The organism is Flavobacterium sp. F52 (genome assembly GCF_000278705.1).
Lineage (GTDB): Bacteria > Bacteroidota > Bacteroidia > Flavobacteriales > Flavobacteriaceae > Flavobacterium > Flavobacterium anhuiense.
The window spans coordinates 1-54,220 of sequence record NZ_AKZQ01000036.1 but is presented as its reverse complement, the minus strand read 5'-3'; the positions used below and the strand labels follow the sequence as shown (position 1 = coordinate 54,220).

General features: G+C 33.7%; 44 protein-coding genes and 1 other RNA gene. 23 read left to right on the top strand and 22 right to left on the bottom strand.

All coding sequences use genetic code 11. From position 1 onward, the window contains the following. A partial coding sequence (locus FF52_RS18500) for an Ig-like domain-containing protein (protein WP_035691939.1) occupies positions 1–2,800 on the bottom strand: 2,800 nt, incomplete at its 3' end. 827 nt (positions 2,801–3,627) lie between these two features. Here FF52_RS18500 and FF52_RS18495 point away from each other — a divergent pair. From FF52_RS18495 to FF52_RS18470, 6 genes are all read left to right on the top strand, one after another. Beyond that, positions 3,628–4,113 (top strand): SixA phosphatase family protein, encoded by a 486-nt coding sequence (locus FF52_RS18495; RefSeq protein WP_008467937.1) that lies wholly within the window; start codon positions 3,628–3,630, stop codon positions 4,111–4,113. A gap of 5 nt (positions 4,114–4,118) precedes the next feature. Further along, on the top strand, positions 4,119–6,197 hold the full coding sequence (gene ppk1, locus FF52_RS18490) for a polyphosphate kinase 1 (RefSeq protein ID WP_008467935.1): 2,079 nt from the start codon (positions 4,119–4,121) through the stop codon (positions 6,195–6,197). Positions 6,198–6,232: 35 nt separating this feature from the next. Next, positions 6,233–7,123 carry a Ppx/GppA phosphatase family protein gene (locus FF52_RS18485; protein ID WP_008467933.1) on the top strand — a complete coding sequence of 297 codons (891 nt, stop codon included), beginning with the start codon at positions 6,233–6,235 and terminating at the stop codon, positions 7,121–7,123. A gap of 15 nt (positions 7,124–7,138) precedes the next feature. After that, complete coding sequence (locus FF52_RS18480) at positions 7,139–7,720, top strand: TMEM175 family protein (RefSeq protein WP_008467931.1); 582 nt, start codon at positions 7,139–7,141, stop codon at positions 7,718–7,720. Between the two features lie 3 nt (positions 7,721–7,723). After that, positions 7,724–8,284, top strand: coding sequence for a Crp/Fnr family transcriptional regulator (locus FF52_RS18475; RefSeq protein ID WP_008467930.1), 561 nt, complete (start codon positions 7,724–7,726; stop codon positions 8,282–8,284). A 338-nt stretch (positions 8,285–8,622) separates the two neighbouring features. Beyond that, positions 8,623–9,201, top strand: a complete 579-nt coding sequence (locus tag FF52_RS18470) for an NAD(P)H-dependent oxidoreductase (RefSeq protein ID WP_008467928.1) — start codon at positions 8,623–8,625, stop codon at positions 9,199–9,201. Between the two features lie 77 nt (positions 9,202–9,278). Here the strand turns inward: FF52_RS18470 and FF52_RS18465 are convergent, their stop codons facing one another. Both FF52_RS18465 and dnaX read right to left on the bottom strand, forming a co-directional pair. Next, positions 9,279–9,857: a hypothetical protein gene (locus tag FF52_RS18465; protein ID WP_008467927.1), complete on the bottom strand. Its 579-nt coding sequence runs from the start codon at positions 9,855–9,857 to the stop codon at positions 9,279–9,281. Between the two features lie 95 nt (positions 9,858–9,952). Beyond that, the gene (gene dnaX / locus FF52_RS18460; RefSeq protein WP_008467925.1) at positions 9,953–11,038 is read right to left on the bottom strand and encodes a DNA polymerase III subunit gamma/tau; all 1,086 of its coding nucleotides are present in this window, start codon (positions 11,036–11,038) and stop codon (positions 9,953–9,955) included. Positions 11,039–11,218: 180 nt separating this feature from the next. Here dnaX and FF52_RS18455 point away from each other — a divergent pair, with 180 nt between their 5' ends. From FF52_RS18455 to FF52_RS18440, 4 genes are all read left to right on the top strand, one after another. Next, positions 11,219–12,028, top strand: a complete 810-nt coding sequence (locus FF52_RS18455) for a hypothetical protein (RefSeq protein WP_008467924.1) — start codon at positions 11,219–11,221, stop codon at positions 12,026–12,028. 14 nt (positions 12,029–12,042) lie between these two features. Next, positions 12,043–12,438: an NIPSNAP family protein gene (locus FF52_RS18450; RefSeq protein ID WP_008467922.1), complete on the top strand. Its 396-nt coding sequence runs from the start codon at positions 12,043–12,045 to the stop codon at positions 12,436–12,438. Positions 12,439–12,623: 185 nt separating this feature from the next. Next, the gene (locus FF52_RS18445; protein ID WP_008467919.1) at positions 12,624–13,103 is read left to right on the top strand and encodes a BON domain-containing protein; all 480 of its coding nucleotides are present in this window, start codon (positions 12,624–12,626) and stop codon (positions 13,101–13,103) included. Positions 13,104–13,110: 7 nt separating this feature from the next. Further along, complete coding sequence (locus tag FF52_RS18440) at positions 13,111–13,482, top strand: LysM peptidoglycan-binding domain-containing protein (protein ID WP_008467918.1); 372 nt, start codon at positions 13,111–13,113, stop codon at positions 13,480–13,482. A gap of 101 nt (positions 13,483–13,583) precedes the next feature. Here the strand turns inward: FF52_RS18440 and FF52_RS18435 are convergent, their stop codons facing one another. Further along, positions 13,584–13,877, bottom strand: a complete 294-nt coding sequence (locus tag FF52_RS18435; protein WP_008467915.1) for a hypothetical protein — start codon at positions 13,875–13,877, stop codon at positions 13,584–13,586. A 125-nt stretch (positions 13,878–14,002) separates the two neighbouring features. Here FF52_RS18435 and rnpB point away from each other — a divergent pair. Then, positions 14,003–14,345: RNase P RNA component class A (rnpB, locus tag FF52_RS23215), an RNA gene on the top strand. 30 nt (positions 14,346–14,375) lie between these two features. Then, complete coding sequence (locus FF52_RS18430) at positions 14,376–15,626, top strand: cation:dicarboxylate symporter family transporter (RefSeq protein ID WP_008467913.1); 1,251 nt, start codon at positions 14,376–14,378, stop codon at positions 15,624–15,626. 62 nt (positions 15,627–15,688) lie between these two features. On the opposite strand, the gene FF52_RS18425 is transcribed toward FF52_RS18430, so the two are convergent. The 3 genes from FF52_RS18425 to FF52_RS18415 form a co-directional block, all read right to left on the bottom strand. Further along, positions 15,689–15,883: a hypothetical protein gene (locus FF52_RS18425; protein WP_008467912.1), complete on the bottom strand. Its 195-nt coding sequence runs from the start codon at positions 15,881–15,883 to the stop codon at positions 15,689–15,691. A gap of 97 nt (positions 15,884–15,980) precedes the next feature. Further along, entirely contained in the window at positions 15,981–16,667 is a 687-nt protein-coding gene (locus FF52_RS18420) for a response regulator transcription factor (RefSeq protein WP_008467910.1), read from the bottom strand. Positions 16,668–16,677: 10 nt separating this feature from the next. Beyond that, positions 16,678–18,036, bottom strand: a complete 1,359-nt coding sequence (locus tag FF52_RS18415; RefSeq protein ID WP_008467908.1) for a sensor histidine kinase — start codon at positions 18,034–18,036, stop codon at positions 16,678–16,680. A 132-nt stretch (positions 18,037–18,168) separates the two neighbouring features. On the opposite strand from FF52_RS18415, the gene FF52_RS18410 reads away from it, so the two are divergent. Further along, positions 18,169–20,283: an outer membrane beta-barrel family protein gene (locus FF52_RS18410; RefSeq protein WP_008467907.1), complete on the top strand. Its 2,115-nt coding sequence runs from the start codon at positions 18,169–18,171 to the stop codon at positions 20,281–20,283. Positions 20,284–20,414: 131 nt separating this feature from the next. Here FF52_RS18410 and FF52_RS18405 read toward each other — a convergent pair whose 3' ends face one another. Together FF52_RS18405 and FF52_RS18400 are read right to left on the bottom strand one after the other, a co-directional pair. After that, positions 20,415–21,020 (bottom strand): RsmD family RNA methyltransferase, encoded by a 606-nt coding sequence (locus tag FF52_RS18405; RefSeq protein WP_008467905.1) that lies wholly within the window; start codon positions 21,018–21,020, stop codon positions 20,415–20,417. Next, the gene (locus FF52_RS18400) at positions 21,017–21,838 is read right to left on the bottom strand and encodes a DUF3822 family protein (RefSeq protein WP_035691950.1); all 822 of its coding nucleotides are present in this window, start codon (positions 21,836–21,838) and stop codon (positions 21,017–21,019) included. The genes FF52_RS18405 and FF52_RS18400 overlap by 4 nt, the downstream gene beginning before the upstream one ends. Before the next feature lie 316 nt (positions 21,839–22,154). On the opposite strand from FF52_RS18400, the gene FF52_RS18395 reads away from it, so the two are divergent. From FF52_RS18395 to FF52_RS18385, 3 genes are all read left to right on the top strand, one after another. Next, entirely contained in the window at positions 22,155–23,564 is a 1,410-nt protein-coding gene (locus FF52_RS18395) for an ATP-dependent DNA helicase (RefSeq protein WP_008467901.1), read from the top strand. 217 nt (positions 23,565–23,781) lie between these two features. After that, positions 23,782–24,612, top strand: coding sequence for a 4,5-DOPA dioxygenase extradiol (gene ygiD, locus FF52_RS18390; protein WP_008467899.1), 831 nt, complete (start codon positions 23,782–23,784; stop codon positions 24,610–24,612). A 137-nt stretch (positions 24,613–24,749) separates the two neighbouring features. Beyond that, the gene (locus tag FF52_RS18385; protein ID WP_008467898.1) at positions 24,750–25,310 is read left to right on the top strand and encodes a helix-turn-helix domain-containing protein; all 561 of its coding nucleotides are present in this window, start codon (positions 24,750–24,752) and stop codon (positions 25,308–25,310) included. A 31-nt stretch (positions 25,311–25,341) separates the two neighbouring features. Here the strand turns inward: FF52_RS18385 and FF52_RS18380 are convergent, their stop codons facing one another. Then, the gene (locus FF52_RS18380; protein WP_008467897.1) at positions 25,342–26,679 is read right to left on the bottom strand and encodes a PQQ-binding-like beta-propeller repeat protein; all 1,338 of its coding nucleotides are present in this window, start codon (positions 26,677–26,679) and stop codon (positions 25,342–25,344) included. A 343-nt stretch (positions 26,680–27,022) separates the two neighbouring features. Here FF52_RS18380 and FF52_RS18375 point away from each other — a divergent pair, with 343 nt between their 5' ends. From FF52_RS18375 to FF52_RS18365, 3 genes are all read left to right on the top strand, one after another. Then, positions 27,023–27,832, top strand: a complete 810-nt coding sequence (locus tag FF52_RS18375) for a class I SAM-dependent methyltransferase (RefSeq protein ID WP_008467896.1) — start codon at positions 27,023–27,025, stop codon at positions 27,830–27,832. A gap of 156 nt (positions 27,833–27,988) precedes the next feature. Then, complete coding sequence (kdsB, locus tag FF52_RS18370) at positions 27,989–28,723, top strand: 3-deoxy-manno-octulosonate cytidylyltransferase (protein ID WP_008467895.1); 735 nt, start codon at positions 27,989–27,991, stop codon at positions 28,721–28,723. An 8-nt stretch (positions 28,724–28,731) separates the two neighbouring features. Further along, positions 28,732–29,112 (top strand): hypothetical protein, encoded by a 381-nt coding sequence (locus FF52_RS18365; RefSeq protein WP_008467893.1) that lies wholly within the window; start codon positions 28,732–28,734, stop codon positions 29,110–29,112. 72 nt (positions 29,113–29,184) lie between these two features. Here FF52_RS18365 and FF52_RS18360 read toward each other — a convergent pair whose 3' ends face one another. The 8 genes from FF52_RS18360 to FF52_RS18325 form a co-directional block, all read right to left on the bottom strand. Continuing rightward, positions 29,185–31,599, bottom strand: coding sequence for an alpha-ketoacid dehydrogenase subunit alpha/beta (locus FF52_RS18360; RefSeq protein ID WP_008467891.1), 2,415 nt, complete (start codon positions 31,597–31,599; stop codon positions 29,185–29,187). A 190-nt stretch (positions 31,600–31,789) separates the two neighbouring features. Beyond that, positions 31,790–34,537, bottom strand: coding sequence for a hypothetical protein (locus FF52_RS18355; protein ID WP_008467889.1), 2,748 nt, complete (start codon positions 34,535–34,537; stop codon positions 31,790–31,792). A 298-nt stretch (positions 34,538–34,835) separates the two neighbouring features. Continuing rightward, complete coding sequence (locus FF52_RS18350; protein ID WP_008467887.1) at positions 34,836–35,564, bottom strand: TIGR00730 family Rossman fold protein; 729 nt, start codon at positions 35,562–35,564, stop codon at positions 34,836–34,838. A gap of 404 nt (positions 35,565–35,968) precedes the next feature. Beyond that, a complete protein-coding gene (uvrA, locus tag FF52_RS18345) occupies positions 35,969–38,800 on the bottom strand; it encodes an excinuclease ABC subunit UvrA (RefSeq protein ID WP_008467886.1) in 2,832 nt (943 codons plus the stop codon). A gap of 101 nt (positions 38,801–38,901) precedes the next feature. After that, on the bottom strand, positions 38,902–39,855 hold the full coding sequence (locus FF52_RS18340; protein WP_008467885.1) for a Fic family protein: 954 nt from the start codon (positions 39,853–39,855) through the stop codon (positions 38,902–38,904). Positions 39,856–39,918: 63 nt separating this feature from the next. Beyond that, positions 39,919–41,703 (bottom strand): chloride channel protein, encoded by a 1,785-nt coding sequence (locus FF52_RS18335; protein WP_008467884.1) that lies wholly within the window; start codon positions 41,701–41,703, stop codon positions 39,919–39,921. Between the two features lie 72 nt (positions 41,704–41,775). After that, on the bottom strand, positions 41,776–43,464 hold the full coding sequence (gene ggt / locus FF52_RS18330) for a gamma-glutamyltransferase (protein ID WP_008467883.1): 1,689 nt from the start codon (positions 43,462–43,464) through the stop codon (positions 41,776–41,778). Positions 43,465–43,485: 21 nt separating this feature from the next. After that, positions 43,486–44,070 (bottom strand): ACP phosphodiesterase, encoded by a 585-nt coding sequence (locus FF52_RS18325; protein WP_008467882.1) that lies wholly within the window; start codon positions 44,068–44,070, stop codon positions 43,486–43,488. A 418-nt stretch (positions 44,071–44,488) separates the two neighbouring features. Here FF52_RS18325 and glmM point away from each other — a divergent pair, with 418 nt between their 5' ends. Next, positions 44,489–45,877, top strand: a complete 1,389-nt coding sequence (gene glmM, locus FF52_RS18320; RefSeq protein WP_008467881.1) for a phosphoglucosamine mutase — start codon at positions 44,489–44,491, stop codon at positions 45,875–45,877. Between the two features lie 91 nt (positions 45,878–45,968). Here the strand turns inward: glmM and FF52_RS23210 are convergent, their stop codons facing one another. After that, entirely contained in the window at positions 45,969–47,453 is a 1,485-nt protein-coding gene (locus FF52_RS23210; protein ID WP_192811816.1) for a glycosyl hydrolase, read from the bottom strand. Positions 47,454–47,662: 209 nt separating this feature from the next. Continuing rightward, positions 47,663–48,535, bottom strand: coding sequence for a lysophospholipid acyltransferase family protein (locus tag FF52_RS18310; RefSeq protein ID WP_008467879.1), 873 nt, complete (start codon positions 48,533–48,535; stop codon positions 47,663–47,665). Positions 48,536–48,647: 112 nt separating this feature from the next. Between FF52_RS18310 and FF52_RS18305 the strand changes: the two genes are divergently transcribed. Both FF52_RS18305 and FF52_RS18300 read left to right on the top strand, forming a co-directional pair. Then, a complete protein-coding gene (locus FF52_RS18305) occupies positions 48,648–49,286 on the top strand; it encodes a rhomboid family intramembrane serine protease (RefSeq protein WP_008467877.1) in 639 nt (212 codons plus the stop codon). Between the two features lie 51 nt (positions 49,287–49,337). Further along, the gene (locus FF52_RS18300; RefSeq protein WP_008467876.1) at positions 49,338–50,030 is read left to right on the top strand and encodes an SIMPL domain-containing protein; all 693 of its coding nucleotides are present in this window, start codon (positions 49,338–49,340) and stop codon (positions 50,028–50,030) included. Positions 50,031–50,340: 310 nt separating this feature from the next. On the opposite strand, the gene FF52_RS23205 is transcribed toward FF52_RS18300, so the two are convergent. Continuing rightward, entirely contained in the window at positions 50,341–51,717 is a 1,377-nt protein-coding gene (locus FF52_RS23205) for a sensor histidine kinase (RefSeq protein WP_008467875.1), read from the bottom strand. Between the two features lie 249 nt (positions 51,718–51,966). On the opposite strand from FF52_RS23205, the gene FF52_RS18290 reads away from it, so the two are divergent. After that, positions 51,967–52,944, top strand: coding sequence for a YheT family hydrolase (locus FF52_RS18290; RefSeq protein ID WP_008467874.1), 978 nt, complete (start codon positions 51,967–51,969; stop codon positions 52,942–52,944). A gap of 10 nt (positions 52,945–52,954) precedes the next feature. On the opposite strand, the gene FF52_RS18285 is transcribed toward FF52_RS18290, so the two are convergent. Then, complete coding sequence (locus FF52_RS18285; RefSeq protein ID WP_008467873.1) at positions 52,955–53,722, bottom strand: DUF2490 domain-containing protein; 768 nt, start codon at positions 53,720–53,722, stop codon at positions 52,955–52,957. Between the last annotated feature and the right edge of the window lie 498 nt (positions 53,723–54,220).

Below are 54,220 nucleotides of genomic sequence, written 5' to 3'. Positions count from 1 at the left end.
TTGTAATTACCTGAGTGAAAGTTTCAGAAGTGTTACCGCAGTCGTCTTTCACTGTCCAGGTGTTGGTGTAAGTTCCTGCGTTTCCGCAACCCTCAGAAGCTACGAACTGTCCGCTTACTTTAGTGATATTGGTAACATCAGCATCGCAAAGATCAGAAGCTACAGGTAACATGACTTGAGCATTTGCCAATCCAGATGCATCGCTGCATTCTAAAGTTACATTTAAAGCTGTTGGAGCAGTTGTCCATGTAGGCGCTGTTGTATCCTGAATTGTAATTACTTGAGTGAAAGTTTCGGATATATTTCCGCAATCATCTTTTACAGTCCATGTGTTGGTGTAAGTTCCAGCGTTTCCGCATCCTTGAGAAGCTACGAATTGACCGCTTACTTTAATAATGTTAGAAACATCAGCATCGCATAAGTCAGAAGCTATTGGGAACTGAGCCTGAGCATTTGCAAGTCCAGATGCATCGCTGCATTCTAAAGTCACATTTAAAGCTGTTGGAGCAGTTGTCCATGTAGGCGCTGTTGTATCCTGAATGGTGATTACTTGAGTGAAAGTTTCGGATGTATTTCCGCAATCATCTTTTACAGTCCATGTGTTGGTGTAAGTTCCAGCGTTTCCGCAACCTTGAGAAGCTACGAACTGACCGCTTACTTTAATGATGTTAGAAACATCAGCATCGCAAAAGTCAGAGGCAGTTGGGAATAAAGCCTGAGCAGCTGCAAGTCCTGCAGTATTGCTGCATTCTACAGTTGCATTCAGCGAACCAGCAGAAGTTGTCCATGTTGGCGCAGTCGTGTCTTGAATAGTGATGACCTGAGTGAAAACTGTTGAAGTATTATTACAGACATCTTTAGCGGTCCAAGTGTTGGTGTATGTTCCAGAATTGGCACAAGTTCCAGCAACGAAAGTTCCGCTTACCTTTGTATAGGTTACAGTTCCACCGCAGTTGTCAGTTGCTACAGGAGCCTGATTTTGTGCAGCAGTCAATCCTGCAGCGTCACTGCATTGAAGCGTAACGTTTAATGCATTAGGCTGAGTTGTCCAAGTTGGAGCAGTAGTGTCCTGAATAGTGATCACTTGAGTGAAAACTGTAGATGTATTGTTGCACACATCTTTCGCAGTCCACGTGTTGGTGTATGTTCCAGAATTTGTGCAAGTTCCCGCAGTAAAAGTTCCGCTTGTTTTAGTATAAGTAACGGTTCCGCCGCAGTTGTCTGTGGCAACGGGAGCCTGATTCTGTGCTGCTGTCAATCCTGCGGCATCGCTGCATTCTAAAGTAACATTCAAAGCTGTTGGAGCTGTTGTCCAAGTTGGCGCAGTCGTGTCTTGAATAGTGATCACCTGAGTGAAAACTGTTGAAGTATTATTGCAGACGTCCTTAGCGGTCCAAGTGTTGGTGTAAGTTCCAGAATTGGCACAAGTTCCAGCGGCGAAAGTTCCGCTCACTTTTGTATAGGTTACAGTTCCACCGCAATCGTCTGTGGCAACAGGAGCCTGATTTTGGGCTGCTGTCAATCCTGCCGTATCACTGCATTGAAGGGTAACATTTAACGCATTAGCTTGAGTTGTCCAAGTTGGCGCTGTTGTGTCGTTAACAGTTACTATTTTTTCACAAGTAGAACTACATCCATTTAAAGTAGTAGTTAATACTAATTTAAACGTTGTATTACAAGTAGAACCAGCTTGAACAGTTACGTTTTGTAAATTTGTCGCTGATGTGATTGTAGCACCATTTGCAGTCGCAGGAGGCAAAGACCACGAATAGGTGGTCATACTGGCTGGAGCCGAATAAACATTAGAAGAAGATAAACATACAGGGCCAGCAGTACCAGTAATAGAACAAACCGTTGGAGCATTTACTGTTACGGTTGCTTCACTTGTTGCAATGTTACTTCCAGAGCATAAACCTGAATTAGAAAATATTGCTCTGAATTTTGTAGTTTCTGTTAAATTACCTGTATTGTAAGCTGTTAAACCTGCAGTATTAGCAATATCTACCCATACTGAAAATGGAGCAACAGATGATTGCCATTTACTTACAGTAGAACCAGCATTGAGACCTGTTATGGTTAAAGCAGCACTAGCTCCTGAACAAATAGTTGTGTTTGGTCCAACTGTTCCTTTTAGTGGAATTCCAAAAGTAAGTGGAGTATTAGTACATAGACTTGAATTAGGTGAGTTACCACTAACAGAAGCTAATTTTGTAACGTTAATTACGCCAGGATTATTGGGATCACAAATGTTAATTCCCAAGCTTCCAAAAGGAACATTAAACTCTAAAAATGTAGCGCCAGAATTGCAATTGGCATTACCTGCCTGAGCAGCAAGACCTGCAGGGATAACATTAGTTTGAGTTTTAACACTGCCATTTCCCGTATATAAAGTAAAACCACTTCCGTTAGAATTAATTTCTAAGATATACTCAGCACCAGCTACACTAATGGTTCCTCCAAATGAATCTGAGGTTAATCCTGTTGATGAATTATTATCGGTATCTAAGTACAATCTAAAAAGTGCCGAACCACCATTACCAATGTTCATACCTAATCTTAAAACTTGATTTTGGGTATCAACTTTAGCACGAATCGTCCCAATGTTACATGTTGAAGAAGGATTAGCTAATAATACTGTGCTGTAAACCGTTCCAGTTGCATATTCATCACCAACTGCACCTGGACCAGGGCAGTAATTGCCATCATATGTATTTTGAGAATAGCCACTTGTAACAAATATTAAAAGCAACGTAATATAAACGTATTTAATATTCAAATTAATTAAAGTAATGTTTTTCATAATCTCTAATTTTTTTAATCTTTAGTAATTTTATTTTGAGATTCTTGAGTTATAATCCGTTTTAATTGATTATAAATTGCCGAGGCGTTCTTAATAAAAATTATAGTAGTGAGTTAAAGATTTGGGTTGTAGAAAGAATGAGTGTTTTTGTTTTTTTTTAGTTTTAAGTTAATGTTCAGTAAAAATCTCAAGAAGATGGAAAAACTGTTCTATTTATTTTTGTAATGAGACAAATAGGTTATTAATCACATCGTGCATTTCTAACAAAAAAATAACTTACAATTTTGACACTTTTTAGGACCGTTGAAGTGACACTTTTTTATTCGTATAAATTGTTTCTTTGTTTTGTGATATATTTAATATTTTAACAGAATCAAAGTTATATTAGAGTTTTTGTAATACGATTTTTTTATCTATAACTAACCTAAAAACTCGTTGAAGTGTTGTTTTTTTATCAAAAATTGACTTAAAAACACTTTTTTTTAACTTGAAAAAGTAAATTTTTTCTTTAATTTTTTTGTCTAATTGATGATATTAAGTTTTTTCGAGTCTAATTAAATGATTAATAATCAAGTATTTAGTTAAAATATTGGGATATTTTAGAATATCGACTAAATACTAATTTTATAGATGAAGTACATAAAATGGCAAAAAAATGATTTTTCGAATTTCTGTTGTCCTAAAGGTTTATCGGTTGTTTATTCTGGTTAAAATTTTGTTATAATGTTAACAGAAATAAAAAAAAGAAATGGTTTAAAATTTCTTTTGTAAATTAGAACTTAATTAAAAAATGACCTGCAATTCAGGTTTTTAAAATTTTGCTACTTATGAAAAATCTTATATTAATTCGTCATGCCAAATCTAGCTGGGAAGCACCATTGAAAGATTTTGATCGTCCATTAATGAAAAGAGGAATTTTAGATGCGCATGATGTTTCATTAAATATTTCAGGGTATCTTCCAAAAACATATATTATTTGGAGCAGTACAGCTGTGAGAGCTACAGAGACTGCTTTGATTTTTGCGCAAAACTTATCCTATCCATTAGAAAGTATCATTTTTAAAGACGATTTATACACTTTTGATGAGAAGCAGCTTGAAAAAGTTATTAAATCGTGTGATAATAGTTTTGAAAGCGTTATTCTTTTCGGACATAACGAGGCTATTACAAATTTTGTTAATAAATTTGGGGATGTTTTTATAGAAAATGTACCAACTTCGGGCTTTGTATCGTTACAGTTTGATGCCGAAAGTTGGGACACGATCCATAAGGGCAAAACACATAAAACTATTTTCCCCAAAGATTTAAAATAATTACAGTGTACGAACAGAAATATATCGATAGAGAAAAAAGCTGGTTAGCGTTTAATGCAAGAGTACTTCAGGAAGCAGCAGACAATACAGTGCCACTTTTAGACAGACTGCGTTTTGTTGGAATTTTTTCAAACAACTTAGACGAATTTTTTAGAGTTCGGTACGCGGCCATTCGACGATTAAGTCTCTCAGGTATTTCTGGCGAAAAATATTTAGGAGGTATTTCTGCTCACCAATTAATTAAAGATATCACTGAAATCGTAATTCAGCAGCAATCTGAAAGTTTGCGTATTCTAGGAAATATTGAAGCAGAGCTAGAATCTGAAAATATTTTTATCATCAACGAAACACAGATTACACCAAAACAAGAGTGTTTCTTAAAAGACTTTTATACCCAAAAGTTAAGTCCGGAATTGGTAACCATCATTTTAAATGATTTAGCGGTTTTCCCAATTCTAAAAGATACTTTAGGATATTTGGCAGTTCGTTTAGAATTGGCAAACGATGAGGTTCGTTATGCTTTAATTGAAATTCCAAAAAACATCAACAGATTTGTTGTGCTTCCATCTGAAGACGAAAAACAATACGTTATTTTAATTGATGATGTGATTCGTTTTAAACTGAAAAACATATTTAATATATTTGATTATAAGAGCGTTTCTGCCCACATGATCAAAATTACTCGTGACGCACAATTGGACATAGACAGTGATTTAAGCAAAAGTATGCTTGAAAAAATTGCTTCGTCTGTAAAAGATCGCCGAATAGGAGAGCCTGTTCGTTTTATTTATGATAATTTAATTGAAGAAGATACCCTGCAATTTTTCTTAGATAAAATGAAAATTGTAGAAACAGACAGTATAATTCCAGGAGGAAGGTATCATAATCGTCGTGATTATATGAGTTTTCCAAACCTTGGTAGATACGATTTGTTGTATAAGCCAAACGAGCCACTGCCAGTTCCAGGTTTGAGTTTGGAGGGAAGTATTCTAGAAAAAATTTCTAAAAAAGATTATTTGGTGCATGCGCCCTATCAGTCATTTTCATATCTGACAAAATTCTTGCGTGAAGCAGCGTTAGATCCAAAAGTAACTAGCATTAAAATCACCTTATATCGTTTAGCTAAGAACTCTCAAATTATCAGTTCGCTGATAAACGCCGCCAAAAATGGCAAAAGAGTGGTGGTGCAAATCGAACTTCAGGCACGTTTTGATGAAGCTTCGAACATTTCGTATGCAGAACAAATGCAGACCGAGGGAATCGAACTTATTTTTGGTATCAAAGGACTGAAAGTGCACAGTAAAATTTGTGTAATCGAGAGATTGGAAGAGGGCAAAAACCGTCGTTATGGATTTATTTCAACTGGAAATTTCAACGAATCAACAGCAAAGATTTATACCGATGTAACGCTTTTCACTTGCCATCAGGGAATTTTAAAAGACACATCCAAAATATTTGAGTTTTTTGATATTAATTATCGAGTACACAGATACAAACATTTAATTGTGTCACCTCATTATACCAGAACTAAATTCATTAAATTGATTGATCGTGAAATTCTTCATGCGCTTGCTGGAAGAAAAACTCACATTAAATTAAAAATGAATAGTTTATCCGATTTTAAAATGATCGATAAATTATACGAAGCAAGTAATGCGGGAGTAAAAATCCAGCTTCAGGTAAGAGGAATTTGCTCTTTAATTCCAGGAATTCCAGGAATGAGCGAAAACATCGAAGCGATAAGTATCGTAGACAATTACTTGGAACATTCAAGAGTATATATTTTCGGAAACGCTGGCTTGACCGAAGTTTACATTTCGTCTGCCGATTTTATGACCAGAAATTTAGACGGAAGAGTCGAAGTAACCTGTCCGATTTACGACCTTGAAATTAAAAAAGAACTGATTGATAATTTCAATATTGCATGGAAAGGAAATGTAAAAGTGAGATATCATTCTTATAAATTAGATAATAAATATAAGCCTAAAAATCATCATGCCCCATTTAGAGCACAATTTGAAACCTATAAATATTATCAGAATAAAGTAGCCCTATTAGAAGAGGTTCCTCAAAAAGTAAATTAATACTAAATACCAATTTTCAAAATCATAAAGTGAGCATGATTAATATTAGGAAGTTTGCAGCGATAGATATCGGTTCAAATGCCATGAGGCTTTTGATCGCTAACGTTGTGGAACAAGAAGGCAAAGAACCGCAGTTTAATAAAAGTTCCCTAGTTCGTGTGCCAATTCGTTTAGGACAAGATGCCTTCACGGTTGGAGAAATTTCACCAGAAAATATAGATCGAATGGTAGATGCCATGAAAGCATTCAACCTTTTGATGAAAGTACATAAAGTAGAGCGTTATATGGCATTTGCAACTTCCGCAATGCGCGAAGCCTATAACGCAAAAGAAGTTGTGGCTTTAATTAAGAAAAAAGCCGATATTAAAATCGAGATTATCGACGGTAAAAAAGAAGCCGCAATTATTGCTTCTACAGATTTGCATCACTTAATTAAATCTGACGAAACTTATCTTTTTGTGGACGTTGGAGGTGGAAGCACCGAGTTTACCTTATTCTCTGACGGAAAAATGATTACTTCAAGATCTTTCAAAGCAGGAACCGTTCGTTTATTGAACAACATGGTTCATGACGTAGTTTGGGATGAAATCGAAAAATGGATTAAAACCAATACTGCAGATTATGATGAGGTAACGCTAATAGGTTCTGGAGGAAACATCAATAAATTGTTTAAAATGTCTGGGAAACAGCAGGAAAAACCACTTTCGTACATCTATGTTAACTCACAATATGCCTTTTTAAATTCGTTGACTTACGAACAGAGAATTGCCGAATTAGGTTTGAACTCTGATCGTGCCGACGTAATTATCCATGCAACTCGTATTTATCTGAATGCGATGAAGTGGAGTGGTGCACGACAGATCTATGTTCCTAAAATCGGACTTTCTGATGGTATCGTAAAAGCAATGTATTACGGTAAAATTTAATATCTATTTTTTTAAATGAATAAAGGCAGACTTGAAGCTTTCAGTGATGGCGTTTTGGCGATCATTATAACGATTATGATTCTGGAAATTAAAGCACCAGAAGGACATGAATTTGCAGATCTAAAACCGCTTATCCCGAAGTTTTTGAGCTATATTTTGAGTTTTATTTACGTTGGAATATACTGGAATAATCATCACTACTTGCTACATAGTTTATCAAAAGTAAACGGAAAAGTATTGTGGAGTAATCTGCACTTTTTATTTTGGCTTTCCTTAATTCCTGTCTCAACTGCTTGGATGGGAGAGCATAATTTTGAGAAAGCCGCAATGACAATGTATGGTGTTGTGCTGCTTCTTTCTGCAATCTCTTATATTATTTTGCAGTATACGATCATGTGTAGCGAAGGAAAGAATTCTGCTTTGAGAAAAGCGCTTAACAAAGATTATAAAGGTAAAATCTCCTTAGTTTTATATGTTATCGGAATTGTTACGGCATTCTTTAACCAGTGGATTTCTGGAGCAGCTTATTTTACAGTTGCAATGTTATGGCTTATTCCAGACAAAAGAATCGGAAGGATTTTTTCTTCAAACGAATAAGATATGAAATCTGTTTTTCAGTCCATTCAAGATTTTTCTGCCGATGAATTAAGTCTTTTAGACAGTTTGATTACATTTCGAACAGTAAAAAAAGGAGAGCTTTTATTGACTGAAAATCAGGTTTGCAACGAAATAGTTTTTATCGAAAAAGGAATTCTACGTTCCTTTTTTGTCAATCATAAAGGCGACGAAATCACCAATTGTTTTGCTTTTGAAAACGAATTTATGGCCTCTTTTGCCAGTTTTATTACAAAAGAAAAAGCAGAAGAAAATATTCAAGCTCTTACCGATACAAAATTGCAGATTCTAGATAGAAAAGCTTTAGAGAAATTGTATCAATCAAGTTCTAATTGGCAGGAAACAGGCAGAAAATTAACTGAATTAGAATTTGTAAACCTGCATAAAAGAATGGTTTCTTTTCAAAAACTATCGGGTGCGCAACGTTACGAAGAACTTTGTAAAAATCATCAAAAGTATATTCAGCTAATTCCGTTGCAATATTTGGCTTCTTATCTCGGAATCACACCAAGACATTTAAGTCGAATACGAAAAGCAGTTGTGTAATTAATTCTCTCGCAGATTTAGCAGATTTTATTTTAACTAGTTAGGCTTAAAATATTTTAGCTAAGAGATCTGCGTAAATCTTTTATTATTTTCTAAATCTGCGCAATCTGCCAAATCTGCGAGAAATAACCTTTTCAGATCACTATAGTCTATATGTTTAAATTTAGATTTTTTCAATAGACTTTTTCATAAAAATAATTCTATGTTTCTATGTGTTTGAAATTTTAGCATTAAAATTAAGAATCATTTTATCTGTGAAATCTGTGGGAAAAAGTCATTTTAGGACATTTGTCCAGTAAAAGAAAATGTATGAATAGTATTTTTGAAAAAACTTCGATATGAAAAAAATACTAATTATAAACGGACACCCGAATGCAGAAAGTTTCAATTTCGGAATTGCAGAATCGTATCAAAAAGGTGCTGTAGCTTCTGGAGCAACAGTAGAAACCATTACAATTGCCAATTTAAATTTCAATCCAAATCTCAAATTTGGCTACCATAAAAGAATAGATCTTGAGCCAGATTTATTAGAATCGTGGGAAAAAATAAAAAGAGCCGATCATTTAGTTTGGATTCATCCCGTTTGGTGGGGCGGACTTCCTGCGCTAACGAAAGGGTTTATCGATCGTTTGTTTCTGCCAGGAATGGCTTTCCAGTATCGTGAAAACTCGGTTTGGTGGGATAAATTGCTCAAAGGCAAAACAGCTCACATCATCACAACCCTAGATCAGCCAAGCTGGTATTATAGATTGTTTTTTGGAAGACCAAGTGTCAATCAGTTAAAAAAATCTACTTTAGAATTTTGTGGCGTAAAACCGGTCAAAGTAAGCTATATCGGAATTATAAAAGGTTCTAATGAAGAACAAAGAAAAAAATGGCTAGAAAAAGTCTATAAGTTCGGGGTTAGAAACAAATAATTTGGGGTTTTATTTTAATAACATGAAATAGGAAAAATAATAGAATTTAAAAAGAAAAATTTACCGCTATTAAAAAATTAATCCTTCAAGTCCAATCCAAATGTTGTGCGTAAAAGTTCAATATTTGGGTTGATTTCCAAGAAACGATTGTAACGATCCTGATTGTTATAGCTTCGTTTCATTTCAACTTTTTCATTTACAATAACTTCAATAGTAATATCGTGATTATGTAAATGACCTTTTAAATGACCTAATAAACCATTCATCTGGCTTTCAAATTCCAGTTTAGAACCCTCGTTTGGCAATTCGTATGTAATTCTCGTTCCATCCAAAACAGGATCGTTGATCAATAAAATAGATTCCATGATCTTTAATCCCTTTTGACCTAAACGTTCTGCATATTTGTTCCAATGAAGACGCATATCGGTTTCATTAAATTCTTCGGTTGGTAAAACAGAAGAAGGTTTAACGTACGATTTGCTGCTTTCCTCCATTTCTTTTTTCTTCCGAATACTGGCAAGAGAAAAGGCAGAAACTTTTGGAGCACCGTTTGTATCTGTTTTCGGAGTTTCACGAGTCTGAACTTTTGGACTTTCGACAGGAACTTGAACTGTATTTTGGGTATTTACAGATGCGGCATTATTTTTTTCTTCCAAATTTGGAATTTGGGATTTTGTATTTGAATCTTCCTTACTTGGACTTTGAACTTCAACTATAGAATAGCCTCCGTTTTTAAAGTAAACGGGCGGAATTATGAATTGCTCAACTTTTTTTTTTCTCCATCAAAGTTGATAGAGGCCAATTGCATCAAGCATAATTCAACCAAAAGTCGTTGATTCTGACTTAATTTGTATTTTAAATCGCAGTCATTTGCAATATCAATTCCTTTAAGCAAAAATTCCTGAGAACATTTTTGAGATTGAACCGCATATATTTGTTGCGCCTGTTCACCAACTTCTAATAAAGCAATAGTTGAAGGTGTTTTGCTTACCAATAAATCTCTGAAATGTGAAGCCAAACCAGCAATAAAATGATGTCCGTCAAAACCTTTAGCCAAGATATCATTGTATGCTAGTAAAAGTTTCGGAATCTCATTTTCTAAAAGTAAATCGGTAATCGAAATATAAGTTTCGTAATCTAAAACGTTTAGGTTTTCGGTTACTGCCTGACGCGTCAAGTTTGTTCCGCAGTACGAAACTACACGGTCAAAAATAGACAAAGCATCACGCATGGCGCCATCTGCTTTTTGAGCAATAATGTGCAGTGCATCATCTTCAAAAACGATTCCTTGACTTTCAGCAACATCTGCCAAATGTTCTTTAGCATCTTTTACCGTAATTCTTTTGAAATCAAAAATCTGACAGCGAGATAAAATCGTTGGAAGAATTTTGTGCTTTTCTGTTGTCGCTAAAATGAAAATAGCATGTTTTGGCGGTTCTTCTAATGTTTTAAGAAAAGCATTAAAAGCGGCCGAAGACAACATGTGGACCTCGTCGATGATATATACTTTGTACTGTCCGGTTTGTGGCGGGATTCTAACCTGATCGATAAGGTTACGAATGTCATCAACCGAGTTGTTTGAAGCAGCATCTAGCTCAAAAACGTTAAATGCAAAATCTTCAGTAGGATCGTCATATCCAGGCTGATTTATTTTTCTTGCCAAGATACGCGCGCAAGTTGTTTTACCAACTCCACGTGGTCCTGTGAATAAAAGAGCAGATGCTAAGTGATTGGTTTCTATAGCATTCAACAAAGTGTTGGTAATGGCTTTTTGCCCCACAACATCCTTAAAGGTCTGCGGGCGATATTTACGTGCCGATACTACAAATTGTTCCATATTCTCTTTTATTGGATAGCAAATATAGAGTATAATTTAATGATTTAAAAATTTAAAAATTGAAAGATTTTTAAGTGATTGAATTGTAGAAAGAAAAAAATATTATCTGCAACGTTTAAAGAAAAAGTAATACTTTTAATGCAAAACATTTAACAGCCTATTTATTATTAATTAGAAAGTATGAACGCAAAACAAATCGTCAAATTAAGTAATATTATCGGAATCACCTCTATACTTTTATTAGTGTATTGGGTTTTTACATTTATTGTAATTGAGGTTTTCGGACTAAAAGTATTTAGAGAAAATATGACCGAAAGCTTTTATTTAAGCATTCTCGGAATTCTTGCTCTTATGGCTGGATCTCTAATAGTGAATCTCATGTTTAATTTGACAAGAATTGCCGAAAGAAAAAATGAAGATGAAGTAAACACCAAATCAAACCGACGCAAGTTTGCTGTCTTGTTTTTAATTTTCCCCTTAATTTTAATTATACTTTTTGGCGGTGATTATTTGACTTCTGCTAAAAAAGAAAAAATGCTAATTAGTTCTGCAAAATCTATTATAGAATCAAACAAAGCAAATAGTGACAAACTTTTGAATTATACATTTTCTAAATCATACATTAAGGAAACAACTGGAATTTTAAGAGTCTTGTCTTCAACAGATAAAAACTTTCCGAGCGTAACCCTAATTGTAAAAGATTCCATTAAAGATTCGCCTGTTTTTCTTGGTTTTAATGCATATTACAATGAAAGTTTGGATACATTGGATACAAATGATAGCATACAGCCCCATAAAGCGAATTATATTTATAAGACAACTAAAGAAGAAAGAGCTTATTTGAATGAGGTTTTTGATAAAAATAATGAGGAATTAAGATATAGTTCAAGTAAAGGAAATTATGAATTGTTTTACCCTTATAAAAAGAATGGAAAAACAATTATTATTTATTTTTCAGAACAGCAACGTTATGGCAAATTAGGAAGCTGATAAATTTATAAGGTATGAAGAAGTATTTTCTACTATTAATTTTGCTTGCAGTATTTACTGCAAAAGCGCAAAAAACTCGAACGAGTCCAATTTATCAATTGCGAATCTATGAGATTTTTGAAAGCAATAAAAAAGAATTTCACGAACGTTTTCGTGATCATGCTATGCGTATTATGAAGAAATACAACTTTAAGATTATTTCTATTTACGAATCAAAATCAGATAAGAAAACGGAGTTTGTCTATTTTCTAGAATGGCCAAATGAAGTAACGATGAAAAAAGCTTGGGAAGATTTTAGAAAAGACCAAGAATGGATCGATATCAAAAAACTATATACCGAAAAATATGGCGATGTACTAGGGAATATAGAAGATAGGGTCTTGACTAAACTTGATTATTTGCCTAATTAGAGTTTTATAGATTGAATTATTTTAACCTTAAATTGAAAAATTTGAGGTTTTTTTATGTGCCTCTTTTAAGAAAAGAACAAAATTCAATTAACTGAAAAACTTATAAAACTCACAGTAACATCCTATAATCTTTTGATGCTTAATCTTTTTAATTTTAAAAATGTAAATTATTAAAAGAGAGTATTATGAAAATGAGATCCATTTTATTAGGAATGAGCCTTAGTATTGCTCTGGTATCATGCAAACCTAACGATGCTGATATTGAAGCAGCAATTAGAGAAAAACTCGGTGACGTTGCAACGATACAAGTTGCTGTACATGATGGCGTTGCAACAATAGCGGGAACTTGCGAAGACGAAATTTTCAAGAAAAATATTGAAAAAAGCGTACGAGCAACCAAAGGGGTAAAATCTGTAATAAATACCTGCGAATTAGCAAGAGCCAATCAAGAGCCAGCTGCGGCTACTGTTGTTATTAATTCTGATGCCGATTTAGATAAATCGGTTAGCAAAGTTGTAGATGCTTACGACGGCGTTAGCGCTACTGTTGTTGGCGGTGTTGTGACACTTTCGGGTGAAATTAAAAAAGACAAATTACAGCCGTTAATGCAAAGTATACAGGAATTGCATCCGAAAAAAGTAGACAATCAATTAACTATTAAATAGGGATGTCATGAGTATACAGGATAAATACAGAGAAGTAATCGATTTAGCATCTGAATTAGGAATCGAAAATTTACAGGTAAGAGAACAAGATAATGTGCTTTATATTGATGGGATAGCAAAATCTGCTGTAGATAAAAATAAGCTTTGGAATGCTTATGAAAAACTCGATCCAGAATATAGATCGGCTGATGTGGTAATGAATATTGAAGTTGAGGAAGGTGTTTCTAGAGAATATACAGTTGAAATAGGGGATTCTCTTTCGAAGATTGGAAAAGCGTATGGAGTTTCCTGGCAGGATATTTTTGAAGCAAACAAAGATATTATTTCAAATCCTGATTTAATTCAGCCAGGTTGGAAATTGAAAATACCGACACCCTAAAATTGGCAAATTCAAATAAAAAAAATCCAAATTCCAGTTTTGTATTAATACAATTGGAATTTGGATTTTTTTATTTTCAAGCTCTGGATTGGATTTTAAAATTACCTTCCTCTAATGCTTAAATCAAATAAAAACTTTGCTGTTTCCTGGTCTGAATCGGCTGAGAAACCAGCAACATAAACTCCTTTTTTGCCCGAAGTCGACTTAATTCCGTATACAACTGCCTCATCTGCTGGGTCTGACTCACCCTCGTATCGATACACATGAACAATTTCAAATTTCTCAGGATTCTTTTTAATCGCATCAGCATTTCGATTAAAATCGCACGTAAATCCTTTTTCATTCAATTGATCTAAAGCTTTTGAAACAGTTGCGTAATGATACATTCTTTTCATGATAAACTGAATTTAAAATTATAGATTTTTAAAGATAACTATTTTAAAATTAAAAAGTTATGATAAAATTCATAAAATCTGAAATTTAAAATCATTATTGTTAGTTCTTAAATCGCTACTTTTGCAGCGCAGACCGCCTTATCGTCGCTCCGATTTTATCGGAGGGGAGGAAAGTCCGGACACCATAGAGAGGCATAGCGGGTAACGCCCGTCGGTTCTCTCGTTTTTTGGAACGAGAGGATTAGGACAAGTGCAGCAGAAAGTATGTACAGGTAATGCTGTAGTGAAACCAGGTAAACTCTATGCGGTGAAATACCAAGTATATCGGCATTTAAGGGCTTCTCGTTCGTTGCCGAAGGGTAGGTAGATTGAGTCCATCAGTAATGGTGGATCTAGATAAATGATAAGGTATTGTCTTGTTGCAAAATAAGGCAAGAACAGAATCCGGCTTATAGGTCTGCATTTTTTATATATTTGTGAACTATCTAACTTACTTTCATGAATATTACCACTCCAAATCCATCTTCAAAAGCAAAAAAAAGTCTTTTTAGAACTGTTGTAACCAATCTTACTTTTTGGGTTTTAATTGCTATTATTTCGGGTGTTTTGCTTGGACATTTTTCTCCTGAAAATGGTGTAAAAATGGAATTTCTAGGCAAGAAGTTTATTCAGCTTATTTCGCTTTTTATTGGTCCGATTATCTTTCTAACGATTGTTTTGGGAATTTCAGGAATGGGAAATCTGAAAAAAGTAGGACGTATCGGGGTTAAAGCTTTAACTTACTTTGAAGTGGTTTCGACCGTTGCTCTTGCAATTGGTGTAGCAGTCGCTTATTTATTTAAACCTGGAAAAATTGATAAATCGGGATTGACTTTTGGCGATGCAAGCCAATATACAAATGGCGCAGCAAAGGATTTTTCTTGGTTGCAGTTCTTTTTGTCCAATTTTACGCTGCAGGTTTTGTTAGCGGCTATTATCTGCGGGATCGCGCTAAACTTTTACCAAAAAAGAGAGCAGACGATTTTGGTTCTAGAACGATTTTCTAAAGTGGTTTTCTTCGGATTAAAATATGTAATGTATCTCGCTCCAATTGGTGCTTTTGGCGGAATGGCATATACAATTGGGAAATTTGGTCTGGCGACGTTAATTCCGCTTGGTAAATTGATGCTTTGTGTTTATTTGACCATGGCATTATTTGTCTTTTTGGTTTTGGGAAGCATATTAAAATATTATAAAATCAGTATACTTTCAATTTTAAAATATATCAAAGAAGAACTTCTGCTCGTTCTCGGAACTTCATCTTCTGAGGCTGCTCTGCCAAGTATTATGGTAAAACTAGAAAGAATGGGATGCAGTAAATCGGTTGTGGGATTGGTGATTCCGACTGGTTATTCTTTTAATCTGGACGGAACTTCAATTTACCTTTCGATGTCGGTGCTGTTTATTGCGCAATTATATAATGTGCATTTGAGTTTCTTCGAAATCCTGACCGTTATCGGAATTCTGATGATTACTTCAAAAGGCGCGGCAGGCGTCACGGGAAGCGGATTTATTGTTTTAGCATCAACCTTAACGGCATTGCATAAAATTCCAGTCGAAGGTTTAGCATTTTTATTGGGTGTAGATAAATTTATGAGCGAAGCGAGAGCAATTACCAACTTAATCGGAAACACGGTCGCGACGATCATAATTTCTAAAACAGAAAGAGATTTTACTGATTTGGATTTGAGTAATAAAGTTGCGGAGTGACAGAATAACAAAGTAACAAAGTGACAAAGAATTTAAAACTTTGCCACTTTGTTACTTTAGAATTAAGATTCATCTTTAGTTGTTCGCACCAAGCTTATGCCCGACATGAAAAAGACAATTCCTAATATTCCGTAAATAATAAGCGATTTGATATCTCTGGTTTCTCCAGATGTGCCGGCAAAAATAACGGCAGTATAAATAAGTCCTACTATTCCGAGGATTGTAAGCAATCCGCCGAAAAATCTTTTTAGGTTCATAATTGTTAGATTTAAAAGTTCTCTAACAAAGTTAAATTTCGATAAGTTAACTGCTGTTATACAATTGCTTATGAAAAATTATATGATTTACAGGATGCTATTTTTCAATTTTAAATTCTAACCCTATGTTTCTAACACTTTCGATTTTAATTTTAGGATCTGAATTGAAGTACTTTCTAAGCCTGCTGATAAAAACATCCATGCTTCTTCCTGAGAAATAATCATCTTTTTTCCAGATCGACATTAAAATCTGATCTCTTTTTAAGAGTTGATTATGATTCAAATATAAATATTCGATAAGAGAAGCTTCCATTTCTGTAAGTTGCTGGACGTGATTTTTATTGTTTAGCGTTAAGCGTTCGTTATCAAAAATATACGAACCAATTTCGATTATATTATTTCCATCCAGACTTCTTTTTTGCTCGATTCTTTTTAGGATATTCTGCAAACGAAGAACCAACTCATCAACTTCAAAAGGTTTTGCGATATAGTCGTCTGCACCAAGTTTTAGACCGATGATTTTGTCTTCTTTGAGCTTTCTCGCCGTTAGAAAAATAAAAGGAATTTCTGGATTGATGGTAATTATTTTTTCGGCCAATGAGAATCCGTCCATTTTAGGCATCATTACATCAAAAATGCAAATATCAAAAACCTGGTTTTTAAAATAGTCTAAAGCTATTTCGCCGTTTTCTGCCCAAATTACTTCAAATTGATGCAGTTCTAAATACTGTTTTAAAATCGCCGCAAAATCAAAATCGTCTTCGGCTAAAAGTAATCTTTTCAAAATAAGGGAATTAAACTTTTAATAAAATAGTAAACTGAGAGCCTTTTCCTAAATCGCTAATAACGTTTACAGAACCTTGATGCGCTTTTACGATTTGATCCACATAATACAATCCTAAACCTAAGCCTTTTGTATTGTGCAGATTTCCTTGTTCGACACGATAAAATTTCTCAAAAAGGAAGGCTTGTTTGTTTTTGGCAATTCCAATTCCGTCGTCTTCAAAACTTACAGAAAATTGCTTTTCTACAATTCTGGTTTTTACAGTAATTATGCTCGAACCGTATTTTACAGCATTTTCCAAAACATTTAAAAAAGCAGTTGTCAAATGGAATTTATCCAAAACCAAAATTGTCTTTTTAGTCTGAAAATCGGTCTTCAAAGCAATTTTAGGGAAAGCAATCTTAAAATCATTTACGATAGAAAGCAGGAAGTCTTCGGCTTCTATTTTTTCTTTCTGCAATTCAAGTTCATTTTCAGCCAAAGAATTGGCCATAACCTGATCAATCAAATTCTGAAGGCGATTGTTTTGGCGTGAAATTGTACTCACAATTGCATTGAAATTTTCGTCGTTGTCACGAATATTCTTCTGCGCTAAAATCTTTGTCGAAATTCCTAAAGTTGCCAAAGGCGTTTTAAGTTCATGTGTGATATTATTGATGAAATCGGTTTTAACGTCGCTTACTTTTTTCTGTTTAATCAAAGCTTTTAAGGCAATGACAAAAAGCGTAATTAAAGTCAGAATGGATAATAGAGATAGAATGAGAATAAAAGTCATTCGTCTCAAAATAATCATTTCCCAATCTATTACAGAAACGTACATTGAATCTTCTGTCAGCAATTGATATTCCTGATTTTCAAAAGTTCCGTTGGTTGTTCCAACATAATTTCTCACTAAAAAAGCGTGATTTAAAGAAGCAAGATTTCCGTATAGTTTGTTTTGAATAAAAGGCTTTTCTGAGAAAATCGTATCGGCTTTTTTTGCACTTTGATACAGAATGAATTTATTGAGTACAATGGCAAAATCAATCTTGAAATTAGGCAAATCCCTTTCAAATTTTCGCTGAATTTCTTGTGTTACGGCACTCTGATATTCGTTTTGTAAAACACCAATTTTGATATCCAATTTGGTGTTTTTTCCTTTTATGTATTTTTCAGAAAGACTTTTGTAAAGCGCTTCTTTTTTTGCTACAAAAGCCGAATCAATATCGCTATAGTTATTAGAAATCTGAGCAATTTCATTTTTAATCTGTGTATGAAACTGCGCCACTTTGTATTCGTAGGCTGTTTTTACTAAATAACATTGCACCGTCATAAGCACAATTAATGCGATGACAGAAAATGCGATTAGTAAATTGATTCTTTGTTTCATATCTCTTTGGAATTCTGTTTCAAAAATACAGCTTTTACCATACAAATGGCAGATTAACCCTGCATTAACCTACGATTAACTTTCGGAATTAGGTTTTCAAAGCATTTTTGCAGCAACACTAATCAATTTAAAATGAATATTTATCTGCCCTTAAAACTTCTTATTACACTTTTATTTTTTGGTCTTTCCTATGTTGCTAATGCCCAGAGTGTAACGCCAAAAGATTCGCTTACAAATCAATTGGATGAAATAGTAATCAATAAAGAGAAAAAGACGTTTACAAATTCAAACGGAAATATAAAAGTCGATGTTGCCAATTCGGTTTACAATTCCATTCCAAATCCAGTCGATTTGCTTTCAAAATTGCCAAATGTTCTAGTAAGCTCAGATCGCGAAAATATATCTGTAGTTGGAAAAGGGACGCCGTTGATTTATATTGATAATCAGAGAGTGGGAATAAACGAACTGAACTCTCTCTCTGTGAACGATATTAAAACAATTGAAATCATTCAAAACCCGTCTTCAAAGTATGAAGCAGAGGGTCGGGCAGTAATTTTAATTACTAGAAAACTAAGCCGAAAAGAAGGTTTTAAAACTGATATTTCTGAAACGGCTTCGTTTAAAAAGAATTTCAATAATTATTTAGGATTCAATTCCAGTTTCAAAAAAAACAAACTGGAATGGAAAGCCAATTTTAATTACAACCGTTTAAATCCTTGGGAAAATCACAGTATTGCATACCAGATTCCGCAAACATCTATTATTTCAGATTATGATGTTTCTGCTACTACTTACAGAAATCAATATGTTTTTGGCGCAGGTATATTTTACAAAATAAATGAAGAAGATTATTTGTCTATCAATGTAAATGGCAAAAGGCAAAGCGATACTTTCGACATTAACACATTTACATTTAATCAGACTCAAGATGAAATAAATAATGTTTTTACTTTCAGTGATAATGCTAGTGACAAGAATTTTATTAATTCAGTTGTAAATTATTCAAAGAAAATAAAAGCCATTGATACTAAATTGTTTGCTGGTTTTCAAGTGTCAAATTTTAATCAGCATTTGTGGAGTTTGGTTCAAAATAGTTTTAATGAAAATGCATTGGAGTTATCTCAAAACCGCGATCAAAAGTTTAATGTCGATGTTTTTTCAGGAAGAATTGATTTAGAAAAAAAGTTCAAAAATGAAATAAACTGGGAATACGGCGGACTTTATTCGGCTGCAAAATCACGATCAGATTATGATGTTTTTGATTATCAGAAAAATGAAAATACAGTTTTCAGTTATAATTTTAAAGAAGAAAATTTAGAGGCTTATTCTCAACTATCAGGAAAAATCAAGAAGATCGATTTCTCAATAGGATTGCGACTAGAAAACACTAATGTAAGCGGAAAATACAGTACGGAGAGTAATGTCATGATTGATAAAAATTACACTAAAATGTTTCCAAAGGCACAGTTTTCTTTTTCAATAGACAGCACAAAATCTATAAGTTTCGATTATTCTAAAAGTGTTTCAAGACCCAATTATTCTTCTTTGAGTATGATTGCAACATATATAAATCCGTATTTTATTTATGGAAGCAACATCAATTTGGGGCCGACATTTATGGATGTAATTTCTACTGCTTTTCAGTATTATGATAAATCTTTAAAATTTACTTTATACCAGAATAAAAATCCTGTTTACCAAGATTTTGTTTTTGACAGTCAAGGAAATGTTTTGACTTTTACTGAGAAAAACTTTCAGAAAGAATCGGGTTATAATATTGAATTTACCCTGCCATTTACTTATAAAATTTGGACTAACACCAATTCTTTAATTTTTGCAACTAATAAAATTGAAGACCAATCGGCAGTATTCAATTCATCTAGAACATATTTGTATTACTATTCAAATAATACATTTAAATTACCCAAAGATTTCACGTTTGTTCTCTCTTTTTGGGGAGCAACCAAACAAAAAGAAGGAGTTTTTGAAAGAAATGCTAAGTTGATTTTCGATTTATCTCTTGCAAAAACATTTGGCAAGAACTGGAATTGTACGTTGAACTACAATGATATTTTTAAAAACACTATTTATACCGAAAGATTTACAATTAATACGATAAGTTCTAGAGCCAGATATTTAGTTGATGCAAACGAAGTTTCTCTAACGCTTCGTTATTCTTTCGGGAAGATTAAAGATTCTGAATTCAAAGAAAAAAGCGTTAATGAAAAGGAAAACCGAATCAGATAAGGTTTGAAATTTCAAAAATAAAAATTCCAAATTCCAATCTCGACATCAGGTAGAAAATTGGAATTTGGAACTTGATATTTTTAATTTTAAAAGCTGAAATTTGGAATTAAAAAAATGGGATTTTTTTTAATTTATCCTTCATCTTCTTCAGATTCTTTTTTAGAATCATCATGTGGTAATTCTTCGTCATCATCGGTTGAATTTAGTTCGAAAAAACTAAAATAAGAACCGCCGTAGCTTTTCTGAAACGAAAAATTACTCATATGATCCAATTTGGTATATTTAGAATGCTCGATAATCATCATTCCGTCATCTTCCAATAAATCCCTTTCAAAAACAGTCAGAACAATTTTCTCAAAAGTCGCCTGATCCAACCCGTAAGGCGGGTCTGCGAAGATAATATCGTATGTGGTTTTGCAATTTTCTAAAAATTTAAAAACATCACTTTTGGTTGCAGCAATATCAAAATCATATTCTGATGAAACTTGCTTGATGAATTTTACGCATCCGAAATCGCCATCAACAGAGGTGATTGGTGCGCTTCCGCGTGAAGCAAATTCATAGCTGATATTTCCCGTTCCTGAAAAAAGATCTAGAACCTTCAAGCTGTCAAAATGAAAATGATTATTCAAAACATTAAACAATGCTTCTTTACTCATATCAGTCGTTGGTCTCACAGGTAGATTTTTTGGCGGAAAAATTCTGCGTCCTTTGTATTTTCCTGAAATGATTCTCATGATTGAAATAAGATATAATGTTTTTGATTTTGAGCGGTTGTAAAGCTGTTTCTTTCTTTTAGGTTTGAGACATCCATAAAAGAAATATGGCGCACGTATTTGTAAGCTATAGCATAAAAAGGATCGTTTTCCGAAATGGTTCCCAATAATTCTAATTTGAAACTTTCAGGATTCATGCTCATTTGCTCAGCCGTAAATAAAATGTAGTAGATAAAATCTTCTGGAGTATTGTATTCGAATGTATTAAACAATAAAAGTTTTTGATTCTGCACCACGATAATTTCAAAATTACCAGGATTGAAATTCACAATCATTTTCTTGTCGTCATTGTTTCGTGAGTTGTCCAGAATTTTTTCGACCAAAATGGTATTAGCGTGTTTAGAATCAAAAGATCCTACATTGTCAATCAGGAAATTGTTGATATTCACATACGGAATATAAACAGAATTCATTTGATAATTAGGAATTTGATCAAAAGTAAAGTGATCTGTTTCAAATACTTTTGTAGTGTATTGAAGGTAACTTCCTAAATAATTCTCATCAAATAAAGCAGTTGGAACAAACGTAGAAAGATTATTATTATGGATAACCATTACTTCGTCGTAAGTTTCTTTTAATTCAGGATTAACCTTAAAAGCATTGCTGAATAAATCTTCAATTCGGCTTGTTTTGCTAGTGGTGTCAAACTTTATTTCTTTAAAAGAAGTAATGACATTGTTTAAAGTATCAAAACAGCAATATGAAAATCCAGTCAGGGAAACCTGAATAGAAAGTTTTCTGTAATTTTTTGAAGTAATGTTAGTATTTTGTAATGACATAGTTGATTTACAATTCGTTACCTGTTTTAAATCAAGAAAGAATTTAAGCGACCACAAACTTACAAATAAAAAAAATAACAATGTCAATTTCAATATCAATGAAAAAGACTTAATCAACATGCAATTTCAAAATTTAATATTGCAAAAAAGTTAGCAGAATGTTATCATTTTGTTTATTATCAGTTATTTAAGTGTATAATTAAAATTTAAGTTTTGAGATTGTTTTTAATTTTCATATTAAACTTGATTTTGTCATTGAAATTGATTTTTGTCATTGCCATTAAAAAAAACGAACTTTGTATTTCAATTTTATTTTATGAATTCTGCACAGTTTTACGGTATTTTACAAAAACGATTTCCTTTTCCTCCAACCTATAAGCAGGATATTTTTTTTCAGAAAATTGCAATCTTCCTGACTGAACCTCAAAACGACACGATTTTTGTTTTGAAAGGATATGCCGGAACTGGAAAAACAACCGTTATTTCTACTATTGTCAATAATTTAGGCGATATCAATAAAAAGTACGTTTTATTGGCGCCAACTGGACGCGCGGCAAAAGTAATTGCCAATTATTCGAATAATCCAGCCTTTACGATTCATAAAAAAATATATTTTCCGAAGAAATCTTCTGGAGGTGGAGTAGCATTTACCAAACAAGTCAACAAACATAAAAACACCATTTTTATCGTCGATGAGGCCTCGATGATTTCAGACAGTACTTTAGACAGCGGTTCGCTTCTTGACGATTTGATTAATTATGTCTATTCTGGGCAAAACTGTAAAATGATTCTTTTGGGAGATACGGCGCAGCTTCCGCCAGTAAATTTGGATGTTAGTCCAGCTTTGGATATTGATACTTTGGGTTTTCATTACAGTAAGGAAATTGATCATATCGAATTGGATGAAGTAATGCGTCAGGAAGAAAGTTCTGGGATTCTATATAATGCGACAGAATTGCGAGAATTGCTTAAAGAGAGCTTCATTACCGAATTTCGATTTAATGTAAAGAAATTTAAAGACATTGTTCGCTTGACGGATGGTTATGATATTCAAGATGCGATAAATTCGGCTTACAGCAATTATAGTATTGAAGATACTGCTTTTATTGTTCGTTCTAATAAAAGAGCAAATCAGTACAATGAACAGATTAGAAGCCGTATTTTATTTAAAGAAAGCGAACTTTCGGTTGGTGATTTCTTAATGGTAGTTAAGAATAATTATTTCTGGCTGAAAGAAACTGACGAAGCTGGATTTATTGCCAACGGAGATATTATTGAAGTTCTGGAGCTTTTCGGAATAAAAGAATTGTACGGATTTAAGTTTGCGAAAGTAAAAATCAGAATGGTCGATTATCCAGAACAAAAGCCTTTTGAAACGGTTTTAATTCTAGATACTTTAACCAGCGAATCGCCTTCTTTAACGTATGAAGAATCAAATCGTCTTTACGAAGAAGTGATGAAAGATTATGAAGACGAGCCAACCAAATACAAGAGATTTCAAAAGGTAAAAGAAAACGAATATTTCAACGGACTTCAGGTTAAATTTTCATACGCTATAACCTGTCATAAATCGCAAGGTGGACAATGGAATACTGTTTTTATTGAACAGCCATTTTTACCAAACGGAATTGATACTGATTACATTAGATGGCTTTACACCGCTATGACACGTGCCAAAAATAAGCTATATTTGATTGGATTTAAGGACGATAGTTTTGAGGAGTAATGGTTTGCCACAGATTAAAAGGATTTTTGCAGATTTTTCTCGTTTTAAGTTAAAATGCTGGGATGCTTAATTTTTGTTTCACGCAGATTTTGCAGATTGAGCAGATTGTCAATTTAAAAAACGCAATCAAATAATCTGCTCAATCTGCAAAATCTGCGAGAGAAATTTAACCGTATTCAAAAAAAACTTTTTAATCTGTGGCAGAAAAAAAATAAAAATGACAACACTAAACGACTTACATTCGATTTCATCTACGTTTTCGAATACAGATAAAATGCCGGTTCTATTTTTAGGGCACGGCAGCCCAATGAATGCTATTGAAGAAAATCAGTTTGTGACTGGTTTTCGTAATTTGGCTAAAACACTTCCACAACCCAACGCTATTTTATGCGTTTCGGCGCATTGGTTTACAAAAGGAACAAAAGTAACGGCAATGGAAATGCCAAGAACCATTCATGATTTTGGAGGTTTTCCGCAAGCACTTTTTGATGTTCAGTATCCAGCAAAAGGAAGTCCAGAATTGGCAGTTGCAACTAAAAAGCTCTTAGATCCTGTTATGGTCGAATTAGACGAGCATTGGGGATTGGATCACGGCGCTTGGAGCGTAATTAAACATTTGTATCCAAACGCAGATGTTCCTGTTATTCAGTTGAGCATTGATTATACCAAATCGGGACAATATCATTTTGAATTGGCTCAAAAACTGCAGGCACTTCGCTACAAAGGCGTTTTAATTATCGGAAGCGGCAATATTGTTCATAATCTTAGAATGGTCGATTTTAGAAATTTTGATAAAGACAATTACGGTTATGATTGGGCAATTGAAGCGCGAGAAACCGTAAATAATTATTTATTGGATGGAAATTTTCAGCCTTTAATTGATTTTGAAAAACTAAATAAAGCGGTTCAATTGGCTATTCCAACTCCAGAACATTATCTTCCGTTATTGTATACTTTAGGTTTAAAAGATAAAACCGATGAAGTTGAGCTTTTTAATGATAAATTATTAGCGGGTTCTTTAAGTATGACTTCGGTAAAAATTATGTAATCAACTTTACGTAATAATTTTTATAATCAAGAAAATCAGTATTTTGACAAGAATGTCGTTAAAATGTCGCAAACAAACCGTTATCAAAATCAACTTTTCAAAAGTAGTTTTGTCGAAATAATAAATCAAAATTGATTATGAACGAAATTGGAAAAAAGATAAAAGAAATAAGAAAGAAAAAAGGTCTTTCTCAAGAAGAATTAGCCGAAACTTCAAAAGTAAATTTAAGAACGATTCAGCGCATTGAAAATGACGAAAATGAACCACGTGGGAAAACCTTGAATCTGATTTGTGAAGTTTTAGATATAAATACTGAAGATGTTTTAGATTATGGAAAGCATGAAGACAAAAGCTATTTGATTGTTTTTCATCTTTCAGTATTAGTATTTCTCGCAATTCCTGTCGGAAATATTATTTTGCCTCTTATTTTATGGATTGCGAAAAAAGATAAAATTATCGGACTAAAAGAAATTGGAGCAAATCTGCTCAACTATCAAATAGTTTGGTCGATTTTTACTTTTATTGTAATAACAGTTTTTGCTGTTTCTAAAATTATGCATTACGGTCAATCTTTTATGCTTTTATATATTTTTATAGCATTTTATATTTTGAATATAGTTTTGCCAATATTTTTTGCAATTAAAAGCAAAAAAATGAGCATCAATCTATATCCAAATCTGATAAGAATAATTAAGTAAGATCAGGATAATTATAATTTGAGAAAGGAAATTATTTTTCCTTTCTCAAATTATAAGCATACAAATAACCATCTGCGCTTCCATAAAAAATAACATTATTGATAATAAATGGTGAAGAAACAATAGGTCCCAATCTATAAAATTCATTCATTACTCTGTGATTCTCTGCATAAATAGACAAATCGGTTGCCTTCGCCGCGTGGGTAAAATCTAAAAGATTATTGTTTAAAATTGTTTTAGCGTACTTGTCTCTATTTTCGGTTGGAGTAACTTGTAATTCTTTTTTAGAAAGTAAATTCAGACTGAAGAAATTCCCCGAAAAATCTCCAAAATAAATCGTATTGCCGGCAATGGCAGGCGAAGAATAAACATATCCATTTCCTTTAAAACGATATTTCTCTTCTCCGGTTTTTGCGTCCAATGCCAATAGAGCATAAGTGTCTGAAGTTCCTACATAAACCGTATTATCTTTAATAATAGCCGAACTCAAAATCCAAGACTTTTCAGCATTGTATTTCCAGATTAATTTTCCTGTTTCAGTATCAAGCGCAAAGAAATACGGATCTCTTGCGCCAAAATATACGATACCGTTAGATACAGCTGCAGAAGCTTGAATTCCGGTAAAACCTGTTTTGATTTCAGTAGAAAACTTCCATTTTTCTTTCCCTGTTTTACAATCCAAAGCATAAAAAATGCCATCCCATCCACCAAAATATAATGTACTTTTGTCTAAAATAGGAGAGCTGTGTATAGCGGCTTTGGTTTGGAAATTCCATTTTAGAGTTCCATTTTTAGCATCAACTGCATATAGGTTTCCATCACTGCTGCCAAAAATCGCCAATGCCGATTTATTGTCTGAGTAAATAACAGGCGTTGAAAGGTAAAAGTCCCATAAGTCAGCCATTAATAAATCGCTTGGTTTCATGCCCCACATTCCAACTTCACTATACCAATGTTCGCCTTTGGTTTTAAAACGCCAAATCTCTTTTCCAGTTTTAGCATTTACAGCATAATAGTGTCCGTCAAAACTTCCAAAATAAACAATGTCATTGTAAATACTCGAAGAACTATGAACGGCTCCATTGGTTTTAAATTTCCATTTTAAGTTCCCAGATTTTTCATCGATAGCATAGAAATTACCATCTTCACTGCCAATATAAACGATTCCGTTTTGAACAATTGGAGATGAAAAGACTTTACCTTCTGTTTTAAATTTCCATTTTAAATCTTGTAAAGGCTGATATCCTTTTCCTGAAAAAATGCGATTAGAAAATGGATTTAAGAGATTTGACTTGCCAGTTTGTGAGAAACCATGTAAACTTAGAATTAAAAAGAAATAGAGCAGAAGTAAAGTAAAGTTTCTTATCATGTTTTTTCTCATAAAAATAAAAATATTATAAGAGATTAAAATGCAACGCTTTAAGAAATATGTTATAAATATATTTTGGAAAGTGTTTTGTAAATAGTATATCTGTTTTTAGATGGAAATAGCGAAAGAACGCTTCAAAGTTTTCCAGTTGTTTTCCATTTAATTTGTTTATTTTTGTGTAAGTAATTGTTTGTCAGTTGATTATTTTATTTTTGTCTTCTTTTTAATTAGTTTTTTAAATGCCTTTTTGTGATTAACTGGTGATAATTTAAAAAATAACAGAAGATGTTTACAAATGAAGTAAGAGTGCGGCATCAGCACTATAATCACTGATAAAATTAAGATGAATCCAAACAAAGCATTATGGGAAAAAGGCGATTTTACACGCGTTGCAGAATCTATGAGAGAAAGTGGTGCGGAATTGGTTGCCAAGATTGGAATTAAAGAAAATAGTAATGTTTTAGATCTCGGCTGTGGCGATGGGACTACCGCAATACCTTCGGCAAAATTGGGGGCCAATGTTTTAGGTGTTGATATAGCAAGAAATTTAGTTGAAGCTGGCAATCTTCGAGCAAAAAAGGAAGGATTGGATAATATTGTATTTCAAGAAGGTGACGCAACTGATTTGAACGAATTGAAAAATCAATCTTTTGATGTTACGATGAGCATTTTTGGAGCTATGTTCGCTCCAAAACCTTTTGATGTTGCCAAAGAAATGGTTCGTGTTACACGGCCTGGAGGTAAAATTATTATGGGTAATTGGATACCAGGAGATCCAACGTTGATTGCGCAAATCTTGAAAATTAGTGCTGAATTTACACCTCCGCCTCCTGAGGGTTTTGTAAGTCCAATGCTTTGGGGGGTTGAGGATAACGTAATCGAAAGATTCACAAATGCAGGTGTTCCAAAAGAAAATATTTCTTTTGAGAAAGATACCTTTACATTTAAAGCCACATTTCCACCTTCGGAATGGCTAAATCGATTAAAAACGTACTATGGTCCAACTATGAATGCTTTTGAAGCTGCTGAACAAAACGGGAAAACTTCAGATTTGTATGCTAAACTTGAAGGATTAGTTAATAGTCAAAACCAAAGTAATGACAATTCTACATTAATTCCTGCAACTTATCTTCGTGTTACAGTTTCGGTTTAATTTTTTGTCTTAATATTCTTGAACATGATTTTCATCTTTTACAGAAATAGAAATACAGAAAATTTAAAAGTAATTTTTGCATATTTGCAAACACTTAAAACCAGTGAAAGTTAAATTACTAAATTTTGAGTTTTTTGAACTCAGTAAAATAGAAGAATGAAAATAATAGCAGTAATTCCAGCCAGATATGCTTCAACACGTTTTCCAGCAAAACTGATGCAGGATCTTGGAGGCAAAACAGTAATTTTAAGAACTTATGAAGCGGCTGTTTCAACAAAGCTGTTTGATGATGTTTTTGTAGTAACTGATTCCGATTTAATTTTTGATGAAATTGTTTCTAATGGCGGAAAAGCCATTAAGAGCATCAAAGAACATGAATCTGGAAGTGACCGTATTGCTGAAGCTATTGCTGACCTTGATGTTGATATTGTAGTAAATGTTCAGGGTGATGAACCTTTTACAGAAGCAGAGCCTTTGGCGCAAGTTTTATCGGTTTTTAAAAATGATCCAGATAGAAAAGTTGATTTGGCTTCGCTAATGCGTGAAATTACAAATGAAGACGAAATCAACAATCCGAATAATGTAAAAGTCGTGGTTGATCAGTCGCAGTTTGCTTTGTATTTTTCGCGTTCTGTAATTCCGTATCCGAGAGAGAAAAATGTTGGAGTACGATATTTTCAGCACATCGGAATTTATGCTTTTAGAAAACAAGCTTTATTAGACTTTTATAGTCTTCCAATGAAATCTTTAGAAGCTTCTGAGAAGTTAGAGCAATTACGTTATTTGGAATTCGGAAAGCGTATTAAAATGGTTGAAACGACTCATGTTGGAATTGGAATTGATACGGCTGAGGACTTAGAGAGAGCGAGAGCTATGTTGAAGGATATTTAAATAAAAATATGAGAATAAAACTTATTGTTTTGTGTTTATTTGCATTTACTATCGTTGGTTTTTCACAAGATAAAAAATGTGTCGACTTTAAAACTGGAAAGTTTTCGTATTTTAATCCTGCTTATAAAAGGTATAAAGTTGTTAGAAGAGAAAAAGTTCAAATAGAAACTGATACAGTCACTGGAATTGTACTTGAAGGAGCAATAGAATGGAAATCTGATTGTGAATATGTTTTAACTTATACAAAAGTTCCAGATAATGCAATAAAAGGAGTTTTAGGTCAAAAGATTAGTGTTCAAATAGTCAGTATTTCAGGAAATAAAATTTTATGCAGATCTGAAGGACTAGGTTTGAAAAAAGATATAGAAATGATTAAAATAGATTATTAACTTTTGTCCAAGTATATAAAAACAAAAAAACGCTCCAAATCTTGGAGCGTTTTTAATATCTAAATCGTATTTTTATTGATATAAAGCTGGATATTTAGAAGGATTTACTTCGTGCATCATATCGTACACTTTTTCGTAAATATCTTCTGCAGAAGGTTTGGAGAAATAATCTCCATCCGTTCCGTATGCAGGTCTGTGGGCTTTTGCAGCAAGCGTTTGTGGTTTGCTGTCCAGATATTTATAAGCGTCTTGTTCTTCTAAAATCTGCTGTAAAATGAATGCTGAAGCTCCTCCAGGAACATCTTCGTCGATTACTAAAAGACGGTTGGTTTTGGCAATACTTTTTACAATGTCTTTGCTAACATCAAACGGAAGTAAAGATTGAATATCAATAACTTCGCAGTCAATTCCTTGTTCTGCTAATTCATTAGCGGCTTGCATAACCAATCTTAAAGTTGATCCGTAAGAAACTAAAGTAATATCTGAACCTTCTCTTAAAGTCTCTACAACTCCAATTGGCGTTTTGAATTCACCAAAATTTAGAGGAGTTTTCTCTTTTAAACGGTATCCATTCAAACATTCGATAACCAAAGCAGGTTCGTCACATTCTAACAAAGTGTTGTAGAAACCAGCTGCTTGCGTCATGTCTCTTGGAACCAAAACGTGAATTCCGCGAATCGCATTGATAATCATTCCCATTGGAGAACCAGAATGCCAAATTCCTTCCAAACGGTGTCCACGAGTTCTAATGATTAATGGCGCTTTTTGTTTTCCAACAGTTCTATATTGCAATGTAGCTAAATCGTCACTCATGATCTGAATAGCGTACAATAAATAATCTAAATACTGAATTTCAGCAATCGGACGTAATCCTCTCAATGCCATTCCGATTCCCTGACCAATAATAGTCGCTTCACGAATTCCGACATCGGCAACACGAAGTTCTCCGTATTTTTCCTGCATGCCTTCAAGACCTTGATTTACGTCTCCAATGTTTCCAACATCTTCACCGAAAATTAAAGTTTCAGGATATTTCGCAAACAACGCATCAAAATTATCACGAAGAATCATTCTTCCATCCAAATCTGGTTTTGCATTTTCTGCATATTTAGGAAGAACTTTTTGTACAGAAAATACATTTTGAGCCGATTCCGAATGCTGATTACTGCTGAATTTTTCTTGAGTTTCATTCAAGAATTTTGTAATCCAATTTGATAAAAGAACTTTGCTATTTGGCACTTCAATAAAACGAAGGATCTTTCTAGCATAAACTAATAATTCCTTTTTTAAAGGCGCTTTAATTGCAGCCAATTCAGAAATTAATTTTTTGATTCTTTCTTTATGATTGATGCTTGCTTCAGCAATTTGCTCCAATAAAGCTAAGAGATTCTTTTGTTCGTCAATAATAGGATTGATGAAGTTATTCCAAGCTTCTTTTTTAGCTTCTAAAACTTCTTTCTTTAATTCGAAATCAAGTTCTGCCAATTCCTCTGGAGAAGCGATATTAATGGCAATCATCCAAAGACGCATTTGACGAATACAGTCAAAATCTCTTTCCCAAGCCAGTCTTTCTGCACTTTTGTAACGTTCGTGAGAACCAGAAGTAGAGTGGCCTTGCGGTTGAGTCAATTCGTTTACGTGAATTAAAACCGGTATATGTTCTTCGCGTGCAATTGCTCCAGCTCTTTCGTAAGTAGAAACTAATTCGGCATAATCCCAACCTTTTACTCTAAAGATTTCATAGCCTTTAGAATCTTCATCGCGTTGGTATCCTTTTAAAATTTCAGAGATATTTTCTTTAGTCGTTTGGTGTTTAGCGTGAACCGAGATTCCGTATTCATCATCCCAAACGCTCATTACCATCGGAACTTGTAGAACTCCTGCAGCGTTTATGGTTTCAAAAAATAAACCTTCAGAAGTACTGGCGTTACCAATGGTTCCCCAAGCTACTTCATTTCCATTCACAGAAAATTTGTCTTTAATTGTAATTCCGTCAACGTTTCTGTAAATTTTTGATGCTTGAGCCAAACCAAGCAATCTTGGCATCTGACCAGCTGTTGGAGATATATCTGAACTTGAATTTTTTTGTTTTGTTAAGTCTTTCCAAGAACCATCTTCGTTTAAACTGTGCGTTACAAAGTGTCCTCCCATTTGTCTTCCTGCAGACATCGGATCAAAAGCTAAATCGGTGTGACCGTATAAACCGGCAAAAAACTGTTTAGCGTCCAATTCGCCGATAGCCATCATAAAAGTTTGGTCGCGATAGTATCCAGAACGGAAATCTCCGTTTTTAAAAGCTTTTGCCATTGCCAGCTGCGGAACTTCTTTTCCGTCGCCAAAAATTCCAAATTTAGCTTTTCCTGTTAATACTTCTTTTCGACCTAAAAGACTACATTCACGGCTTGTAACCGCAATTCTATAGTCATTCAATACCTCAGTTTTGAAATCTTCAAATGTCAGTGTAGTATTGGTTTTTTCTTTTATCATAATCTTGTAGGGTCATGTTGTTTATGTCGCGAAATTACTTAAAAACAATCAATAATCATAATTCTTTGAACTAAATATAATTTAATTATTTGTATTCAAATCTAAAAACTACGTATTTTATTTATGTTATTTTTATATGTAATTTAATTTTATTGATAATTTCGCAAGTTTTTGTTTAATTTTTATTTGATTAAAACCATTTTCGGGTAAAAAGAGTAACTAACGTTTTTGGCGAAAATGTGATGATAAATCGTATTTTTTCATTGTATTTAGGTTGTGATATTTCCCATCCGTTATTAGAATAAACAGGAAAATAGAGTTCAAAGTAGTCAGGAACAAGGTTTAAACGCACTCCAGAATCGTAAGCAAAGAACTCATTTTGATGCTTATTTTTCAAAAAACCAATGTCTCCATAAAGTTCTACCCAGTTCCATATCGCATAACTTGCGTTTAGAGTTGTCATCCATTGGTTAGCGTATGAAGGCTCTAATTGTGACTTGAAACCTCCTTCGGCAATTACATATTGCTGACTAAAAAATCCCGTACTTTCTGATCTTCCAAACAAATTGTAATCAAATAAATAATCTGTTGGACGGTCTAAACCAAAACTAAAATAATCTGAGTTTGTTGTGTTGTACAAGAAACTTCCAGCGAATAGCCTTAAATTTAACTTTTTATTATTTTCGAATAATCTTCTGTATTCTACTTCTCCCGAAACTTTTCCGAATCCGCTAGAAAACTGCAAATCGGTCATAAAATTAAAATGATCAATTAATTCAGTTTTGGTATTGGAATAACGTGCGTTGAAAACAGAATAGTTGGGTTCTGAATTATCTGTAATATAACTGCTCGCTTCACGGTTTACCATAACCTGTCGGAACATAAACGCTTGTTTTCTATTGTCTCTAAAATCTTTTTCACGAATGCGGAACACCACCATCGGATTTAATCTCAAATAAGTGGCATCTGGCGCATAGTGAAAATAGTTTTGACTGATAGAATAGCGAACATTATATAAGGTGCTGTTTCTGTAATACTGGTTCCATGAAAAAGCCGATGAACCCGAAATTGTACCTGCCTTGATTGAGTAGGCCGGATTAATATCAAAATTAAAAGGCTTGTCTAAAATAGTTTTATTATGAAAACGGATTCCAGGCGTGAAACCATCATAATAATTATAATTTAATGTCGGAATGTATAAAATCTGATTGTAATCTGGATCTTCTAAATCTTTAGCGAAATTAAATTTTATAGGACGATTCAGCGCAACATGTTTTAGAGATCTCCAGTTGTTTCTCTGGTTGTACTCCGGAACTTCATTATTGTAATTAATGACAATTTTGTCTGCATTTTTTCGGCTGAATGCATAAACAGAATCTTTTTTGGTAGGTTCAATCCATTCTTTAAAAACAACTTCTTTCTTTTTAATTCCGTAAATCGGAATAGGAGCATAGATCCCAGTTTTATTTTTAACCGAAAATGTAACGCTGTCTGCAGTTCTCGAAACATTCGAAAATTTATAATCGATAATATCTCTGGAATCGATTATAGTTTTAAAGAACCAGTCGATATTTGTTGGACTTTTTTGAGTTAAGATTTTTTCAAAATCATAACGGTTCGATTGTCCAAATTGGTTAAGATTGTAAAACTCTTTTACGCTTTTAGGCACAATATCATAATTAAGATAATCGTCTAAATAACTCAAACTTAAACCAGCGCGGTATTTACTGGCAATCTGTTCGTTAAATTTTATAAGCGTGTTTTTCGGGTCGCCAAGCGGCTGATCCAGATTTTTACGAGCCATCAGCATATAGTAATAGCTGTATTGTTCGTTAAAAGTAAGATTGGTAATGTTATAGCTTTTAAAGAGTTTCATGTCCGAAAGTCTTCCCAGCATTTTTTCATCCTGATGATGCTCTTCCATATACTTCATCATGGTATAAATCTGGATTCCGTCATAAACCCAATTGTCTTTTCTCGGATCTAAACGCAGACTGTTTTTGAGATAATTATTTAAAAAAGTTTTTAAAAATTGAATCTCAAACATAAAATCATCTTCAAATGGACTAATAAACGAAGGCAGCTGATTTAAACCATAAAACGGATTTCGGTCATAATCTGCCTGAGAAACGGTAATTCTCTCATGTGGGTACTTGCCAATAAATTTTTCAGCATAAGAAACCACTCGATTGATAATAATAGCTTTTTGAAATTCGTCTATTTTCTTATTTCTTAAATTCGTAAGAACTTGCAAAGAGCCATTATCATAGATCCTAAAACTATTTTGCTTTTCGATATAAAGACTTAAATCGGTTCTGTTTTTGCCCGAAAAAGAATAAATATTATAGCTCTGATTGGTTGAATCTTTGGAAACTGGATTTAAATCGGTAGTTATAGAATACTGATTCGGAATTTTAATTTCCACCTCATAATCACTCACTGCATTTGCAATATCATCCAGATTGAAATTATTGTACTTGACAAAAAGTCCATTTTCAAAACGAGCGGGACTTAAGAACCAGTTTTTTAATAACATGCCACCATTTTGATCAAATCCAAAATGAGTGAATTTATCATTTGGTATTTTTACAATATAATTAAGGTGCAGATCGATTTTTTCGTTCGGTAGAAGTTTACGATTCAATCGTACAGTGATATAATCAGGATCTTCGGCGCTTCTTTCCCATTCCAGAGCCGAAAAATTGGTTTCGGTTAGATTTATAATAGTAGTTTTTCCTCGATCTACCGCTTTCGCCAAATGAAAACCTCTGTAAAACTCATCAGAAAAACGTCTTGCCAAAGGCGTGTTTTTGTCTGCAAAAGCATTATTCCAATCATTCAAAACAATCGAAACCAGAGTGTCGTTTGTAGTATTATGATACGTAATATCCTGTTTTATATTCAGTGTCTTAAGCTCAAGATTTACCGCCACTTCCATCTTAGATTGATGTTGTGCAGTTAGTTCTATCGAAAATGATAAAACTATAATGAGGCAAATAATTTTATAAAGTGCTTTCAAATAATGGCTTAAAAATTATCAGACATACTTATGTACGGACATAATGAAGTTACGGATTTTTGTAAAAATAGTATAAAAAAAGCTGTTTAAAAAAACAGCTCTCAATTTTTGCGTATTTGCAATATAATTTAACCATATAAGTGATAAAAGTGTTTTTAACGCAAAGCTTAAAAATATACTTTTAAATGGACTTATATCACTTATGTGGTTTTGAAAATTAGAAATTCGGACTTAAATCGTACTTTTTGTAGAATTTATCCAATGCTTCTACAACTTCGTCTTCTGTGTCTACGATTTTAAATAAATTTAAATCTTCAGGGCTTACGGTATGCATTTTTTCAACCAATACCGTTTTAACCCAGTCAATCAGACCGGACCAGAATTCAACTCCAACTAGAATAATAGGGAATTTTCCAATTTTTTTAGTCTGAATCAAAGTGATGGCTTCAAACATTTCGTCTAAAGTTCCGAAACCTCCTGGCATTACCACAAACCCTTGAGAATATTTTACGAACATTACTTTTCTCACAAAGAAATAGTCGAAATTGAGGTTTTTATCGTGGTCAATATAGGGGTTAAAATGCTGTTCAAACGGAAGTTCGATATTTAAACCAACCGAAGTTCCTCCGCCCAAATGCGCACCTTTATTTCCAGCTTCCATAATTCCGGGACCACCTCCTGTAATCACACCGTAACCTGCTTTACTGATTTTATAAGCTATTTTTTCAGCCAATTGATAGTATTTGTCATCTGGCTTTGTTCTTGCCGATCCAAAAATAGAAACACAAGGACCAATACGTCCCATTGCTTCGTAACCATTTACAAACTCAGACATAATTTTAAAAATTGCCCAGCTGTCATTGGTTTTAATTTCATTCCACGTTTTTTGCTTTAAACGATCCTGAATTACTTTATCTTCATCATTATCAAAATCTTCTAATCTCATTTTAGGTATTTTAATTTATTATTTTATTTATGTCTTTTTTGTCATCCTGAGCGTAGTCGAAGGAAGGAGCTAGTTCCTGCTGTCCGCTATATCTTTTGTGCTGAACCCTAGCACAAAAGGATGCCGCTCCCATCAGGGCTAGGGTAGTTGGTTTCAAATAAACAATTGGTTTAATTTAAAGATCTTTCTTTAAAACTTTGAATTTTTTAGAAAAAGCGGATACTAAATTAACGCTTTTTTCTAGAATTGTTATAAAAAACAGGAATTATAATCCAAAAGTAATGTTGGGATAATAATCAAATTTAGTTTTTTGATTCATTATCAGGGGTATAGTGTATGTAAAACTGAAAGTTTTTTAGATTTAATCTTTGTCAAAGTTTTAAACTTTGACAAAGATGTTGTTTCTACTCTAGTTCTTTCTTTAAAAACTTAGCCGTATAACTCTTTTTATTCTGAGCCACTTCTTCTGGAGTTCCTTTGGCAACCAATTGCCCACCACCTTTTCCGCCTTCTGGACCAATATCGATAATATAATCTGCTAGTTTAATGACGTCCATATTGTGTTCGATGACAAGTATGGTATTGCCTTTATCCACCAATTTATTGATTACTTCCATCAAAACGCGAATGTCTTCAAAATGCAATCCAGTTGTAGGTTCGTCAAGAATATAAAATGTATTTCCGGTATCTTTTTTAGACAATTCTCCTGCTAGTTTTATACGTTGCGCTTCACCGCCAGAAAGCGTTGTGCTTTGTTGTCCAAGTGTAATGTAACCTAAACCAACATCTTGAATTGTTTTGATTTTTCTGTGAATTTTTGGAATGTTTTCAAAGAAAGGAACCGCTTCATCAACCGTCATATCCAAAACATCAGAAATAGATTTTCCTTTATATCTAATTTCTAAAGTTTCTCTGTTGAAACGTTTTCCTTGACAAGTCTCGCATTCTACGTAAACATCTGGCAAAAAGTTCATTTCGATTGTTCTAACACCAGAACCTTCGCAGGTTTCGCAACGTCCTCCTTTTACGTTAAAACTAAAACGTCCCGCTTTGTAACCACGAATCATACTTTCAGAAGTCATCGTAAATAGATTTCTAATTTCAGTAAAAACTTCCGTATACGTTGCCGGATTAGAACGTGGTGTTCTACCAATCGGACTTTGGTCAATGTCAATTACTTTGTCGATATGTTCTAAACCTTCAATCTTTTTATACGGTTGCGGTTTCTTTACGCCATTAAAATAATGAGCATTTAAAATCGGATAAAGCGTCTCATTAATCAAAGTCGATTTTCCGCTTCCAGAAACACCCGTTACGCAGATTAACTGTCCTAACGGAATTTCAATAGAAACGTTTTTAAGATTGTTTCCAGTTGCTCCAGTAAGTTTTAAAAATTTACCATTTCCTTTTCTTCTTTTCTTCGGAATGTCGAATTTCATTTTACCGTTCAAATATTGAGCAGTAATTGTATTTGATGCTAATGTTTCTTTCGGAGTTCCTGTGCTGATGATTTGTCCACCATATTTTCCTGCTTTTGGACCAATATCAATTACATAATCGGCAGTTTCAATCATGTCTTTATCGTGTTCTACCACAATAACCGAATTTCCGATATCACGTAATTGCTCTAGCGACTGAATTAATTTTTCATTATCTCTTTGGTGGAGGCCAATACTTGGTTCATCCAAAATATAAAGAACACCCACTAATTGCGAACCAATTTGTGTCGCCAAACGAATACGTTGTGCTTCACCACCAGAAAGCGATTTTGAACTTCGGCTTAAAGCCAAATAATTCAAACCAACATTCATAAGGAAGTTCAAGCGGTCTTTTATTTCTTTTACAACTTCAGAAGCAATTAAAAGCTGTTTGTCTGTCAGATGGTTTTCTAAATCTAAAAACCATGCCGTCAAATCTGAAATATCCATATCACACAATTCGGTGATATTTTTTTCATTTACTCTAAAAAACAAAGCTTCTTTTTTAAGACGTGAACCTTCACAAACAGGACAGTTAATTTCGTCCATAAAATCTTTTGCCCAACGTTTTATAGTTGTTGTGGCACTTTCGTCATATTGATTTTTAATGAAATTAGAAATTCCTTCAAAATCAATTTTATATTCTCTTGTAACGCCCAGATCTTTTGAGTTGATAGAGAATTTATCTTTCCCGCCATACAAAATCATTTGCATGGCTTCTTCTGGAATTTTCTCAATAGGATCCGTTATTTTAAATCCGAATTTTTCCCCGATGGTTTCCAATTGCTTGAAAATCCATGAAGATTTATATTCGCCCAGAGGCGCAAGACCACCTGCTTTTATTGATAATTTCGGATTCGGAATAATCTTCTTAACATTAATTTCGTGTACAGTTCCCAATCCGTTGCAATGCGGACAAGCTCCTTTTGGAGAGTTGAATGAAAATAAATTCGGTTCTGGATTTTGATACGAAATACCGGTTGATGGACACATCAAATTACGGCTGAAATAACGCACTTCATTAGAATCCTGATCCAAAATCATCAAAACATCTTCTCCATGATGCATCGCTGTATTGATGCTTTCAGATAATCTTTTTTGTGTATCAGGATTATCTTCAATCACCATTCTGTCTACAACAATTTCAATATCGTGCGTTTTGTAACGATCCAGTTTCATTCCGGCAACCAAATCTTGAACTTCACCATTTACACGAACTTTCAAAAAACCTTGTTTGGTAATTTGCTGGAATAATTCTGCATAATGCCCTTTTCTGGCTTTAATAACTGGAGCCAGAATATTGATTCGTTTTCCTTTGTAATCCTGAATAATCAAATCTTTAATCTGTTCATCAGAGTACGAAACCATTTTTTCGCCTGTGTTGTAACTGTAGGCATCTGCACCACGTGCATATAGAAGTCTCAGGAAATCGTAAATTTCGGTAATCGTTCCAACTGTAGAACGTGGACTTTTACTGGTAGTTTTTTGTTCAATTGCGATTACAGGAGAAAGTCCGTCAATTTTATCTACATCAGGACGCTCTAAACCGCCAAGGAATTGTCTTGCGTAAGCTGAAAAAGTTTCAACATAACGACGCTGACCTTCAGCGTAAATCGTGTCAAATGCTAACGAAGATTTTCCCGAACCTGATAAACCAGTAATGACAACCAGTTTTTCACGCGGAATAGATATATCGATATTTTTTAGATTATGAACTCTTGCACCAAGAACTTCAATAGTATTGTCTTTATCTAACATAATTTTGAGCAAAACGCAAAGTTACCACTTTGATTTGTTCTTTTAGTGCTCGATAGCAAAAGTTTATGTTACAAATAATAACAAAAAACGCTGATATAAAATCAGCGTTTTCTTTTTCGGGTTGCCATATAGTTTTCGATGGCTTCTTTGGTGGTATACCAGTTTCTGCCTTCTTTGTAAGCATCTATTTTTCCTGTTCTGGCCAATAAACTTACATATTCTTGGCCGTATGGGGTGTCAAGCTCACTAACAATGTTTTGAATAGATTGATAATCATAATTGCTTCCAGGCATTGCGCCAAGATAAATATTGAGCGTTCTTTCTAGTGCTTGGCACATTAAAAGTGTCAATTTTTGATAATTGCCATTATTAGCTTGATTAAGCGCTTCGTAATATTTCTTGCGATCATTTTTTAAAATAATGGCAGGAGGAAAACCGCAACGCATCAATAATAAATTCATGCTCAAACGAACGGTGCGACCATTTCCATCAAAAAAAGGATGAATCCAGACTAGTTTATGATGGTAAATTGTTGCCAATTCTATATCGTTTAAACCTAAAGGATTTGTATTGATAAACTCAATTAATTCGTCTAAATAATCTGAAACTTTATTGGCATTTGGTGGCATAGAATTAGCTCCTGAAATTCGGACACCTCCATTACGAATTCTTCCTGCAAAATCTTCTTCGATAGAGCGCATTACTAAACCGTGGATAGATAAAATGTCAATACTTCGTAACTTATAATTCTCATCGACAATTGAGTAGAGATAATCAATAGCTTTGTCGTGATTATGAGTTTCAAAATGTTCGCGAAGCGATTTCCCTTTAATGGTTATTCCTTCTTGAATAACCATTTGGGTTTCTCTCAGGCTAAGTGTATTTCCTTCAATACTATTAGAGTTATAAGTCCATTCGAGAGAAAGACTTTCTCGTATTTTATTCAAAGCAATATTAGGCAATGGTCTGCTGTTTTGCAGTTCTTGCCTTTTTTGATACAATCGATCAAAGGTTGATTGAAATTCTTCTCTGTATGTTAGGTCAATATTAAACATAATCCTACAAAGGTACTTTTTAATATCGGATAAATAAAATTTTTAACGTATCCGATATTAAGCTTATTCAATCGTCATTGAACGGAGTTTTGTTCTATAAGCTTCTAGTGCTATTGATTTGGAAATAAATCCGTGGTATTTCCCGTCTCTTAAAACAGGAAGGAAAGCAGATTTGGTGGTTTCAAATTTACGCATTACAATTTCCATGCTGTCGAGTGTAGAGATTGTTGCAGCAGGCGCTTTCATTACGTCTCTGATAAAGGTGTATTTTACACGGTAAGAATTAAAAATAATTTCTCGTATATCATTAAAATGAACAACTCCAACTAGATCTTTCTCTTGATTTACAACCGCAAAAACAACCTGGTTCGAATGCGAAATAAGATCAACCAATTTAGTTAGATTTTCATCTGGATGCACTGTCAGATAATCGCATTGAATAATCGAGTCGATATCTAAAGTCGATAAAATGTTTGAATCTTTGTTGCTTGTAAAGGCATGTCCTTTCTTTGCTAAACCTTTTACGTCAAGTGAATATTTTTCGTAACGTTTAGAAATGGCAAAACTGATAGAAGAAACAATCATCAGCGGAATCATTAATCCATAACCTCCTGTGATTTCTGCAATTAGGAAGATGGCAGTTAGAGGTGCATGAAATAAACCGCTCAGAATTCCAGCCATTCCAACCATTGTAAAATTACTGATAGGAAGTTTAGATAAACCTACCATGCTTACAAGTTTAGAAAAGAAGTAGCCTAGATAAGAGCCTAAGAATAGAGAAGGAGCAAAGTTTCCTCCGTTTCCACCGCTTCCAATAGTTAATCCCGAAGCAAATACTTTAACCATCATGGTAGCGCCAATAAATAAAAGCAAAACCCACTGATTATTTCTAAAATCGGCAAATAAAGTATTGTCCAACAATTTTCCAGGATCGGTTTCAGATAAAGTTTTAATGCTTTCGTATCCCTCACCAAATAGGGTTGGGAAAATAAAAATTAATAACGCCAATAACGATGAGCCAATTAAAGCTTTTTTATAAGGGTTAATTTGCTGTTTGGCAAAATAATGCTCCACCCTTTGAAAGTTTCTCGAGTAATAGATAGCAACGAGTCCGGTTAAAACTCCCAAAATAACGTAAAACGGAATATTGTGGTAATCAAAAGTTTCTTGTTTTTTAAAGCTCAAAAGAATGCTTTCGTCCAAAACAATAGCAGAAACTAAAGCGCCCGTTGCTGCAGAAATCATAATAGGCGTAAAAGCAGAAATGCTGACATCTACTAATAAAACCTCAATAGCAAAAAGAACACCTGCAATTGGAGCGTTAAAAGCAGCCGCAATTCCAGCAGCTACACCACATCCAATCAGCAAAGTTCGATCCTTATACTGCATCTTATAATTTTGGGCATAATTTGAACCAAAAGCAGCTCCTGTAATTACGATCGGACTTTCTAAACCTGCAGAACCTCCCAAACCAACTGTCAACGAACTTGTCACAATTTGAGCATACATCTGCTTTCTAGGAATAATACTGGCTTTTTTCGCAACTGCATAAAGTATTTGAGAAGTTCCTTTTTGAATATTTCCGTTAAGAACTTTATTTACTACAAAAACAGTTAATGTAATACCTATAATAGGCAGAATACTGTTAATGAAACTCAATTTCAGGATTCCATTAATGTATGTTGCAAATGAGAATACACTATGCGCGAAAGTTTTAAGTACGATAACGGCAAGGGAACAAGATATTCCGATAAGAACGCTCGACAAAAAAAGAAACTGCTTTGGAGTCATTAAGGATTGTGCCAAAGCAATAATGCTTTCGAGTCTTCTGAAATATTTTTTTAGCATTCTGTTTTAAAATTATCGTTCTTACAAAATTAGTTCATAATGTTAGATTAAAAAAATAAAAACGGAGAACTATTAAAAACCAACGGCTTTATCATCGCCTCTAAAATCAGCTCCGCCTTCTAGATTTTTGTTTGGTAGAACCAAAATAGCATCAACTTTTCCGATGATAGGAGTTGGTTTTTCGTTGATGATATAGTTTTTTGCTTTAAGCTGATCAATTGTTTTTGTTTCAAAAGTATTGGGTTCGAAAGTAATTAAATCTGGCAGCCATTGGTGATGAAAACGTGGAGCATTAACAGCTTCTTGCATGCTTAGATTATATTCGTAAACATTTAGAATTGTCTGTAAAACAGAAGTAATAATCGTTGAACCTCCCGGTGTCCCAACTACCATAAACAGTTTTCCGTCTTTTTCCACAATGGTTGGCGTCATAGAACTTAACATTCGTTTTTGCGGAGCAATGCTGTTGGCTTCATTTCCAACTAATCCAAACATGTTTGGAGAACCTGGTTTTGCACTAAAATCATCCATTTCATTATTTAAAAAGAAACCTAACTCGTCGCAATAATATTTTGATCCATAACCGTCATTTAGTGTTGTAGTAGCCGCAATTGCATTCCCGAATTGATCTACAATTGAATAATGTGTAGTTTCTGTGCTTTCGGCATAATTCACTTTTCCTTCTTTTATTTCGCTTGATAAAGTCGCTTTTTCAGGATTAAAGCTAGCCATTCTTTCGCGAAGGTAATTTTCATCTAATAATTCTTTCATCGGAATTTTGACAAAATCTGGATCACCCAAAAAGTAGCTTCTGTCAGCATAAGCTCTTCTTTCAGCCTCAACAATAACCTGAATGGCAGCTGGCGAATTATGCCCCATTTTGGCTAAATCATACGGCTCAAGCATTTTTAAGATTTGAGCCAAACAGATTCCGCCACTGCTTGGAGGAGCCATTGATGTAATTTTTAAACCTTTATAAGTAAATTGCAATGGTTTTCTCCATTTGGCTTCGTATTTCGCTAAATCCTGCATCGTGATAATGCCTCCTTTTTCCTTTAGATAATTGACTAGGATTTTTGCCGTTTCTCCTTTATAAAATTCGTTTCTTCCTTTTTTCTGGATTCTTCTTAAAGTTTTGGCTAATGCTGGATATTTGATGGTATCGTTTTCTTTAAAATTGCCAGATAAAAGCGAATTTTCTCCATTTATTTTTACAATGCTCTCGTGATAATCTTTTAAGCTTTTTTCTTGTTTTTTGGTCACTACAACACCTCTTTCTGCTAAAGCGATTACAGGTTCAAGGATTTTAGAAATCGGCATTGTGCCATATTTTTTATGAACCGCAAAAACGCCTGCAATTGTGCCTGGAACACCAATGGCAAGTGCTGTCTGGGTGCTTTTTCCTTTTATTACATTTCCCTCGCTATCCAAAAACATATCTTTTGTAGCAGCCAACGGAGCTTTTTCTCTATAATCCAAAGAACCAACCTCGCCATTGGCTTTTCTATACACCATAAATCCGCCGCCGCCGATATTTCCTGCAAACGGAAAAGCAACTGCAAGCGCCAACTCGGTTCCTACCATGGCGTCAAAAGCATTTCCGCCTTTTTTCATAATATCAGAACCTATTTTTGAGGCTTCTTCGCGGGCAGAAACCACCATAGCTTTTGTAACAACTAATCCAGTCGGATTTGTAGCTGTCTGTTGCGCATTGCTATTGCTTATATATAAAAGTGCTATTAAAAATGTAATTTTTTTCATGTTTAATAAAATTAAATTGACTTAAAGAGAAAGTAATTTTCCTTTTGCTTGTTCTCTCATTTCTTCAAAAAAGAGTGTAAATTCTTTTTCAAATTCATCATAAAATTCCGTAAGTTCTTCGACAGCGAACTGCATTTGAGAAACATTTTTGGATCTTCTGTCCATTTGAGTTAATATATGTTGAATTCCTTCGGTTGTGCGATAACTTACAAGCCAGTTTCTTTCAATCATATATGGCATTAAGCCTTGAGTTTTTTCAGTTAAAATTTCATAATTATCGTGAAGCGAATGATAAAATCGATTTACAAAAAGTTCTAATTTTTCATCTGAATATTTTTTCCAGTTTTTGGCTAGAAAATGATCGTAAACAATATCTACAATAACCCCGGCATAATGGTGATATCTCTCATGGAGGCGTTTGGTGCTTTTCCTAAAAATATCATGAGAATCAGTATAAGTATCAATGAATCGATGGAGTAAAATTCCTTTTTGAACATCTTCAGGAAAATGCTCAAACTGTTTTCCGCGAATTCCGTCTGCCATAAAATTCCCGATTTTAATTAAATCATTGTCTCCAGAAAGATATATATGGGCTAAGAAATTCATTTTTTTATAAGTTTCTAAGAATCGAAGTTTTTTAAGATTCTGAGTTATTTTAGTAAATGTATAAAAACTTTTTTAAATCATTTTGTTATAAAAATAACGAGATGCAAGTAGTTTCCTATAGGTTAAATTTAAAATCTTAGAATCTTAGCAACTTAGTATCTCAGCAACTTTTTATATAAAGTTGCTGAGATACTAAGATACTAAGTACTAAGTTTTTTGTATGAGTGCTATTTGTTGGGTTTGTACGATTTAGTTTATTGCTCTTTCACATAGGTACGATTAGTGATATATGCTGAAATCTAGTTATTTCAGTATTTTTTTGGTTTTTTCGCAATGATTGGAGAAACTTAGAATCTTAGCAACTTAGTATCTCAGCAACTTTTTTATATTTGTAAAAAAATAACCCTAACTCACAAAAATGACTCTAATAAAATCTATTTCTGGAATCCGTGGGACGATCGGAGGAAAAGTGGGAGATAATCTAACTCCTGTTGATGCAGTAAAATTTGCATCCGCTTACGGAACTTTCTTGAAAAATAATATTGCTAAAGATAAATTGACAGTTGTAATTGGCCGTGATGCGAGAATCTCTGGACCAATGATTCATAATTTAGTAGTGAATACTTTAATTGGTTTGGGAATCGATGTGATTGATCTTGGACTTTCTACAACGCCAACTGTTGAAGTGGCTGTTCCTTTGGAAAAAGCTGATGGTGGAATTATTTTAACAGCTTCTCACAATCCAAAACAATGGAATGCTTTAAAATTATTAAATGCTAAAGGTGAATTTTTAAGCGGAGCTGATGGAGCAAAAATTCTTGAAATTGCAGAAGCAGAAGCTTTTGATTTTTCTGATGTGGATAGTTTAGGTGAAGTTATTTCTAATGACGCTTACATGGATATTCATATTGATGAAGTTTTAAACTTGCCATTGGTTGACATTGAAGTAGTAAAAGAAGCTAAATTTAAAGTGGTTGTTGATGGTGTAAATTCTTCAGGAGGAATTATTATTCCGAAACTTCTAAAATTAATGGGAGTTGAAGTAGTAGAATTGTACTGTGAACCAAACGGACATTTCCCTCATAACCCAGAACCTTTAAAAGAGCATTTAACTGATATTTCAGAATTAGTAGTAAAAGAAAAAGCTGATTTTGGTATCGTAGTAGATCCAGATGTAGATCGTTTGGCTTTTATCAGCGAAGACGGTGAAATGTTTGGTGAAGAATATACTTTGGTTGCTGTTGCAGATTATGTTTTAAGCAAAACTCCAGGGAATACAGTTTCTAATATGTCATCTTCTCGTGCTTTAAGAGATGTTACCAACGCTCACGGTGGAAGCTACGAAGCAAGTGCAGTAGGAGAGGTAAACGTGGTAGAGTTGATGAAGAAAAATAATGCTGTAATTGGCGGTGAAGGAAATGGCGGAATTATCTATCCTGAATTGCACTACGGAAGAGACAGTTTGGTTGGAGTTGCTTTGTTCTTGACGCATTTGGCAAACAAAAAAATGCCGGTTTCTGCTTTGAGAGCTTCTTATCCAGAATACTACATGAGTAAAAATAAAATCGAATTGACGCCACAAATTGATGTTGATGCGATTTTAACTCAAATGACTGAGAAATATAAAAACGAAGATATTTCGACAATTGACGGTGTAAAAATTGATTTTGCAACAGAATGGGTTCATTTAAGAAAATCTAATACAGAACCAATTATTCGTATTTATACTGAGGCGCCTTCTCAAGCAGCTGCAGATCAATTGGCACTTCGAATTATTGATGAAATTAAAGTAATTGCTGGAATTTAAGATTTTCAGTTTTTAAAATAAAAAAAGCTCTTTAGATTTGTCTAAAGAGCTTTTTGTTTGGTCAAAACTAATTCATTCCGTTAGGAATGAATTAGTTCTTAATTATTTTAATCGATTTTTTAATCTTTCCATACGAAGCGTTTACAATATAAACTCCTTTTGGAAGCTTGTCTCCAATTTTAATATCTTCATTCGTAAAATAATCTGCAGAAGAAAAACAGACATCTCCTTTCATATCAATTATTTTGATCGTTAAAGGTTCAGTAGTATTTGATTTAATATGTAAAGTGGCTTGCGTTTTTACAGGATTTGGATAAATCGTAAAACTGTCTTTTTCAAGCTCATTATCGTTAACGCCAAGATTGGCAACAGCAAAATCGATGAAATTAAAATTGAAGTCATTTGATTTGAATTTGATTTTCAAATACACCTCGCCTTTTGGTAAAAAAACATCATTTACCGTTTTATTAGCAAAAGTCTGCCAGTCTCCAGTTGGTGGAAAAGTTTCATCGGCTTTTACCACAACATCATTTACTAGAATGTCAAATTTGCCTGTCAATACGGGAGATGCCACTCTAAAAGTTAAGTTGTAGGTTCCAGCATTGGCAACATTCAGCATAAATTCGTTCCAGTCTCCTTCATTGATGAAACAAACATTTTGCCCCGTTCCAGAATCTGTTGTTGCCTGTAAACCAGTCCCTTTTCTTCTGTAATGTTTATTGGCAGTAACGCGACCTGGTATATTCATTTTTTTTGCTGTGTAAGGAACATTAATATATTCAGTTCCAATTGGTCTTAGGACACCACTTGTACCACTTAACAATTGTCCTTCTAACATATCGGTCCAAGTTGGATTTACTCTTCCAGAAAACCATGAATAGCGAAAAATATCTGGATCATTTTCATAGCTGGTTAAAATTTGTTTCATGAAAGCTGTTTTTTCGTCAGCGGTCTGTATAACTCTATTGGCAAACTCCGTAATCCAAAGCGGACGATTGAATTGTTTTAAAATTCCTGTTACTCCAATCACAGATCCAGCAGTGGCATCATAAGTATGAAAAGCAATATAATCTACTTTACAGTTGGGGCATAATTGGAAAAACTGATTGTGCCAAACAACAGGATCAGAAATTCCTCCGTAATTATTAGGGCCATTATAAGCAGGTGAGGCGCTTACAATTTCTAGATTTTTTGCAGCAGCAATTTTTTCGATATTTGCCCATGCATTTACTGCCTCTTGCGGTGTTAATCTTGCACCGTCGGTAAAATTAGGTTCATTAAACGCCAAAAGATATTTGGCTCCAGGTTTTATTTTATTGATGAAAGTTTGTACGTCATTGTCGCTGATTTTTCCCCATGCCATCGGGACAAATTCAACGCCAAGAGATTCATAATTGGCTTTTAAATCGGCATCAGGTTCTGGCGACCAGTTGTACCACCAAGAAAGGCCTGGTTTTAAAGCTTGCATGTCGGCTTGGGAGTGGTATCCGTAAGCAATTCCTCGTTTTGGACTTTGAGCGAAGACAGAAAAAAAGAGAAAAGATACTAAAAATGAAAAAAATAGTTTTTGGATCATGGTTAATGATTTTTTGGTTCTTTTTTGATATTGAAGAAGAACCAAATTTAAATGGTTTCCTTTTTTTATCCATTCAAAAAAATCATTACAAAAACACATCAAATTAGATAAAGAGAGCGTATTTAGATATTTATTATTCAGTTTTAAAAGAAAAAGCCCGAAAAGCAAATGCTGTTTTTCGGACATTCATTTAAATTATTTTCTAAATATCATTCAATACGGTGTTTCCATCTTTTGTGTGTCCACAAATAAAATTCCGGAGCTTCTAGAATCTGTTTTTCCACTTCTTTTAAATACATTTCGGTGATTTTGAAATTTTCAAATTCTTTCGGATTATCTGCAAGCGAAATAAATGTAGCCTCATAATAGCCTCTTTTGACTTTTTTAACCTGCACAAATATCACAGCCAAATCATATTTTTTCGCTAGTGTTTCTGCGCCAGTATGTACAGGAACTTCAACTCCCATAAATTTCATCGAATGAAAAATTCTTTCCATTTTTGGTGACTGGTCACTTGCTAAACCGTACATGCTCAAAACTCCTTCACGCTGGTTTTTTGCCATTGTCGGAATCGCTTTTCGGGTTTCAATCATTTCGGTGTTGTATTTAGAGCGAATTTTTCTAACTAATTTATCAAAATAAGGATTGGCTAGTCTTTTGTAAACCGCAACTCCTTGAAAACCAAGTTTAGGATTTATGGTTAAAAGCCACTCATAACTTGCATAATGTGAAGCTACCAAAATCACGCTTTTTCCCTTTTTAGCATAATCGCGAACAAGATCAATATTGGTTACATGAAATCTTCTTTCCATTTCTTCAGGAGACATGCTCATGGTTTTAATCATCTCCAGGAACATATCACACATATGCTTGTAGAATTTCTTTTCTACAACTTTTCTTTCTGCATCACTCAAATGAGGCAAAGTAAGCGCCAGATTTTCGCGCACTACTTTTTTACGGTATCCGATAACTTTATATACTAAAAAATATACAAAATCTGAGAATAGGTAAAATACAGGAAAGGGAAGTATAGAGATGAGCCAAAGTAAAGGGTAGGCTAAAATATAAACAAGAAATTGCATGTAAATTTTTTTTACAAAGATAAATTAAAAATGATTAGCGATTGATATTTTGCTTTCTTGCTAACTTATCTTTAAGAATGATTATATTTACCATTCACAATAATTATTATTTATGAATATTATTTTAATAGCGATTATCGTTGCGAACGTTGTTATTAGTTACAAAGGTTTTAACGATCTTTATTTTTTTAGAAAATACGAGTTTCATGTAGGAAGCATTCGTTCTGGCGAGCAAATCAGAATGCTGTCTTCTGGCTTTCTGCATGTTGATATGATGCATTTGATTTTTAATATGCTGACTTTGTATTTTTTTGCACCTGTAGTTTTGGGTTGGCTTGGTAATTTTTCTTTTATCTTGGTCTATTTTGGAAGTTTAATTTTCGGAAGCCTTCTTACTATGCTCTTTCATAAGAACGATTATAGTTATAGAGCCGTTGGAGCATCTGGCGCTGTTACTGGAGTTCTGTACTCGGCAATATTATTGGAGCCTGACATGATGCTTGGAATATTTTATGTCATTCCGATGCCGGCTTATCTTTTCGGAATTTTGTATTTGTTGTACTCAATTTATGGAATGAAGGCCAAAAATGACAATATTGGGCATACGGCACACTTCGGAGGTGCTATAGGCGGCTATTTAATTACCTTGATAAAAATGCCATCATTATTTACAGACCATACATTGATGGTAATTCTGCTTGCAATTCCGATTTTGATACTTTTTGGAATGGCAAAATTGGGAAAACTGTAAGCTTGGCACAACTTTTGGAATGCTCTTGTTAAACATTAAAATTTAACAAAAATGAAAAAACTAGTATTATTTTTAACAATCATGTTTATGACTATGTCTTACGGCCAAGAAATCAAACAAATACCTCTAATTAATGTTAATGGAGAAGGAAAAGTAAAAGTAGCACCTGATCAGGTTTGTATTTCAGCTTCTGTTGAAACAAAAGGGAATAATGCTAAGGATGTTAAAAAACAAAATGATGAAAAGATGGATGCTGTTTTAAAATTCATCAAAAAAATGAATATTCCAACAGCAGATTTCAAAACAAAGCAAGTAGCTCTTAATCCGCAGTACGATTATGAGAAAAAGAAAACTTCTTATAACGCTACACAAACTGTAGAAATCGTGATAAAAGATTTGACTAAGTATGATGAATTAATGGAAGGTTTGGTTCAACAAGGAATCAATAGAATCGACAGAGTTTCTTTTGAATCATCTAAATTAGCACAATATGAGTCTGAAGCTAGAAAATTAGCGATGAAAGATGCTAAAGTAAAAGCTGAAGAATACGTTTCTGTTTTAGGACAAAAAGTAGGTAAGGCATTTACAATCTCTGATAACTCTCAAGTTTACCGCCCACAGCCAATGTACGCTGCTATGAGAATGAAAGAAGCAGATGCAATGGGAGGAGCTTCAAACGAAACTTTAGCAATTGGAGAAATCGAAATTACAGCAAATGTTAGCGTCAGTTTTATGTTAGACTAAACGTTTCTAAAATTTCAAATAAAAAAATCCAAATTCCAATTTAAACTGGGATTTGGATTTTTTATTTTAGATTTTTTCCTAGAGGATTACACATAGTTTGTCCTCCTGAGCGGAGTCGAAGGATCTTGCGCAAAATCATTATTGTGTGCTCATCGATATGTGTCCTTAGACTCCGCTCAGGAAGACAAAAAATGAGTATTGGAATTTGAAATTTTTAGAATTGGAATTTAAGTATTGGAATTTGGAATTTTACTAGTGCGGTTGCTTCGTTCCTCGCAATGACATAAAATGAGAATTGGAATTTGGAATTTTAGTTATTGGAATTTACAATAGGAAGCGTAAACCTAAATGTGCTTCCTTTTCCTTGTTCGCTTTCTACTGAAATTTCTCCTTTATGAATGTTTACAAATTCTTTGCAGAGCAGCAATCCGAGTCCGCTTCCGAGTTCGTTTTCTGTGCCTTTCTGAAGTACTTTTCCGTTGATTTTAAATAACTTTTCTTTGATGTAATCAGGAACTCCGATTCCGTTATCTGTAATAGAGATTTCTGCTTTCTGATTAGTTTTGATCAGTTTTAGTTTAACTTCTCCATTCTTACCTGTAAATTTAATGGCATTGCTCAGCAAATTACGCAAAATGGTACTAATCATGTTTTTATCTACTTCTGCCTCAACCAAAAAAGCCGATTCAAATTTGATGTCTATATTTTTACTTAAAGCGACATTTCTGCTTAGTTCAATATTTTCCTCAATTAAAGCATTTAGCAATATATTTTTAGGATGAAAAGTAATCATTCCGGTTTGGACTTTAGACCATTCCAAAAGATTTTCGAGCAGCTTATAAATGTTTTTATTTGAGTCATGCAGCAGTTCTGATATTTCTTTTATTTCTTCACGGCTGTACTGTTCTATATTTTCCAGCAAAATTTCGGAAAGAGAAACCGATGATCCTAAAGGCCCTCTTAAGTCATGTGAGATAATAGAAAAGAACTGGTTTTTGTCATTCAAAAGCTTTTTGATTTTATGATCTTGTTTTTCTTTTACCAAGAGCAAAAAGCCAACAATTCCGATCAGAGTAAGAAGAAACAAACAGATGCTGTATAAACTATCAAAAGTATTGTTGGAAATAATAAGATTTTGAGGATATAAGTATCGGTGAATTGTTCGTATGACAATTAGAATTTCAAATCCTGTGTAGCACAAAACATAAAAAGTCTTGAAAAAGCTTTTTTCTTTTTCTGTGAAATAAATGATTGTAGGCAATAAATAAATAGCAAAAATACCAATCCCTCCAAGGATAACACGGGTATTCATTGTGGCATAAAAAAGCGTCGAAATATTAAAAAGCAATATCGCAACCGCTGTAATAGCTATCTGAATTTGAAATTGCCTTTTTGCATGTACTTTAATGAGCGATAGCATGGCAAGGGTTTCGAAGCAACAGGCGCCAAAGATCATTGAATTGGCAATATTGATGGAAGCAAAGTCGGGAATAATATTTCGTAAAAGAGCCAATATCCAAGCAAGAGTCAGTATTAATTTACCTAAACCGAACCATTTTAATATTTTTCGATTATCGCTAGTAGCGTAAGAAAAAGAAAAACTGAATATAAGGATGCAGGTAAAAAAATTACCCCAGAAATAAAGCAGAAAAATGGTTTTTGGATCTACTGGTAAAAATTCAAACATTAAAAGGATTTTGCTTTTTTGAAATCGATTTTACAAATATACAAATAAAGTAAACATTCAGACCTGAGTTGGCGCTTCTTGAGCCGTGTTCCAGCATATTTAACAATTAGTTTTCTTTAGAATCAGTACTGCTTTTTTAAATTTACATACTGTTAAATTATTAAAAAAGGGCACAAATAAAAAGAAAGAATTAAATTACATGTTGATTGATTTCTTAGCTTTGTAAAAAGTACCACAAAACTCTTTGTTATGCCACTAATTGAACATTCAGAATATGATTCTCCTTCGATTATTCATCGCAACAGGCATATTTCTACCATATATGCTGCCTTGATTAAAAAGTTTGAAGTGCCTGAATATACAAGAGAAAAGCATGAATTGAATGACGGAGATTTTATCAACATCGATTATATTTTAAATGGCTCAAAAAAAGCAGTTATTTTATGTCACGGTTTAGAAGGTGATTCGCGAAGAACATATAATAACAGTTGCGCAGCCTATTTTTTGCAGAAAGGTTTTTCGGTTTTTGCTTGGAACAACCGCACTTGTGGAGGAGAAATGAATCGACTTCCAAGATTGTACCATCATGGAGCAGTTGACGATCTTGACGAAGTGGTTCGGTTTGCTTTGAAAAAAGGAATTGAAGATATTTATTTGATAGGATATTCGATGGGTGGCGTTCAATTGCTTAATTATTTGGGCTGGACAAAAATCGATCAGCGCATAAAAGCTGCAGTTTCTATTTCGGTGCCAACACATATTGCTACTAGCGCAGAAGTGCTTAAGCAAGGTTTTAATAGAGTGTATCTAAAGAATTTTACCATTGATATTAAAAAGAAACTGAAATATAAAGCGGCACAATTTCCTGATTTCATCAACCGTGATCAGATTGATAATATTTCTTCTTTTGACGAAGTAGATCAATATTTTACAGCGCCGCTTCATGGTTTTGCGAGCCGTGACGATTATTACGAACGTGTTTCTCCAGAGTTTTCTCTTAAAGATATTACAATTCCGGTTTTAATTATCAATTCGCTAGACGATCCATTTTTGGGCGAAAGATGTTACCCGAGAACGATTGCCAAAGACAGTGCATATGTGTATCTGGAAACACCTAAATATGGCGGACATTGTGCTTTTCCGCTACGTGATTCTGAATATTCATATGCTGAGAAAAGAGCTTTTGAGTTTTTTGAATCTTTCAGGTCTAACAATACTTTGGTTTAGAAACAAATTTTTATTCATCACCAGAATTCTCAATTTCAGAAGGCGCTTTTTTTCTAATGCTGGTATTCAGATAAAAAAACAATCGTATTGTGTGATTCATGTCGTACTGATATCCAGAGTATTTTTGCTGATAAACATTCATATAACCAAAATCGTAACTCCATTTCGGATTAATATTTTTTCTGATTCCGATAAAAAAGCGGTTTTGATCGAAAGTATTGTAAACGACTTCTTCTCCAAAATGCAACAGAATCTCATCTGAAAGAACCATTTGCGGCCACGATTTTTTATCAGAAATCCGGAAAGTAAAACTCATCAGGTAACGGATTCTATTGGTGAAACGCCAATCGCCACTGGATCTATCATTGACGATTTTTTCCTGCCAACGCTGTTCATTTCTCAGACGTTGTAGAATGCTAACATTTCCGAATTTTGTGTTTAACTGCGCTTGTTGATAGATCCTGTTTTCATCAGAAAAAGTACTCCAGTCAGGATTTGATGGCGCTAACCACATGTGTGCATATCCTAGATTTAAGGAAATATTTGAATTTGGAATATAGCTGATTCCGCCTCTTATAAAATAAAAACTGGGATCGGACACAAAGTCATTCCGTCTGATATGAAAGTCGCCAATCAATCCCCAATGGTCGGCAAATTTGGCAACTGTATTGATAGAAACCCAAGTCTGCAGCTGCTGATTAATTTCTTTTTCCTGCGCTTGCCCAAATGCATTTAAAGAAAGCAAGAAAATCAGGATTCTGATAAAATTGGTTTTCATAAAAAACACTTAGAAATTAGTAAAAAGTAAATTTCTCTAGAATCGGTTTACTGGCATTCGTTTGTTTAAGTAAAGATATTCTTTTTTAACGAGAAATTATATCGTTTATTTAAGTTTTAATTTGTTTTATATCAGTTGTTTATGTGCTTTAAAAAAAAATAAAATTTGTCTGTAAATTATTAAATATGAGTACTCCAGCGCATGAAAAGAAAGATTCTACTAAGAGAGAAATGACTAAATCTTTTGAATCATGATGACCAAAATTTTTTCCGGTTCTATCGCTAATCTTGATTATCGAATTTATTGCCTGTAACCCATTTTATAAAAGTGGTTCGTCTTATTGTTTTAAAAGGAAGCGGTTTGCAAGAAGTGGGAAGTGAGCTTTTTTACTTATTTATTTTTGCCATTGTCTTGAATTCATTGGCGATTTATAACTACAAAAAAACAAGTTAAGTAAAATGGTACTCAAAGACCATTAAAAATAAAACCCCGTTTGAA

Coding starts and splice junctions, on each gene's coding strand:
- FF52_RS18485 (WP_008467933.1), top strand. CDS start 6,233: ATGATTAATATTAGGAAGTTTGCAGCGATAGATATCGGTTCAAATGCC.
- ggt (WP_008467883.1), bottom strand. CDS start 43,464: ATGAAAAAAATTACATTTTTAATAGCACTTTTATATATAAGCAATAGC.
- FF52_RS18445 (WP_008467919.1), top strand. CDS start 12,624: ATGAAAATGAGATCCATTTTATTAGGAATGAGCCTTAGTATTGCTCTG.
- FF52_RS23210 (WP_192811816.1), bottom strand. CDS start 47,453: ATGATCCAAAAACTATTTTTTTCATTTTTAGTATCTTTTCTCTTTTTT.
- FF52_RS18380 (WP_008467897.1), bottom strand. CDS start 26,679: ATGATAAGAAACTTTACTTTACTTCTGCTCTATTTCTTTTTAATTCTA.
- FF52_RS18400 (WP_035691950.1), bottom strand. CDS start 21,838: ATGTCATTACAAAATACTAACATTACTTCAAAAAATTACAGAAAACTT.
- FF52_RS18385 (WP_008467898.1), top strand. CDS start 24,750: ATGAACGAAATTGGAAAAAAGATAAAAGAAATAAGAAAGAAAAAAGGT.
- dnaX (WP_008467925.1), bottom strand. CDS start 11,038: ATGGAACAATTTGTAGTATCGGCACGTAAATATCGCCCGCAGACCTTT.
- FF52_RS18495 (WP_008467937.1), top strand. CDS start 3,628: ATGAAAAATCTTATATTAATTCGTCATGCCAAATCTAGCTGGGAAGCA.
- FF52_RS18475 (WP_008467930.1), top strand. CDS start 7,724: ATGAAATCTGTTTTTCAGTCCATTCAAGATTTTTCTGCCGATGAATTA.
- FF52_RS18325 (WP_008467882.1), bottom strand. CDS start 44,070: ATGAATTTCTTAGCCCATATATATCTTTCTGGAGACAATGATTTAATT.
- FF52_RS18335 (WP_008467884.1), bottom strand. CDS start 41,703: ATGCTAAAAAAATATTTCAGAAGACTCGAAAGCATTATTGCTTTGGCA.
- glmM (WP_008467881.1), top strand. CDS start 44,489: ATGACTCTAATAAAATCTATTTCTGGAATCCGTGGGACGATCGGAGGA.
- FF52_RS18425 (WP_008467912.1), bottom strand. CDS start 15,883: ATGAACCTAAAAAGATTTTTCGGCGGATTGCTTACAATCCTCGGAATA.
- FF52_RS18410 (WP_008467907.1), top strand. CDS start 18,169: ATGAATATTTATCTGCCCTTAAAACTTCTTATTACACTTTTATTTTTT.
- FF52_RS18305 (WP_008467877.1), top strand. CDS start 48,648: ATGAATATTATTTTAATAGCGATTATCGTTGCGAACGTTGTTATTAGT.
- FF52_RS23205 (WP_008467875.1), bottom strand. CDS start 51,717: ATGTTTGAATTTTTACCAGTAGATCCAAAAACCATTTTTCTGCTTTAT.
- FF52_RS18450 (WP_008467922.1), top strand. CDS start 12,043: ATGAAGAAGTATTTTCTACTATTAATTTTGCTTGCAGTATTTACTGCA.
- uvrA (WP_008467886.1), bottom strand. CDS start 38,800: ATGTTAGATAAAGACAATACTATTGAAGTTCTTGGTGCAAGAGTTCAT.
- FF52_RS18375 (WP_008467896.1), top strand. CDS start 27,023: ATGAATCCAAACAAAGCATTATGGGAAAAAGGCGATTTTACACGCGTT.
- FF52_RS18300 (WP_008467876.1), top strand. CDS start 49,338: ATGAAAAAACTAGTATTATTTTTAACAATCATGTTTATGACTATGTCT.
- FF52_RS18415 (WP_008467908.1), bottom strand. CDS start 18,036: ATGAAACAAAGAATCAATTTACTAATCGCATTTTCTGTCATCGCATTA.
- kdsB (WP_008467895.1), top strand. CDS start 27,989: ATGAAAATAATAGCAGTAATTCCAGCCAGATATGCTTCAACACGTTTT.
- FF52_RS18435 (WP_008467915.1), bottom strand. CDS start 13,877: ATGAAAAGAATGTATCATTACGCAACTGTTTCAAAAGCTTTAGATCAA.
- FF52_RS18350 (WP_008467887.1), bottom strand. CDS start 35,564: ATGAGATTAGAAGATTTTGATAATGATGAAGATAAAGTAATTCAGGAT.
- FF52_RS18360 (WP_008467891.1), bottom strand. CDS start 31,599: ATGATAAAAGAAAAAACCAATACTACACTGACATTTGAAGATTTCAAA.
- FF52_RS18430 (WP_008467913.1), top strand. CDS start 14,376: ATGAATATTACCACTCCAAATCCATCTTCAAAAGCAAAAAAAAGTCTT.
- FF52_RS18455 (WP_008467924.1), top strand. CDS start 11,219: ATGAACGCAAAACAAATCGTCAAATTAAGTAATATTATCGGAATCACC.
- FF52_RS18290 (WP_008467874.1), top strand. CDS start 51,967: ATGCCACTAATTGAACATTCAGAATATGATTCTCCTTCGATTATTCAT.
- FF52_RS18310 (WP_008467879.1), bottom strand. CDS start 48,535: ATGCAATTTCTTGTTTATATTTTAGCCTACCCTTTACTTTGGCTCATC.
- FF52_RS18470 (WP_008467928.1), top strand. CDS start 8,623: ATGAAAAAAATACTAATTATAAACGGACACCCGAATGCAGAAAGTTTC.
- FF52_RS18480 (WP_008467931.1), top strand. CDS start 7,139: ATGAATAAAGGCAGACTTGAAGCTTTCAGTGATGGCGTTTTGGCGATC.
- FF52_RS18440 (WP_008467918.1), top strand. CDS start 13,111: ATGAGTATACAGGATAAATACAGAGAAGTAATCGATTTAGCATCTGAA.
- FF52_RS18405 (WP_008467905.1), bottom strand. CDS start 21,020: ATGAGAATCATTTCAGGAAAATACAAAGGACGCAGAATTTTTCCGCCA.
- FF52_RS18395 (WP_008467901.1), top strand. CDS start 22,155: ATGAATTCTGCACAGTTTTACGGTATTTTACAAAAACGATTTCCTTTT.
- FF52_RS18340 (WP_008467885.1), bottom strand. CDS start 39,855: ATGTTTAATATTGACCTAACATACAGAGAAGAATTTCAATCAACCTTT.
- FF52_RS18365 (WP_008467893.1), top strand. CDS start 28,732: ATGAGAATAAAACTTATTGTTTTGTGTTTATTTGCATTTACTATCGTT.
- ygiD (WP_008467899.1), top strand. CDS start 23,782: ATGACAACACTAAACGACTTACATTCGATTTCATCTACGTTTTCGAAT.
- FF52_RS18355 (WP_008467889.1), bottom strand. CDS start 34,537: ATGGAAGTGGCGGTAAATCTTGAGCTTAAGACACTGAATATAAAACAG.
- FF52_RS18285 (WP_008467873.1), bottom strand. CDS start 53,722: ATGAAAACCAATTTTATCAGAATCCTGATTTTCTTGCTTTCTTTAAAT.